The following is a 57,671-nucleotide window of genomic DNA, read 5'->3' on the forward strand; positions in this document are numbered from 1 at the left end:
CGGCAGGTTAAAAGAATTATATCTTCTTTTTCGCGCCATATGGCCGCCCCCCTCTTTTCAGTACGCAGTGCAAATTGCTTCACCATATCTATTAATCAAGTTTCAGGTCATTGTGAAAGAAATCATCAATAGCTGAGAAAAGTTCCGACATCTTGATGGGCTTGACCAGAACCCGATCCATGCCTGAAGCCAGGCATTCTTCCTTGATTTCACGTCTCACGTGGGCAGTAAGACCGATGATATATGGGCGCTTGTCCCCCTCCTGGACTTTTTCACGGATGCTGCGGGTGGCTTCCATCCCGTTCATACCCGGCATCTGCAGGTCCATGAGGATGATGTCAAAATTTCCTGTCTCCCATTTTTTCAAGGCGTCGCCCCCGTTTTCGGCAGACTCCACCTTCAACCCCCGCTTCTCCAGCATCATCGCGATCATTTCCCGGATCATCGGCTCATCGTCCACCAACAGGATCCGGAGACTGTCGAGTTGCTGTTTGTTGTCACATTCGTCAAATTTTTCTCTGGCAGGTTCAGGCTTGGGTTCAGTCACAGCTTTATAGGGGAGGGTGAAGGAAAAGAGGCTTCCTTTTCCCACATGACTCCGCACTGAAATCTCACCACCCATCAGTTCGACCAGTCCTTTGCAGATAGCCAGCCCCAGACCGCTGCCTCCATGCTGGCGATGAAAGGACATATCCACCTGGCTGAAGCTTTTGAAGAGCAGGTGCTGCTTTTCCTCGGGAATGCCAATCCCGGTATCGGCTACCGAAAACTCCAGAAAGTTTGCGCAAGGCCGAACGCTGACCCGAACCTCTCCCTCGGGGGTGAACTTGACGGCGTTGCTGATCAAATTGATAAGCACTTGTCCCACGCGGTTCCGGTCCCCGACCACCTTTTCAGGGGTATCCGTCGTCACCTTCATATTCAGCTTCAGGTTCTTTTCACCGGCCGGAAGAGTAAACATCTCCAACGCTTCCCGCAGGCAATCGCGAAGGTCGAAAGGCTCTTGCTCGATCTCCACTTTTCGAGCCTCGATGCGCGAGAAATCGAGGATGTCGTCGATCAGGTTGCGCAGACGATGAGCTGAAGCATCGGCCATGCTCAAAAGGTGACGTCGATCGGGATTGCGGTCGGTCTGCAGCAGATGTTCGATGGCGGCCATGAAGACCGTCATTGGAGTACGGATCTCATGGGACATGCTGGCCAAAAATTCGCTCTTGGCCCGGTTGGCCTCCTCGGCCACATTTTTGGCCTTGTCCAGCATGTCCAGATGATGACGGGTCTGATATTGTCGCTGCCGCTCCCGCAGAACCGCCCGAGCGGCACTGACCAGCATGGATGTTTTGGTGGGGCGCTCCAGCAGCAGGACGTTGCCCAAAGCTTCCAGGGCATGCTGTACCCGTGCAGAATGCTCACCTTTCAGGGTCAAAAACATGATGGGAAGATCCGACCATGCAGGTTGCTCATCCAGAAACCGCAGCAAAGCCTTCGCGCCCTCACCGCCAAAGAACTCCTCGGCAATGAGCGCTCCTCCGGCGCCCTCCCTGAGTTGCCGGCAAAGCTCGTAAAGATCGGCGCAGGGAAGGCAGGAGATGCCATTGCTTTCCAGGATCTGACAGGTAAGACGGGCATCCTTGGACGTCGGGGTGAGAACCAGAAGCCTTAATTCCTGTTCATTTGCATGAAAATGTTCAGTCAGCATCGCTATCCATCAAAGGGTCTTGCCCCCCTCTGAAAATCGGATTTCCTTGCAACACGCCCTGGAATTGACGCAGGGGCTCACCGATGCGGATTCCCCCGCTGGTGATCTTTATTTCCCGAATCGTTCTTTCGTGGGAACCCGTGCGCTTCTTCACCACGGAAACCGCCTGGCGGACTTCTCCCTGGCTTTCGAAATAGCGCAGCAGAATGACGGCATCGGAGAGGTAGCTCACATCCACCGGTGCCGCTGTGTCCGCCCCTACCAGCCCATGCTGGGCCACGATAAGCAGAGTGGTAACCCCCATCTGTCCCAGGTAGGTCAGCAGTTCGTGGAGCTGGGTGACGAGGAAGCGCTCCTCGGGCATTGCATTCAGATAACCGTTAAGGCTGTCGATGACGATCAGACAAGCCTTGTCCTTCTCAACAGCCTTGCGGACGGTGGCTGAAAATTCGCCAGGGGAGAGTTCAGCGGGGTCGATCTGTTGGGAAGAAATCCGACCTGAGTTCAGATGGGCAGAGAAGTCCATTCCCAGACCCCGGGATCGGGCAAGAAAATTTTCCCGACTTTCGTCAAAATGGAAAAACGCAACCGTTTCGCCCCGTCCTAAGGCCGTAAATGCGTACTGGGTGGCCAGGGAAGATTTGCCCGTGCCGGCCGCGCCGGTCAGCAGAGTGCTCGTTCCCCGATCAATTCCACCACAAAGCAGGGTGTCGAGTTCCGGAATCCCGCTTTCGACCAATTCCCTCTCGAAACTTCTTTGATGTTCAAGGGCCACCAATCGGGGGAAGATCTGGAGTCCTCCCTGCTCGATCTTGTAATCGTGGTAGCCACCCTGATATGAGCGGCCACGCATCTTCACGACCTGAAGGTGACGGCGCTCCCCGCCGAAGGCCGGGAGCTTTCGGAACAGTGACACGACCCCATGGGCTACAGTCTGTACATTGAAGCCCAACCTCTCCCCGGCCTCATCCAGCAGCAGGGCCGTGCACCCCCGCCCGGTGAAATGCTGCTTCAGGGCCAGGATCTGGCGCCTGTACCAGAGGGGGTTCTGTGCTACCAGACGCAGTTCTGCCAGAGAGTCGATAACCAGTCGCCGGGCTCCGAGCCGATCGACCTCCTCAAGAATGCGTCGCATCAGATTGCCCAATTCCACCTCTGAGGAGTGAAACATCGTATACTGCTCCTCCGGGCCGACTTCCCCCTCGGAGACGTTGAGCTCGACAACATGCAGCCCCTCCATGGACCAGCCGTGGGATCGGAAAGTGGACTCCAATTCATTCAGGGTCTCCGACATGGTCAAATGGAGCACGGTCTCTCCACGCCGTGCACCTTCCAGCAAAAATTGAAGAGCCAGTGTTGTTTTTCCTGACCCAGGATCCCCTTCCACCAGGTAGAGGCGCTCCGGTTCCAGGCCGCCGTAAAGAATTTCATCCAGTCCGTGGACGCCGGTTCGCAATAAACAGTCCTTTTCCACATTATCCATAGCCGCTCCCAAAAAGACCTTAAAGTGGGCACCGATGGTAAAACCGGGGAGATCAACCCAAGTGCTCAGCGTAGCCAACCTTTTTCAAGTGCTTGTTAATGCACTCCACCAGGTCGTTCACCTGGAATGGCTTGGAAATAAAATCATCCATCCCCACATCCAGGCATTCCTGGTATTGATCACCATTGGCGGAGAGGGCAATGATGGGGACCCGATGATGCCTGGCTGGTTCACAGTCCTCGATTTTCCTAATGAGTTTCGTTGCAGTCAAACCATCCATTTGCGGCATCCGAATGTCCATAAGGATAATATCAAAATCCCTGTCTGTCCAAGCAGCTACCGCTTTCTCTCCGTCGCTGACCGATGTTACTTTCCAGTGGTCCCTTATTTTGAGCAGCATGGCCAAAAGGTCTTTTATTTGAGGATTGTCTTCAGCAACGAGAATTTCAGGACCATCCATGAGCCTTTCCTCCCATAGAAGTTATTTTTTATCCCAGGGGTATGGGTCCTCTAGCTAGAAGAGAAAATTTTAACCCACCAATCCAGTCTGTCGACCTGTCAGGAAAATTTCGTGTTGATGAGGTGTTTCGGAAGGTGATCGGTTACACCCGTGAGAGCCCGCCATGGCCGATATTCCTGCCTGGAATTTCGTTGGACGGGAGGCGTTTACAAAGAAGCAAAAGGAGATTTTTTTTGAGCGAGGGATTATACTTGCAGAAGACCTCAAAGGAGGTACCGAGTGCCCGAACCGCTACTGATCGTCGACGTTCAGTCTTGTTTCATCAATGACTTCACCAGCCAGATACCGGAGCGTCTCGTGCGGCTCGTCGAATCGGGGAATTACGAACCACTCATATTCACCCGCTTCGTCAACACGGATGACTCGCCCTACCACCGCCTCCTTAACTGGCATGACTGTGAGTGCGAGCCTGGAAACCTGCTGACCGGGGAGATGGAGAAGCTCGCCAAACGCGGTCGGGTTTTCATCAAGCGGGGTCACACCGGTGTGTCGGACGAGCTGCGTGAATACCTGCGCGAGCAAGATTTCGAACGAGTCACCCTGGTCGGAATCGACACCGACATGTGCGTTCTCAAGATCGCCTTGGATGTCTTCGACCTCGGGATCGAGCCGATCGTCCTCTCCGATTGCTGCGCGAGCACCGCTGGTCTCCAGGCCCACCTCGCCGGGCTGGCGATCCTCAGCCGGAACATCGGGCCACACCAGCTACGACCTTCCGGCCTCGGCGGTAGCGAGATCGCTGCTCCCGAGAAACCGAACGCCTGACCGTGGTCTGCGAAAGCTTGTTTTTATTCCGATGAAGCGGCCCGTGTGGTTAACCTGCTGACCAATCCGCTTCCGTGCCATTTTTTTTGCAGATGACATAAGCCGGACCGGCAGAAGGCGCGGTCCGGCTCTCGTTTGCCGGAGGTTCACGGGACGGGACATCCCTGATCTGATCTGTCTGTGTTTGCCGTCGCCCCCCGCATGTCGTTGACTAGGCCGACAGCAATCGTCGCTTCCGTGCTGGGATTGTTGCAGACAGGGCCCCGGTTTCACTTCCCACCTTGAACCGCGTCAACATCCCGCGCAGCTGGTCGGCCTGACCGGCCAGCTCCTCTGCCGCTGCGGCACTCTCCTCGGCGTTGGCGGTGTTCTGCTGGGTCACCATGTCGATCTGCCCCAGTCCCGTATTCACCTGAGAGATCCCCTCGGCCTGTTCGGCGGAGGCGGCGGCGATTTCGCTGACCAGATCCGTCACCTTGACGACGCTGGTCACAATCTCCTTCAGTGCGGCCTCGGTCTCCCCCGCGATCCGGGTGCCATTCTCGGTTTTCTTCTGGGAACCTTCAATCAGCTCCGACGTCTCTTTGGCCGCCTTGGCGCTGCGGGCCGCCAGATTGCGCACCTCTTCGGCGACCACGGCGAAGCCTTTGCCGTGCTGTCCGGCCCGGGCCGCTTCCACGGCAGCATTGAGGGCCAGCAGGTTGGTCTGGAAAGCGATCTCGTCGATGACCTTGATGATTTTCGAGATGTTCTGCCCGGCCTCGTTGATATCGAACATGGCCGACACCATCTCCTCCATCTGCAGGTTCCCTTTTTCCGCAGCACTTCGGGCCTGAGTGGCCAGGTGCCTGGCCTGACCGGCATTTTCCGCGGCCTGGGAGGTTTGGGAGGACATCTGGGTCATGGAAGCGCTGATCTGCTCCAGGGAGGCTGCCGATTCAGTGGCACCTTGGGAAAGATGCTGGGCCGACTCGGCGATCTGGGTCGAACCTGTGGCGATCTGCTCGCCCGATGCCTGGATCTGGGTGATCAGGGTGCTGAGATCCCTGCCAAGTTTCTGCAGGGTACCGCGCACTCGGTCCCTCTCGTCTTTGGGAACGATCCTGAAAGTGAGATCCCCGTCGGCCAGCTTTTGCAGGGAGCCGATAATCTCCTCCTGCAGACTGTCGGCAAAACGGTCCATGGACTGGGCCATCCGGCCGATTTCGTCCCCCCGGTCGAGGTTGAGTCGCATCTCCAGGTGCCCCTTTTCCATCTCCTCGATCATGGTGCAGCTCTTCCTCAGGGGATCAATAATCCCTTTGGCGATAACGAAAGCCAGAATGCATCCGAAGGGAAGAGCCACAACGGTCAGAATGATGCTGCCCAACCTGGTTGTGCCGGCGGCCGCCAGCATCTCCTGGTCGGTCATGATATGGTCGCCGGCGGTGTTGATAATCTCATGCAGCAGTTCCCGGACTTTTTCAAGATTGGGCATGGTGCGGGTGATGTAAATTTCGCTGGCAAGCTTCGTGTCCGCCTCCTGAAAGACCTGCCCTATTGCTATCGCCGATTGATGCAGGGCTTTATGGGGCTCCTCGATTCGGGCCAGCGGCTCTTTCAGCTCCGGAACCAGCTGCTCGGCCCGTTTGCGCCCTTCCCCGTAATACCATTTGCCGAATCCGCATTGGGAATGGTCCGTCTCCACCTCGAGCCTGGTCACTCGGGAATCGGTCAGGAGAGTGCTGACCGCGTTGGCCCATATCAGATGGTCGACCTCCCGTTGAATCAGCTCGGCGCGCAAGGCATTCCCCTGGATGACCTCTTTGGCGTTTCCGACAATGCCACCGACGCCTATCAGCGCCCAGCCGGCCACAAGCATAAGAAGAAACAGGACTCCGCCGAAACCGACCGTGAATTTCCACCTCAGACTCAAATTTTTCCAGCTCATACACCGCCCCCTAAAATTCCTACCGACGAAGTTTTGTCAAAGAACCAACCAAGACAGTAAATTCCTAGCCCTGTATTTAATTTAAGCAACAATCATTCCTTTTCAACAATACTTAATCTGTTGTATTAGCTTCGCTGAAAACAGTCAGAATTACTGATAAAATAGATAGGAAGTTGATCGCTCATTGGACGAACAAGGAGGCAAAAAATGAGAATCGGAATTTTGACAATTTCCCTGCTGCTGTTCCTGACGCCTGTCAACGGCAACGCTTTCGGTGCCGAGCATACGGATGAAACCCGGTCGGATCTCTGGCTCAAATCCAAACTGGTGACCGCCTATACCCTGAATGAATACCTGAACCCCTTCGAACTCGAAGTCGAGATCGAAAACGGGGTCGCCTTTATCAACGGGACCGTCGACAGCCCTGCCGAAAGGGATCTCGCCCTGGAGATCGCGAAGGGGGTGGAAGGGATCAGAGAGGTTCGAGGGAATATCCTGGTGAAGCCCGGAACCTTGGAAAACGCGCGGGCGGAAGACGAATTCTTCCGGGTGGTCGAGGACGCCACCATAACGGCCAAGGTCAAATCCAAGCTTCTCTGGAACAAGAACACCCACGGCCTGAACATCGATGTCAGCACCCGTAAAGGTGTCGTTACACTCACGGGAACAGCGGCCTCAGGGGTCCATAGAGACCTGGCGGAGCAGTTGGCGAAAAACACGACGGGGGTGGAAAGGGTCAGAAACCACCTGCGGGTGGATCCCGAACAGAAGACAAACAACATGGAAAAAAGTCTTGAGACCTTTGAGTCCAAGGTCTCGGATGCCTGGGTGACCGCCAGGGTCAAGTCGACGCTGCTCTTCAGCACCGAGGCGGACGGCGCGGACATCCGGGTCAGCACCCGCGACCATGTCGTCACCCTGGAGGGGACGGTCGCCAGCCGCAACCAGCAGCAGGAGATCGTGACCATGGTCGGCAACATCGTGGGAGTGGACAATGTCCGTTCCCAACTCAAGGTAGAGAAGCAGTAGTCTCAGACCCTGGCGCAGAAGCCGGCGGAACCGAAGTTCTGTCCGGTCATTCTTCCCGGTCCTGCGGCTGGCGGCTGGCCAGCACCTTGTCGATCCGGTTGCCGTCGAGGTCCATGACCTCCAGGCGCCAGCCCTCCCATTCGGTGACGTCGCCGGGACCCGGCACCTTGCCGATCAGCCACATCATCATTCCGCTCAGGGTGTGGTAGCGCCCCTTGTCCTCCTCCGGAACCGATTTCAGATCGAGACGGTCCTTCAGTTCCGGCAGGGGGATCAGGCCGTCCAGCAGCCAGGACCCGTCCCGGCGCCGCACCGCCCAGACGTCCTCCGGATCCCGGGGCTTGAACTCGCCGGCGACAGCTTCCAGAATATCCTGCAGGGTGACCAAACCCAGGATCTCGCCATATTCGTCCACCACGAACACCATCTGCACGCCCGACGCCCGGAACTGCTCCAGAAGCTTCATGCCGGTCATCGATTCCGGCACATAGACTGCCGGCAGCAGATACTCTTCCATCAGGTCCGGAGGCTCTCCTTGCAGATGTCTTTTCAGCAAACGCTTGGCGCTGATGATGCCGAGAATGTCCTCCAGTCCACCCCGGCAGACGGGAAAACGGGAATGGTTGGAGGTAATGACCTTGTCCAGGTTCTGTTGGAAGGGCTGGTCGATATCCAGGTAGACGATTTCGCTGCGGGGCGTCATCAGCGAAGGGATCGCCCGGTCGTCGAGGCGGAAGACGTTGCGCACCATTTCGTGCTCGTGCTTCTCGATGATGCCGGCCCGGGACCCCTCGACCAGCATATCGTGAATATCCTCTTCGGTGAGATTGGCGCTGCTCAGCTCCCGTTTTCCCAGCAAACGCAGAATGCCGTCGGTCGAGACGGCCAGCAGAAAGACGAAGGGGCGGGACAGTCCGGCCAGCAGCGCGATGGGCCGGGCCAGGGCCCGGGCAATGCCCTCGGCATTGAACTGAGCGATCCGCTTCGGCACCAGTTCACCGATGACGATGGTACAATAGGTGACGGTCGCCACCACGATGGTGGTGGCGACGATGCCACTGGCCCTTCCCGCCATCCCCAATCCCTGCAGCAGATGGGCCAGAGGCCCCGCCAGGACCGCCTCGCCGACGATGCCGTTGAGAATGCCGATGGCGGTAATGCCTATCTGTATGGTCGACAGGAACTGGGTCGGCTCCTCGCCCAGGCGCATGGCGACCAGGGCCGCGCGGTCCCCGTCCTGAGCCATTCGCTGAAGTCGGGTTCTGCGGGCAGTGACCAGGGCGATTTCGGCCATGGCAAACAGACCGTTGAAGAGAATGAGGGCCATCAGCAGGGCAATTTTCAAATCCGTTTCTCCTTTGACTCACTGTCGGGGGCCGCTTTTCGAACTGTCGATCAGCTTCAGCTTATCAAAGAAGAAAAGTTCCGTGTACTGCCGAAATAATATCCCCGGAGCGATGGCCCGACCCGGAAAATCAGGGGAGAGAAGCGGAAAAGGGGGCCAGGTCCAACAGTTGGAGGCGGGATTCGGGACGGTCCAGATACCGGGTCAGGATCTTGTAGCCGTCACGATCGAAGGGGAGGGTTTCGACTCCGCGAAGAAGGTCTTGTAGATCGCCTTCATTGCGGGCGGTGCCGAGATGGCGCCAGTTGTCGAAGACATGAATGTCGGTGCGATCGCCGTCCGGGGACTGTTCCCGGATCCCTATCGCACCCGGAAAAGGCCAGGATCTCAACTTCAAATCGTACAGCGCCTGCACCAGCCTGAGCTGGTGCATCTGCGGGGGCTCCTTGCCGACACAGGCGCCCCGGCACTGTTTGATCTGGTAGCCGAAACAGGCCCCCTTCCCTCTTTCCAATCCGAGCAGCCGGTGACAGAGGCCGTGGTCCGACGCCATCGCCCGCAGAGTTTTTTCGGCCTCACGGCGCGACCGGAACATCCCGAAGAGCCGCTCGGTACCTGCTCCGGAAACCTGGTCAAGAGGCGATATGTCCGGCGGCAAAGGCTTACCGTCATCTCCTGGGAGCCGCAGGGTGAACAGCTCCCGGGTGCGGCGAAGCCTCCGGTTATGGATCGGGCTCAGCTCCTTGACCAGGCGGGCTTCCAGCAACAGGGCGCCCAGTTCCCCGGCCGTTTCGATCCAGTCGATCCTGCGCACCTGCTGGGACAGGCGCATCCCCTTGTATTCCCGATGATCTCCGCTGAAATGGGAGCGGACCCGGGAGCGGATGTCGATGCTTTTCCCCACATAGAGAACCACGTCGTTCTCCCCATAAAACAGATAGACTCCGGGACCCCTTGGCAGGCCCTCGATCTGCTCGGCGGCAAGGTGGGGGGGATGGCTGGGCGTCTTCAGCTGCTTCTGCACGGCCTGATCCAGAACATCCCCTGGAAGGTCGGCGCGCAATCTGGAAAAGAATTCCCGGATGACCCGGGCATCGCCGAGGGCACGGTGGCGGTCGGCGCGGGCCAGTCCGTGGCGTTCGATGAGACTGTCCAGGTTGTGTCGGGTGTGCTGCGGAAACAGAGCGCGCGACAGCTTGACCGTGCAGAGGGTTTTTTCCTGAAAAGTTATCTCCAGACGACGAAATTCATTTTTCAGAAAAGCGTAATCGAATCGTGCGTTGTGGGCCACCAGCACCTTGCCGGAAAGTTTTCCCCGCAACTCATCGGCAATTTCGGCAAAAATGGGTGCCTCGAAAACCATCGCCGGCGAGATACCGGTCAGCTGCTCGATAAAGGGGGAGAAGGGCCGCTGTGGATTGACAAGGGTCGCCCACTCCTCCGTCACCTCATCCCCGACCACCTGGCACAGTCCGATCTCCAGAATACGGTCATGGTGGGGGTTGGCGCCGGTGGTTTCCAGATCGAGAAAAACCAGTCTCTCCGAAAGCACACTCATCACAAATCACTTCAACAGGGACATAGGCCTGACTATTCAGTAAGCCCGTGCCTGGAGCCGGGGGATATCGGCCGCCTCCAGACTCGCGGCAAACTGCTGGCGATACAGGTTCCGGTAGATCCCGTCCCTTTGCAGCAGCTGGACATGGGTTCCGGACTCGACAACCCTCCCCTTGTCCAGCACCAGGATCAGATCGGCGTTGACGATCGTCGACAGCCGATGAGCGATGGTAAAGGTGGTGCGGCCGGCTGTCAACCGTTCCAGCGCTTCCTGAATCAGGCGCTCCGATTCCGAATCGAGGGCGGACGTGGCTTCGTCGAGAATCAGGATCCGCGGGTTTTTCAGAAAAGCCCGGGCGATGGTGAGCCGCTGCTTCTGCCCGCCGGACAGGAAGGCGCCCCCCTCCCCCACCTCGGTATCCAGCCCCATGGGCAGCGACTGGATGAAGTCGAGGGCATTGGCGGCTCGGGCGGCTTGCACGACCTCCTCGTGGCTCGCCCGGGGATTGCCGTAGAGGATATTGTCGCGCACGGAGCCGCTGAAAAGAATGGGGGTCTGCAGGACAACACCGATCTGGCGGCGCAGCGAAGTCAGCGTCACGTCGCGGATATCCTGGCCGTCGATGGAGATCCGCCCCCCCTTGACATCGTAAAACCTGGGGATCAGGCTGACGACGGTGCTCTTCCCGGAACCGCTCGGCCCCACCAGGGCCACCTTCTGGCCCGGCTGGATGGCAAGATTGAGATTGCGGATGACCGGGCCCTCCTCGGCGTCCTCCCGGTCATAGCCGAAGGAGACGTTGCGAAACTCGACCCGCCCCTGGACATCACCCAGCTCCACGGCATCGGGCGCATCCGCGACCCCGGGCTTTTCATCCATAATTTCGAAAATCCGGTCGAGGGCGGCCATCGAATTAGCGAACACGATGTTCAGTTCGGTAAAACGCTGCAGCGGCAGATACAGGGGACCGAGATACATCCCGAGCGCCATCAGCTCACCGATCGACATGTCGCCGTGAATAACCCGGTAACCTCCGAAAAGGGCCACGATCAGGGGCGAAAGGTTGGTCAGGGTATCGGTAATGGTCATGTTCATGCTCTGCAGATACACGCTGCGCATGGTGCGGCTGAACAGCTTTTCCGAATCCCGATGAAAGTTTTTCTGTTCGGTTTTCTCCTGGGTGAAGGCGTGGATGACCTTGCTGCCGGCGATTTTTTCCTGCACGTTGCCGGAAAGCGCCGCCAGTTCCTGCTGCACCTGCAGGCTCGACGCCTTGATCTGCCTCTGCGGCCGCCGGAAGAAGTAGAGATAGACCGGGAAGGTGGACAGGGCCACCAGGGCCGTCGGCACATCGATCCGGAACAGGAAGAACAGGATCACGGCCAGGGCCGCCAGGTCCATCCAGACATTGGTCAGGGCGCTGCCCACCAGTTGCTGGGCCTGATTGATATCGCTGATCAGCCGGGCGACGATCCCCCCGCTTTTCTGCCGGTCGAAAAAGGACGCCGACATCCGCAGGATGCGGTAGTAAAGGTCGCAGCGCAGATCGAATACCGATCGATGACCCGCCTTGCCCGAGTAGTAGTGGCGCACGTAAGTCCAGGGCGACCAGATGAAAAGGAAAACGGCGGCCATGCCGCCGATGTAAAGGTAAAGCTCCCGCAGTTTTTCCGGGGAGCTCATGGCCGGGTTGAGATAAACATCGTCCAGAAGGTGCCTGGTGATTTCCGGAACGAACAGGGGAACGGTGAATCGTACAATCCCGCCAATCGCGGCAATGACAATATATTTCGTATAGGGGCGTACATAGTGAAGAAAACGGATGAAATTGTGAGTTTTCCTTTTGCTTTTTCTCCTGGCAATCACAAGATTTATGACATTAAAGAATGAATAGAAAATGTTTTTTTTGCAGCCGACAGTATAAGGCATGATCAATATCCCTCTTTGACTTGACAGTTTTACTGAACAGCATTCCAAAAGTTGTTTGGACTGTTTAAGAACCCATCAAAGAACTTGTTAATGCGAGTATTGACTCAGCGAAGAAAACGGAGGGATTATAAACGGAAGCCATCCAAAAAGGAATACCTAAAGTACTAATTTTTCGAAGGATTTCTCATCATTTTCTTATTGATGTTCATTACGGTAGAGGATTTTTTTGAGCACGCTTAATAACACCGGGATAAAATTGGCGGGGTCTTGACTTGTCGGAAACCACCGCTCCGAAAAACATCGCTTCGACCGGCCGTTCCTGTCAAAAATGGCTATTCTGCCAACGCCCACTGCCTTTACCCCTCACTCCTCACTCTCATCACCCAAACCGATAGACCCTCCGCCCATCTCTATAAAGCTCCACCGGCCCGTCCTCGGAAACTTTGATCACCCGGCCAAAATGGGAGGCTGCGGTGGCGGCGGTGGTTCGTCCGCCGCCTGTGACCAGGTCCCGGACCGGGGAGATATCGACGATCATGCCGGAATCGATCAGTTCCCCCCTGCGGTTGAACACCGTCATGCCGTCGGAGGTGAGAATACTGATCAGTTCGCCGGAACGCTTCAAGGTCCCTATTTTGGTGCCGCGCACATGTCTTATCAGCGCCCGGCTGAGGGGGTCCCGGCCTCCGACCGACCCCTTCCGCAAGGCGTCGAGATCGGTGCCTTCCTCGGGAATCAGGATCACCGTGCCGTGCCTGGATCTGGACAGGGCGTAAACGGTCCAGACCAGGTAGTCGATGGAGCGCTTTTCGAGCTTTCCGGCGAGAAACTCCCGGATGATGTCGGGATCGAAAATCCTCCAGGCGCCTTTTCTCCAGAGCAGCAGTTTGTCGGTGTCGAGAACGATCTCGATTTCGGAGGCTTCGTTGACGAAAACCGCGAAGGACCCTGTACCGGCCCGGGAAAGGAGAGAAAATGTTTCCCGGTGGGACAGCCGCTCGATGTCGTCGCTCGGTCCCGGGGCACTGGTGCGCATGGTTCCCTTGACGTTCATGCGGATGTCGGTGACAAAGAGCGCCCTGGTGCCGTCGACGAACCGGTAGGATAAGGGGTTACGAAAGAAGTCTCCCGAAATTCGCCGGCGATCCTCCCCGAGGTCCAGCCAGTCATAACGGGTCTTTTCCAGGGAGTGCAGAAAATCCTCAAGCTGAGTTCGATAGATCAGGAAACCGGTGGTTGCCGGTGATCCTTCGTAACGCTGGTAGGACAGGTTTTTCAGCATCTGGATCAGGTTTTGGGTCTGCCAGAAAACTCCTTTATGGTCCCCTCGGATATAGCGGGCCACAGCGATATCGGTGAGGCTGGTCAACAGCGCCGTACGAAAATGTGCGGCAAAACCGGCGGCGGAAAAACCGGCGAACAGGCCTTCGAAAGCCGACAGCAGTTCCCCGATGAAGGCTCTTTCCGTCGCTGTGAAAGCCAGTTCCCTTCGATGGGCACGAAACAGGAAAAATTGCTTGCCGATCCTGATCGGCACCAGCATCTCCTCAGGGTCTGCCGCTCCCCGACCGGTCCGCAGCTCTTCCGCTTCCACAAGCATGACCCGGGCCCCCCCGAGGACAGTCTGCAGGCTGTTTTCGATGGCGTTGAATACGGATTTAGGCATGAATGGCAGTATTTGAAGAAATTGTCGACTTTAAAGGAAGCCGGGCCCGGTCGGCCCGGCTTCGGAGCGATATCAGAGGAATCCATTCTCCCGGTGTTTCTCGGCAATTTGTGCGGCCAGTCTGTCCAGAGCTTCGAAGTCTGGGGCGAGGGGAAAACCTTTGGTCAGAATCGGCTCCAGGACCTCGACCTTGAGGTTGGGGATCATCCCGGCGAGGGTTTCGACGGTCTTTCCGCCCCATCCGAAGGAACCGACGATGGACAGGTATCTGACCTTCGGTTTCAGGGCGTTCGCCAGAAGAGCGGCATAGGCGGCCAGGGGATGGGGCCCGGCCAGAACGGTTGGGACACCGACCACCACGGTGGCCGCGTCGACCAGGGCCATGGCCAGTTTGCCGATATCGGTCTCCGCGAGATTGAACAGTTCGACCCGAACTCCCTGAGCCACGAGGTTGGAAGTCAGGCAGTCCACCATCTTTTTGGTACTGCCGTGCATCGATACGTACGGGATCACGACCAGATTGTGCGGTTCCCCCGTCAGCCATTGACGGTAGGACGCCATGATCCAGTCGGGACGATCGTAAATCTGACCGTGGCTCGGAGCGATCATCCGGATGTCGTACCCCTGAAGTTTTTCCAGGTTGCGGGCAATGAACACGCGGAAAGGCATCATGATCTCGGCATAGTAGCGCTTGGCGGCCTCCAATACCCGCCCCTGGTCGGTCACGAAGAGATCGCTGCTGGCGATATGGGAACCGAAAAAATCGCAACTGAACAGGATTTTGTCTTCCTCAAGCCAGGTCACCATGGTTTCCGGCCAGTGGACCCAGGGCGTATGAATGAACTTCAGGGTTTTGTCGCCGAGGGACAGGGTCTCGCCGTCCTCCACGGTGAGAAAAACACTTTCCGGGATCATCAGGAGGTCGATGAGCATATCCCGGGCCTTGGGCGTCACCAGAACTTTCGCTTCCGGGTAGAGTTCCAGCAGGCGGGGGATGGCGCCGGAATGGTCCTGCTCGGCGTGGTGGGAGACGATGAAATCGATCCTCTCCACGCCTTTCAACTGGTCAAGCAGAACATCGGTCATAGAAGGGTCGACCGTATCGAGCAGAGCTGTTTTCTCGCTGCCCTCGATGAGGTAGGCATTGTAGGTGGTACCGTCGGGTAGAGGAATCAGAGAATCGAAAAGACGACGATCCCAATCGACAGCGCCCAACCAATGAATTTTTTCCGCGATCTTTCTTTTTTGCATGCTCACCCTTTCAGCATTTTCGATTTATACCTGAGTTTAAGATCGAGGGCTGCATCGCCCTCTTTTGCAATCGGCACAAAAACTATGCATTCAAGTTTGACAGATAATCCTGGAACGTCCACAATGCCCCAAATTGGTGATTCGTTTGATGATCGCCGGTGTTTCTGAGAGCGGCGCCGGTCCTGACAGGCCCCTCGGAAACCCGCCGATCCGATTCCTTCATGCACTGAAAGCAGGCATATATGACCAGTCAACTGCACGCATCCACCGGTTTCGCCGGGTTGGACCATATTCTGGATTATCTGCGCATCGGCGACAACGTCGTCTGGCGTACTGACAGCGTTGAAGATTATCAGTATTTCGTAAGTCCTTTTGTCGACCAGGCCCTGCGGGAGAAACGCAAGGTCGTCTACATGCGGTTCGCCAGCCACAAGCCGCTGCTGAAAACGTCAACGGGCATCACCACCTACAAATTGGATGCCTATCGGGGCTTTGAGCCTTTTTCCACCAAGGTCTACAATATCATCACGGATACAGGGCCGGGGGCTTTTTATGTTTTCGACTGCCTGTCCGATCTGCTGATGGCCTGGGCCACCGACGGCATGATCGGTAACTTTTTCCAGGTCACCTGCCCCTACCTGTTCGAACTGGACACCGTTGCCTATTTTGCCCTGATTCGCAACAGCCATTCCTTCAACACCATGGCCGGCATTCGCGAAACCACCCAGGTCCTGCTCGATCTCTACAAATTCAGCGGTCAGATCTTCGTTCATCCCGCCAAGGTCTGGCAACGTCATTCACCGACCATGTTTCTGCCGCACGTGAAACAGGAAGAGCAATTTGTACCCGTTGCCAACAGCTACGACGCCACCAATCTGACCCAGATCTATCAGCGCTCCGCGGAAAACGCCCGCCGCCAGCTCGACTACTGGGACCGGCTGTTTCTCGAAGCCGAAGAACTGGTCAGCACCTCTTCTTCCAAAGGCGAGCAGCGCAAAATGATCGACCAGCTGTGCCGGATCATGATCGGCCATGACGATCGCATGCTCTCGCTGGCCCGGGATTACTTCTCCCTGGAAGACCTGCTCGAAATCAAATCACGCACCATCGGCAGCGGCTACATCGGGGGCAAGTCTGTCGGGATGCTGCTGGCGCGCAAAATGCTGCTGAGCGACTTCTCTTTCTACTGGCAGCACTACCTGGAGCCGCACGATTCCTTCTACATCGGCTCGGACATCTATTTTTCCTATATCGTGCACAATGGATGGTGGAAACTGCTCATGCAGCAGAAAACCCCTGAAGGTTATTTCGAAATCGCTCCCGAACTGAAGGAAAAGCTGCGGCACGGCACTTTCGATCCCCGGATCCGGGAAAAATTTCGGGAAATGTTGGAACATTTCGGGCAATACCCCATCATCGTACGTTCCAGCAGCGTGCTCGAGGACAGCTTCGGCAATGCCTTCGCCGGCAAGTATGAAAGCTTTTTCAGGGTCAATCAGGGCTCGCCTGAACAACGCTACGAGCAGTTCGAGGACGCGGTCCGCCAGATTTTCGCCAGCACCATGAGTGAAGATGCCCTCGCCTACCGGCGGCAACGAGGTCTGGACCGGCACCAGGAACAGATGGCCCTGCTGGTGCAGCGGGTCTCCGGCGCCTACCATGAGCATTTCTACTTTCCGGAAATGGCCGGCGTGGGAGCGTCCTACAACACCTTTGTCTGGGACCGGGACATGGATCCGACAGCCGGCATGCTGCGCCTGGTGATGGGCCTGGGTACGCGCGCTGTAGACCGGGTGGAAGGCGACTACCCACGCATCGTCGCCCTGGACAATCCTCTCAAGACCGCCCACAAGAACAAGGCGGATATACGCCGGTTTTCCCAACGGGACGTCGATGTCCTGAACGTCAGTAAAAACAGTCCCGAAACCATTCCGGTGCTGTCCCTGCTGCGCCACCGGCTCAATTTGAAAATGGAGCGTTTTGTGGTGCCCGACCGGGACGCCTTACAGCGTTTTGAAGAACGGGGCATCAAAGACCGCGAGGCCTGGCTGCTGACCTTCGAAAAGCTGCTGTCGGAAAAACTTTTTTCCGAGCTGATGCAGAACATGCTCAAAACCCTTGAAAAATGCTACAACTATCCGGTCGATATCGAGTTCACAGTCAATTTTTCCGCGGACGGCACACCTCGGATCAATCTGGTTCAGTGCCGGCCTCTGCAGACCCGCGGGCTGGAAAGCGCGGTCGAGTTTCCGCACGCAGTGTCGGAAGACCAGCTGTTCTTTCAGTCGGAAGGCCATTTCATGGGCGGCAACATCAGCCGTAAAATTCGCAGTATCATCTGGATCGAACCGGAGCGCTATTGTTCCCTGCCCATGCCCGACAGATATGAAATCGCTCGCCTGATCGGACGAATCAACAAAACCCTTTGCGACAAACAGACCATGCCAACGCTCCTCATGGGTCCGGGACGCTGGGGAACCAGCACCCCTTCGTTGGGAGTGCCGGTCAACTTTTCCGAAATCAACAATATCACCGCCCTGGCCGAAGTGGCTTTCCCCAGCGGCGGGCTGATGCCGGAATTGTCTTTCGGCACTCACTTTTTTCAAGATCTTGTCGAAACGGAGATTTTTTACCTCGCCCTGTTCCCCGAAGACAGGCATTGCACCTTCAACCATACTTTTCTCGAAACCCATCCTAACAGTCTGACGACACTGTTACCGGAAAGCGGCCGCTTCAGCGAGATCGTAAAGATCCTTGACTTGAAGGAGAATCCCGTCCAGTTGATGTCCAACGTGGTGGCCCAGCGGGTCATCTGCTTTTTTTGATTCGGCCCCGGCCAATGAAAAAAGCCCGGCCGGAGCCGGGCTGGGGTCAATCCGCCCTGCCCATGACGGATGCATGGACAGGGCGTTTTTGAAGGCTTTGAATGGACGTCAGACCAGCCCCATGGCCACCATGGCCTTGGCCACCTTGATGAAACCGGCAATGTTGGCGCCGTTCACCAGGTTGCCGGGGGTGCCGAATTCCTCGGCGGTCTCAGCCACGTTCTTGTGGATGTTGACCATGATGTCGTGCAGTTTTTTCTCAGTGAGTTCGAAGGTCCAGGAATCGCGGCTGGCATTCTGCTGCATTTCCAGGGCTGAAGTGGCCACGCCGCCGGCATTGGCCGCCTTGGCCGGGCCATAGGCGATTTTCGCGGCGAGAAACACCTCGACACCTTCGGGGGTGGTGGGCATGTTGGCCCCTTCGCCGACGGCCATGCAGCCGTTTTTGACCAGGATTTCGGCGTCCTTGGCCGTCAGTTCGTTCTGGGTGGCGCTGGGGAAGGCAACCTGGCAGGGGATGCTCCAGATGTTGCCGTTTTCGGTGTAAACGGCATCCTTGTGATAACCGGCATAATCACGCAGCCGGCGACGTTCGACTTCCTTGAGCTGCTTGAGCAGATCGAGATCGATGCCCTTTTCGTGATAGACCACACCGTTGGAGTCCGAGCAGGCCACCACCTTGCCGCCCAACTGGGAGATCTTCTCGATGGCGTAGATGGCCACGTTGCCGGAACCGGACACCGTGCAGATCTTGCCGTCCAGGGACTGGCCGCGAGCCTTGAGCATCTCTTCCACGAAATAGGTCGCCCCGTAGCCGGTGGCTTCCGTACGCACCAGGGATCCGCCCCAGCTCAGGCCCTTGCCGGTCAGCACCCCTGCCTCATACTTGTTGGTGATGCGCTTGTACTGGCCGAACATGTAACCGATCTCCCTGCCCCCCACACCGATGTCGCCGGCCGGCACATCGGTATGCTCGCCGAGGTGACGGTACAGTTCGGTCATGAAGCTCTGGCAGAAACGCATCACTTCACTGTCCGATTTCCCTTTGGGATCGAAATCGGACCCCCCCTTGCCGCCGCCGATAGGCATGTTGGTCAGGGAGTTCTTGAAAATCTGTTCAAACCCGAGGAACTTGATGATGCCCAGATAAACGGACGGGTGAAACCGCAGTCCCCCCTTGTACGGGCCGAGGGCGCTGTTGAATTCCACACGGAAACCGCGATTGATATGCACGCGCCCCTGGTCGTCCTGCCAGGGCACCCGGAAAATGATCTGCCGCTCCGGTTCGCAGATCCGCTCGATGATCTTGGCCTCGCGGAACTCGGGGTATTTGCTGAGCACCGGCCCGATAGACTCGAGCACTTCGCGAACGGCCTGGTGGAATTCCACTTCACCCGGATTGCGGGCCAGCACTTCCTGATAGATCGGTGCTACTTTTTCATCCAAATGCACTGCCATACGTCCTCCTGCTGAACTGTTGTGGGTTTTTATGCCTAAAAAACCGGCGGAAAATGACGCTGGACCAAAGGTTCTATGCCATAAAAAGCTTCTTTTTAATCAACCAGTAAACCGAGCGCCTATTTTTTACGCTTTATTACCTGCAAGTCAATCAAAAAGGATTCTACAGCGAAAAAATTGATGGCATCGCAAAAACCCACCAACGCAAATTTTGAGTTTGCCACAAAAAAAGGCGGGCGGAATATATTTCCGCCCGCCCGGTAGCCGACCATTCAACGACGTCGATCCAATTCTTATACCCCATATGCCCTTCTCAGCCAGTAGCCGGCCATGAAGGCCAGGGTCGCGGCCGCCCCTCCGGTCAAGAGGGTTTCCAGGCCGGAACGCAGCCAGGGCCGGTCAGTCACCCAACCCTTGATGACTCCCACCGCAAAGAAAGCGACCCCCGTGGCGATGGAACTCACCAGAAACATCCTTCGGGGGAAGGCAGAAGGCAGAACAAACGGGAGTAACGGCACCAACCCCACAACCAGGAAGGCCCCGAAGGTGGCAAGGGCGCACTTGTATGGTTTGGGCTGCTCCAGCGGCAGGCCCAATTCCTCGGTAAGCATGGTCTCTACCCAGAGCTTGCGATCCGTGGTGATGGTGTTCACCACACTTTCCAGGGTTTCACCCTCGAATCCCTTGCCTGCAAAAATCTGGCGCACCTCCTCGCGCTCGCCGTCCGGCACATGGTCGATATGCTTCTCCTCGGTACGGCTGGCTTTTTCCACCCGGTGTCTCTCGCTCTTGGTGCCGAGATAATTGCTCACGGCCATGCTGAAGCCGTCGGCCAGCAGATTGGCAAAGCCGAGCACCACAACCACCGTCTTGTCGAAGCCGGCGCCGTAGGCGCCGGCCACCACGGCAAAGGTCGTAACCGCCCCATCCACGGCACCCAGCACGGCATCTCCCAGATGGCTGTGGGGTTCGTTGTTCTCCAGACGTTCGCGGATCTGTTCGGGATGATGCTCCTGTTTCAGCTTGTCCCTGTCCACCGCCCTGCCTCCTCTTGTCTCCCGTTGCGATGGCCGCTGCCGGGGATAAAAGGTAAACTTCTCTTATAAACCCTACTGTTGCAGAACTTTTTTTCAACAGAAATGAGAAGTTTTGCGGAGAATGCCAGCTGCGGGAAGGGGTCTGATTCGGGGCAGTGTCAGGAACTAAAGGATCTCCGGCTCCGGGATAATTGGTTCCTTCTTCCGATACACCATACCCTGGAAAACAGCTACGATATCATTGTCATCATTGGTAATACGGACCGAGTAGGAAGCCAGCTTCGGGTTTCTCGACTCCTCCTTGGCTTCGGCATACAAGGTACCGCGGGTCGCCGCCTTGAGAAAGGAGATGCTGACGTTGATTCCCATGGCCAGGGTGCCGTGAGAGTTGGAGGCGACGGCGAAAGCGAAGTCCCCCAGGGTGAAAATGGCGCCGCCATGGACGGTTTTGGCGCCGTTGAAGTGGAAGGGCTGAATCTTCATGCTCACTTTTGCATAGCCCGGTTTCACCTCGAGCAGTTCAATGCCGCTGTGGCGGGCAAAAACATCTTCGGTGGAAAAAAATTCCTTGATCTTTTCCATGCTGTCCTCGTTCATTTGATCAACCGAATTGATAGAGATTCGACCGGCCATCCGGCAGAGTGTCCGTATCGAAACAAATCCGCAACACAATTCCAATCGGCTTGGCAGGTGTTCCAAAGGTGACCAGAAAACATACACCTTTACATTTCGTATTAAAAGGTTAAAATCCCTTACAGGATTTCATATTTTTTTAAAAATATCCTGCCAATATGCAGTTTGCAATGGGAAAGAGGCCATGGCCAAAAATTCAGAACCGACGATCAAGGCATCCTGTTCCTTGTTGAAAATTCCGACCGGCATCCGCGGCCTGGACGAGGTCACCGGAGGCGGACTGCCTCAGGGGCGTCCCACTCTGGTTTGCGGCGGGACCGGGTGCGGCAAGACCATGTTCGCCATGGAGTTCCTCCTCCGGGGGATCATTCAGTTCAAGGAACCCGGCGTCTTCATGTCCTTTGAGGAAAGGCCTGAGGAACTGACCGCCAATTACGCTTCGCTGGGCTTCGATCTGATGAAATTGGTTTCCCGCAAGAATCTCATCCTCGACTACGTTCATATCGAAAGGAGCGAAATCGAGGAAACCGGGGACTACGACCTCGAGGGTCTGTTCATCCGCCTTGACCATGCCATCAACGCCATCGGTGCCAAACGCGTCGTTCTCGATACCATCGAAGCCCTTTTTTCCGGGCTGAGCAACGAAACAATTTTACGGGCCGAACTCAGGCGTCTGTTCCGCTGGCTGAAATCGAAAGGGGTCACCGCCGTGATTACCGGTGAAAAAGGGGAACGGACCCTGACCCGCCATGGCCTGGAAGAGTATGTGGCCGACTGCGTCGTTTTTCTCGACCACCTGGTGACAAACCAGATCGCCACCCGCCGAATGCGGATCATCAAGTACCGCGGTTCTTCCCATGGCACCAACGAATATCCCTTCCTTATCGATAACCATGGCATATCCGTACTGCCGATAACCTCCCTGAGCCTCGACCATCCCGCTACCGACGACCGGATCTCCACCGGCATTGACCGGCTGGATATGATGCTGGGAGGACAGGGCTTTTTCCGCGGCAGCAGCATCCTGGTGTCCGGAACAGCCGGTACAGGCAAGACCAGTCTTGCCTCGCAGTTTGTCGAAGCGGCCTGTCGCAGGGGGGAACGCGCCCTGTACTTCGCGTTTGAGGAATCACCCCGGCAGATTATCCGCAACATGCGCTCCCTCGGCATCGATCTCGAACCCCTTTCGAAAAGGGGCCAGTTGCAGTTCGTCGCGGCGCGGCCGACCCTTTTCGGTTTGGAAATGCATCTGGTTTCCATGCATAATGCGATCGAAGAATTCAGGCCCGACCTGGTGGTTGTTGACCCGATTTCCAATCTCATAACAACCGGCAGCCCTGTCGAAGTCCGCGCGATGCTCACCCGCCTCCTCGATTTCCTGAAGGGAAAACAGGTGACGACCCTGTGCACCGACCTCACCAATGCCGGTAAAAATCTCGAGCAGACGGAATTAGACATCTCCTCCCTCATGGATACCTGGCTCCTGCTGAAAACCATAGAGGAAATGGGAGAGAGAAACCGGGGCCTCTACATCCTCAAGTCCCGGGGCATGGCCCACTCCAACCAGGTTCGAGAATTTGTTCTCAGTGACAAGGGCCTCCAACTGCTCGACGTCTACACCGGCCCGGGAGGGGTCCTGACCGGCGCCGCCCGCGAAAACCAGGAACTGATGGACAGGGCCGAAGAAATCAGGCAGAATCAAAAAAAAGAACGCAAAATTCGGGAGATGGAGCGGAAAGAGAAGATGCTTGAAGCGCAGATAACTGCGCTGAGGGCAGGCTACGAAGCTGAGCGGGAAGAACTTCAGCAGATGATTGATCAGGAAAAACTGGAGTCCCGGCGCCGGGAAATTATGACCCATATTCGGCAGGCCGATCAAATCGATGGAGAAAACCAGACCCGGCAACCCCTCGAAAAGAGCGATTCATGAAAAACGATACCGATTTTCAACCTGAAGCTTCCGGATCATCGGCAGAAATCTATCTTCTTCGTCTCTACGTCGCCGGCCAGACAGCCAAGAGCATTGCCGCCTTCGCAAACCTGAAGAAGATCTGTGAAACTCACCTTCAGGGAAAGTACAGGATCGAGGTGATCGACCTGCAGCAGAATCCATCCCTCGCCCAGGGGGATCAGATCCTGGCGCTTCCGACCCTGGTGCGGCGCCTCCCTCCACCGGTGAAGAAGATCATCGGCGATCTTTCCAATACCGAGAGGGTACTGGTCGGGCTGGACATCCGCCCATTGGACCCGATACCACCTCCTTCTGCATAGATTCAGGAGTTCCCGTAATGGTCAGAAAAAAGCACAATGACGATGGCAAGGGAAACAGTACGGAAGACTTTGAACTGACTCTCAGCCAAAGTGAAGAATCCGAAATCTATGTCCTTCGCCTCTACGTTGCGGGAACCACGCCGAGATCCCAGCGCGCTATCGAAAACGTCCGAAAAATATGTGACGCATATCTTCCCGGACGTTATCAACTGGAAATCATAGACATCTATCAGCAGCCGATCTTTGCCCGGGAAGGGCAGATAGTGGCTGCGCCCACTCTGGTCAAAGAACTCCCTCCCCCACTGCGCAAGTTTATTGGAGACATGTCTGGAACAGAGAGAATTCTGGTTGGGCTGGATTTGCGGTCAAAGGAATGACTTTATGTCCGTAAAAAGCGATTATCAGCAGGTTCTTTCCGAAATAGAGGAACTTCGCATTCGGCTGATGGAAGCCGAAGAGGCCCTTGCCGCCATTCGACAGGGCGAAGTCGACGCCCTGGTCATCGCCGGAGAAGACGGAGAAAAAATCTACACCCTGGACGGGGCTGATCAGCCTTATCGGGTTCTTGTGGAAACCATGAGTGAAGGAGCGGCAACCCTCAATCCGGACAGTTACCTGCTCTTTGCCAACACCCGGCTTTCCGAGCTCCTCGGAGTTCCTCTGGAGCGGTTGCTTGGCAAACCTCTGCTGTCCTTTGTCGTTCCGGAGCAAGGCGCGATCCTCAAAAACTTGCTGGAAAAAGCGCTGGACCTGGACTGCCGTTTAGGGGAGAGCTTCCGCACGGAGCTGACCCTGATCAAGGAGAACAGTGAACTTCTGCCGGTGCTGGTCTCCTGCTGTAGCCTCAAAATCGGCACCAGCCTGGCCATCAGTACCATCGTCACCGATCTTTCAGAACATAAAAAAAAGGAAAAGATTCTTGCCGCCGGAGAATTGGCCTCCTCCATTCTGGAGCAGGCGGGAGAAGCCATCATCGTCTGCGACGAGACCGGCAGGGTGATCCGGGCCAGCCGTCAGGCAAAGGAGCTTTTCGGGAAAAATCCCGTTTTTCAGCCCTTCGACCGGCTGGGCCCCCTTCTCGAATCGCAGTCCGGCCAAAAATTCTCGGTGGCCGCTCCTCTCGCCGGAAAAATTTCACAGGCTGTCGAAGTGTGCATGCAGAGAGACTGCCGATCCTTCCACCTGCTCCTCAACGCCAGGCCGTTACTGAGCAACTGGCAGATTTTCGGCTGCGTGGTGACCTTGACCGATATTACCGAACTGAAATCAGCCGAGCAGAAGCTGCTCGAAGCCAAGAAAACCGCCGATGGGGCGAATCAGGCGAAAAGCGAATTTCTGGCCAACATGAGCCATGAAATCCGCACTCCCATGACCGTCTTCATGGCCGCCATCGAGCAACTGCTGCAGATTGATGATCGTCCGGATCACCTCCGGTTGCTGCGGCTGGCCGACCAGTCGGCCAATCGCCTGAGAAGCCTGATCGATGATATTCTGGATTTCTCCAGAATCGAGGCACGCAAGGTGGAAATCGAACAATATCCCTTCGACCTGAAAAATTGCGTGCAGGATGCGGTCAACATGTTTGTTCGCCCCGCTCGGGAAAAGAACCTCGATCTTCTGCTGGATGTGGCCACCGAAACGCCGAAAAAGGTATGGGGAGATGCGAACCGCTTGGGGCAGATACTGCTCAACCTGATCGGCAACGCCGTCAAATTCACCAACGAAGGGGAGGTTCAGGTCAAAGTACAGCCAAGAGGCAGTCTGCTGGAGTTTTCAATAGCGGATACCGGCATCGGCTTTCCCGAGGAAAAACGCGACCTGCTGTTCACCAGCTTCAGCCAGGCGGATGCTTCCTTTACCCGGCAGTATGGAGGTGCCGGACTTGGCCTGGCCATTTCGAAATCGCTGGTGGAGTTGATGGGGGGAAATATCTCGGTCCAAAGACGAAAAGAAAAAGGGACCGTCTTCACCTTTACCCTGCCGCTGAGAGCCCTGGAGGGATCCCCGACGCCGCTAGAGGAAACCCTTGTGAAGGAAGCGGCCGAATCCTGTTCCGCCTTCCGCATCCTGCTCGCAGAGGACGATCCGATGATCCGCGAAATGATCACCATGATCCTGACCGGAAGAGGATGGCAGATCTCTCAGGCAAAGACCGGGCGGGAAGCTCTTGACCAGTGGATGGCCGAAGATTTCGATCTTATCTTCATGGACCTGCAGATGCCGGAAATGAGCGGTATCGAGGTCACACGGCACATTCGTGAGAAAGAGGGTTCGCGTCGCAAAAGAACCTGCATCATCGGGCTGACCGGTCATGCCTGGGGGGAGGTCATGGATGAGTGCCTTGAAGCCGGAATGGAACGAGTCCTGACCAAGCCGGTGCGGATGAAGGAACTGCTATTGGCCATCGATGAGTGCACGTCTCCGTAGTTTTGCCCTTCCCATTTCAAAAACTCCCTCCTTAAGGGGAAGCCTGCATGCTGGCTTCCCCCATTTTGCCGCCGGCCGGATTCAGGATCAGTGCAGCTCGATTTTTCTCACCTTTTCCTTGGCCTGTTGCGATTTGGGCATTTCGACATGCAGCACGCCGTTACGATAATTTGCGTTGATATTATCCACCTCCACTTCCATCGGCAGGGAGATGCTTCTCTCATAGACCCCATACTGGCATTCCCGGCAGATGGGCTGTCCCTCGGACTCTTCGGTTTTCTCGACCTTGCGTTCTCCGCGGATGGTGAGAATATTGCCCGTTACGGTAACATCGATATCCTTCTGATCGATTCCAGGCATTTCGGCATGAATCCGATAGCTGTCGTCGGTTTCCTCCATGTCGATTCGAGGGCGTCCGGTGGTCTCAAACATTCCGCTCATCAGCCCTTCCCTGGGGAAGCCATGGAAGAAATCCTCGAACATCGATTCGAGTGCGCGGCGAACCGGCCATCGCTCCTCGAAACTCGGAATCAGCTCACTTTGACGGCGCCAGGGCGCGATGTCTCTTCTGGGCATGATTTTCTCCTTTCGATGTCTGTTTTATTTAGGAGCCGAAACCTGCGGCTTGTTCTCCTTTGAGAAATCAAACCATCAGCTCCTTTGCGGGTTGGTTCAATGGATCTGGCTTTTGACACGCCTGGCCAGAATCTCCGCCTGTTCGGGGCTGAGCACCTCCCGGGCAAGCCGAAACAAAGTATCCTTTTCCCAGTCCCGGTGTGACATAAATTCCCCATGCAGGCGCTCGATCAGATACTGAAACCGTTTATCTGTTATTGGGGTCTTGTCCATCTCGCGCAGAAGGTTTTCGAGATCCCGCACGTCCTGGCGAGACTTTTCCGCCTGTTTCCTGCTCCGCGGATCGGTGTGCAGCAAGGCGTAGAGATTGTCTTCCTCCACCTGGTTCAAGCGCTGGATGCGATCCCGAACCTCTTTCCAAAGCTGGGACCTGTCCTCCGGCTGATGTGCGGTGCTGTCTTCGAGCTTCTTCAGATTGCTTTCGATTTTACTGTTTTCCCTTTCGAATATATCCGTCATGTCCATGGCAGCCCCCTTGAACGGGAAACGGGTATCTAAGCTCGGCCTTCCGTGGGAGATTCAAACAGCGGATCGAAGTGAGGACCGAGCTGGGACCGCACATCCCCTATCTCTCCGGACGCCACGGCCTCCATCAGCACGCTGACTACGGCTTTGGCGTGGGCAATTGCCGTATCGACGCCGGTACCCTCCTTTTCTCCGACCTTTTCGAAAAATTCTCTCAGGTCGAAGGATTCCCCACCCTGGGAGCGCTGCAGATACTGGCCGATCTCTTCCGGCAGCTGGACCGCAAGATCCTCGGCTTCCTCTTTTTGAATTCTCTGAGCCAGGGTTTCCAGGGTCGCCCGGATTGCCTTGACCGCTTCCCCGTCGGAAGCGACTCTCGCCCGTCTCTGAACCTGGCCGATGAAATGTTCGTATTGCATCCTCTGACTCCTTTCAGGATCAGATGCTGGAAAATCGACGATCAGCTCACCATGTTCCGCGGCTCGCCCCTGAGGAAGGCCTCGATATTGTCCCGGGTCGTATCCAGGATCCGCTGCAGGGCCTCTCGGGTGTTGAAGGCGTTGTGGGGCGTGATGACCACATTGGATCGGCGCAGAAGCAGGTGGTCGGTCAGAAGTTTTTCCAGATCGTGTTGGCTGCTGAAAATTTTCCGCGGCAGTTCCGCCTCTTCACGAATGGCCGGCTCTTCCGGCAGCACGTCGAGCCCGGCGGCCGCGACCTTTCCGTCGATAAGGGCCTGCAGCAGTGCCCGGTTGTCGATGACGCCGCCGCGACTGGTGTTGATCACAATGGCGCCATCCTTCATCTGGTGGAACTGCTCCTCTGCCAGGAGATGGTGGGTCTTGGGATTTTCGGGAACATGGAGACTGACCACGTCGGACGCGGCCAGCAATTCGGGGAGATCCACGTAGCGGAAACCGAGGTCGCGGGCCAGATCCTCCCGGGGTCTGACATCGAAGGCGAGGACCTTCATTTCGAAACCCCGGGCGATGCGGATCGCGTGCAGCCCTATATTGCCGGTGCCCACTACGCCCAGGGTTTTATCCTTCAGGTCGAAACCGAGCAGCCCCTCATTGCGAAAATCTCCCCGCTGGGTTCGGCACACGGAATCCCAGATTTTTCGGCTGATGGCCAGGAGCAGGGCGAAGACATGTTCGGCCACGGTATTTTCGCCGTAGGTCGGTACGTTGCAGACGGAAATCCCCTTTTCCTGACAGTACTCGGTGTCGATATGGTCGAAACCGGTCGAACGGGTGGCGATCAACTTCAAATTTTTGCAACGCTCCAGAACTGTGCGGTCGACTTTCGAGTAGATAAAGGTGGAGATGATGTCGAAATCGGCAAAGCGGTCGACATTCTTTTCCGTCAGCTTTTCGTTGATTGTCTCCACCTGGTGCTGATCGGACAGTTCTTTAAGTCCCCGTTCTTCCCACTCTTCCATCTCGAACATGGCTATCTTCATGATGGGCTCCAGTGCTATCGACCGGCTCCACTCCGGACACCTCACAAGGATAGACCATAGGGCTGCGTCTTCAAGGACTTCTAATGTTTTCCCTTTCTATTTAAATAAGTTGGCAGATTATTTCTTAACCTCTTTATCAACTTCTGCAGCGGCGATCTGCTGCTTGACCTGAAGAAAGCTGTCGGGACTGACGGAAATGGAATCGATCCCCTGGTGCACCAGGAATTGAGCGAATTCCGGATGGTCGCTGGGCGCCTGACCGCAGATGCCGGTCTTGACCCCATGGCGGCGTGCCTTGGCCAGCAAATCGGCAATGGCGATCTTCACCGCTTCGTCCCGCTCGTCAAACAGATTCTTCAGTCGATCGCTGTCCCGATCGACGCCGAGGACCAGCTGGGTCAGGTCGTTGGAACCGATGGAAAACCCGTCGAAGCGTTCGGCGAACCGGTCGGCGAGAAAAACGTTGGCCGGGATTTCCGCCATCACATAGATCGCCAGCCCCTGCCGTCCCCGGACCAGTCCGTGGTCGGCCAGAACCTGCAGGACGCGATCCGCCTCATCCAGAGAGCGGCAGAAAGGAATCATGACGACCACATTATTCATGCCGATCTCCTCGCGGGCCTTGCGGATCGCCCGACACTCCAGGGCGAAACCCTCTCTGTAGTCGGCGTCGTAATACCGTGACGCTCCCCGCCAGCCGAGCATCGGGTTCTCCTCCTTCGGCTCGAAGGGGGCGCCCCCGATCAGCTGAGCATACTCATTGGTCTTGAAATCGCTCATTCGCACGATCACCGGGCGTGGATGATGCACCGCGGCAATCCGGGAGATGCCCCGGGCCAGGGTGTCCACGAAATACTGACTCTTGTCCTCATAGGAACGGGTCAACTCCTCGATCCGTTGTTTCGCCGCCTGATCCTCCAGCTGGTCGAACCGGACCAGGGCCATGGGGTGAATCTGTATCAGGTTGCCGATGATGAACTCCATGCGGGCGAGCCCCACTCCATCCGCAGGCAGACGCCACCAGCGGTAGGCGGCCGAGGGATTGGCCAAATTGATCATGACCTGGACCCGGGTCTCGGGAACGGCATCGAGCGCCATGTCGCGCTCCTCGAATTCCAGTTCCCCCTCGTACACCACCCCCTCGTCCCCTTCGGCGCAGGAGACGGTGACCCCCTGACCGTCCTTCAGCACCTCCGACGCATTTCCCGTTCCCACCAGGGCCGTCAATCCCATCTCCCGGCTGACGATGGCGGCATGGCTGGTGCGCCCACCGTGATCGGTGACGATGGCCGAGGCCTTCTTCATGATGGGCACCCAATCCGGATCGGTCATGCCGGTGACCAGCACGGCCCCTTCTTCGAAACGATCGATCTCATCCGGGCTTTTGAGCCGCAGCACCTTGCCGGCGGCAATGGCATCGCCGATGGCCAGACCGGAGACCAGTTTCTTCCCTTTCTCCTTCAGCCGGTAGGATTTGAGAACGCCGGCTTCCTTGAGGGCCTGAACGGTTTCGGGACGGGCCTGCACGATGAAAAGCTCCCCGCTTTTACCGTCCTTGGCCCACTCCATGTCCATCGGCCGACCGTAATGCTCTTCAATGGCCACCGCCCAGCGGGCCAACTGGAGAATCTCGTCCTCTTCAAGCACGAAGCGGGCGCGCTCCTCGGCGCTGGTGTCCACCAGTTCGGTCTTCGCGTCCCCCTCGCCGTACACCATCTTGCGCTCCTTGGCCCCCAGGCTCTTTTCCACAATCGGGCACAGTTCTGGGGATTTCAGAAAGGGTTTGAAGACGTGGTATTCGTCCGGCTCGACCATGCCCTGAACGATGGTCTCCCCCAGGCCCCAAGCGGCGTTGATCAGCGCGATGCGGGGAAATCCGGTTTCCGTGTCGAGGGAGAACATGACCCCCGAGCCGGCGAGGTCGGACCGCACCATCTGCTGGACCCCGGCCGACAGGGCCACTTTCATGTGGTCGAATCCGTTGTTTTCCCGATAGGCGATGGCCCGGTTGGTGAAGAGAGAGGCGAAGCAGCGCTTGACGGCGTCCAGCAGGTCCTCCTCGCCCCGGATATTGAGAAAGGTTTCGAGCTGTCCGGCGAAACTCGCCTCGGGCAGGTCCTCGGCGGTGGCGCTGCTGCGCACGGCGACGGACGGCTGGTCCTGGTCCAGACGGGACCCTAATTTTCGGTAGGCCTCCCGAATCGCCTCGGCCAGGGGCGCCGGCATTTTGCCGTCCAGGATCAGGTGCCTGACCTTCTCGCCGACCTGATCCAGGTTGCTCTGATCGTCCTTGAGGCCGACCAGTGCCTCGGCAAGCCTGTCCCGCAGATCATTCTCATCCAGGAAACTCCAGTAGGCGGCCGCCGAGGTGGCAAATCCCGTCGGCACCCGTACGCCGGCCGTTTTCAGGCGGCGGATCATCTCACCAAGGGAGGCATTTTTCCCGCCGACTTTCCCGGTATCGTCGTTGCCAAGATCGGCCAGCCAATAAAGCATGTCGGGTTCACTGCTCATTGATCGAACTCCTTATGCAAGCGTCCATTTCACTGTCTCTGATCATTCCCGGGTCCTTGTTTCACAGAATTTTGATCGTCCTCGCCCCACTCCGGCTCTTCCGTCGGGACAAGGTGGAATTCGAAGGAGGACCCCGGGCTCACTTCCCGAAACTGCCCCCGGTAGGCAATGGTAATTGGAAAGGCTGCCAGTTGAGTTCGACTGCTGACCCTGAGAATATCCTGATCGATGTACAGTTCCAGTTCCTGATGACGGTATCGGATGCGGGCCGACAGGCAGTTCAAGGACTTGGGAAGCCGCGGATTGAAGTGAAGAGTGCCTCCCTTGGTCTCGATGCCGGTGTAGCAGCGCTGGATGAGATCGACGGTGCCGGCCATGGCGCCCAGGTGAATCCCTTCGGCTGTCGTGCCCCCCTGGATGTCGGCGATATCGCTGTCGATGGCGCCCTGGAAAAGCTTCCAGGACCCCCGGCGATTGGCCCGGGCCAGAACCCAGGAATGGACCACCCAGCTCAGAGTGGACCCGTGGGAGGTTCGCTGCAGGTAGTAGTCGATATTTTTGGGAATGGTTTCCCTCTTGAACCGGTACCCGAGCTGCTCGAAAAGCTGCTGCAGTTCGCTGGCGGAGAAAAGATAGAACAGCATGAGAACATCGGCCTGCTTCGATGCCTTGTAGCGGTTGGGGGTATCCCCCTCCTTTTCCAGAATCCGGTCGAGACGCTGGATATCTCCGTATTTCCGACGATATCCATCCCAGTCGAATTCCTCGAGCTTTTCGTATCCTTCGAACTGACTGATAATGTCCTCGTCATGAAAGGGGACGAAGAGGCGACGGCCGATGGTCCCCCATGCGGCGATCTCCTCCCGCTCCACTCCCAGTTTCTCCCGCAGGGCAAAAGCCCGGTCCGGCGGCAGGATGGCCAGGGCATCGGCCGCCCGGTTGAGGACCCAGGCCGCCAGGATGTTGGTATAGGCATTGTTGTCGAGGCCGCCTTCCCTGGCGGGATCGGCTTCCGGATAAGCCGTATGGAATTCGTCCGGGCCCATGACTCCCCGGATGTCATAGCGGTCGCGCTCGCTGTTCCAGGTGGCGATACTGGCCCAGAACCGGGCGATCTCCACCAGCAGCTCGGCCCCATAGCTGTAGAGAAATTCTCGATCGTTGGTGACCTGATAATACTGCCAGATATTGTAGGCCACGGCCGAAGCGATGTGCCTCTGACGGTGGCTGTTGTCCGGAACCCAGCGTCCCGACGCCGGATTCAGATGGATCACCTGACTCTCCTCCCGGCCGCTGCTGCCGCTCTGCCAGGGAAACATGGCTCCGCGGTAACCCGCCTCCCGTGCCAGTCGGCGGGCTTCCGGAAGTCGGCGATAGCGGTAGAGGAGAAGCGCGCGTGTGAGAACGGGGCGGCGCAGATTGAGGAAGGGGAAGATAAACAGTTCGTCCCACATGATGTGAGCCCGATAGGCCTCGCCATGCCATCCTCGGGGCGGCACCCCGACGTCACGGTCTATGGAATGAAAGGACACCGTCTGCAGGAGATGGAAAACATGGAGACGCAGCTTGAGCTGGTCATCGTCCGAATCCACCACTTCCAGACGAAGATCGAAGTCCTCCCAGAGATGTCGCCAGACCATGGAATGACAATCGGCCAGAAACTGAAAGGACTCCGTCTCGGCGATCTTGGTCCGCGCAGCAATCCCCGGTTCCGAAATGGCATTGTCTTTTGAAGAGTAGAGCGCGGCGATCTTTTCCACCCTCAGTTCATGGCCTGCCACCACGTCCATCTGCAGGTCCTGGTAGACATAATCGGTCAGACTGCCGGTCTGCCGCTTCGGATCGACCTCCCGGTCGCCTTGATAAACGCGGGTGCGGACGGCCTCGGTTATTTCCATCAGCGATTGGACGGTCCGGCTCGTCAGCCAGATAACATCCTTTTCGGAATGGCCGGTACCAATCGTTTCCAGATGCCTGCTGTGGAGCTCCTGATAGCGCTTTACGCCGTGATTGATCACCGTGCCGTCAATGGCGGATCGAATCAGAAGAGAGCCCGACCAGTTCTCCGGCAGGATGTTCACTTCAAGGCCGGCCAGGTGCTGATCGGCCATGCTCACGAACCGCCGCTCCTGCCAGCGCGTCACCCGTCCCTCGTCATCGCGAAACCGGAATGAGCGCATCAAAAGACCTCGGGCCAGGTCCAGCTCCTGACGGTAGTCGAGGATGTCCACACGATCGGGACCCAGCCAATCGCCATCCTCGATTTTTAATAACAAAACCAGCCAGTTCGGCAGGTTTACCAGATCCTCGTTTTCAATTTTCCGGTCATGGAGGTCTGTGGTCAGGCGATTGTATCCGCCGGCCAGATAGGTGCCCGGATAGTGGACACCGTCAGCCATGGAATCGGGAGCGGCCCCCCGGCTGCAGAAATAGCCGTTGCCCAGGGTGCAAAGGGTTTCCCGCAGGCCCTCTTTGTCCGGCTCATACCCCTGGTAAGTCAGCAGCCATCCATTACTCATCGAAGTCCCTTTTTTCTTTTTCAAGAAGTTCACAGAGGTCTTCGACCACGACATCGGCACCCTGGGACCGCAAAGAGTCCTGACGGTCGCCGTCGCCCGATCGGTCGACGCCGATCACCCGATGGAATTTTCCCCGTGCTCCGGCCTTGACCCCCGAAAGGGCGTCCTCCACAACGGCCACCCTCTCCCCGGATACGGCGAGAAGCTCCGCCGCACGATAAAATATGGCCGGATCGGGCTTCCCGGGGAGGTCCAGTCGCGCCATCTCCGTTCCATCCACCCGGACATCGAAAAGGTCCGTTAGACCGGCATTTTCGAGAACAGCCCGACAATTTCGACTCGAAGAAATGATTGCGGTTTTGATACCGTCGGCGCGCAAAGATTGGATGAAAGGGACCGCGTCCGGAAAAACCGGCACCATATTTTGCTTCAGCCAAGCTTGAAAGAAAGTATTTTTGCGATTTCCCAGGCCGCATATCGTCTCCGCGCCGGGATCATCGTCCGGCGTCCCCCAGGGCAGCTCGATGCCGCGGGAGGCGAGAAAATCCTCAACGCCGTCATAGCGGGGCTTGCCATCGAGGTGCTTCAAATAGTCCTTCTCCTGAAAAGGCGAAAAGCCTTCATCGCCGCGCTCGACCCGCTCCTCCCGATAGTCATCGAACAGGCGCTTCCAGGCCGCGCTATGAGCGACGGCGGTATCGGTGACGACACCGTCCATATCGAAAATGAAGGCATCGACAGCATCTTTCCAACCTTCCGGTTTTCGAAGTCTGCCCGGCGCAGGTCTTTGTTTCTTGTCCATCAGACGATACTCCTGGCATCTTATTCTAAAAGCCTAACAATCCCGCTGACGGTTACAAGCCTGTTAATAAGACTTTACAATTGGCGCAGTTTGGCCGCCTGCCCGACCACCAGGGGAAACAGGCTTCCCCCCAGGATCAGCATCCACATCTGAACGGTGGGCGGCTGCAGACCGAGAATTGTGGAGAGCGCGGGAATGTAGATTGCCATCAGCAACAGGCTGATTCCCAGGGCCAGAGCTGCCCAGATGTAACCGTTGCCGGTCACTTCGTTTACAAAAAAGGCGGCGCGGGAAGCGCGCATGTTGAAAACGTGCCACAGACGGGCCAGAACCAGGGCGGAGAAAGACACCGTAACGGCTTTTTCCGACGGCATGTCATAGAAGTAGAGAGCCAGGGCAAACACGCCGACCACCGCTGCCGTAAAAACCAGGGCGTACCCCCCGATGCCGATCCAGTGGGACCGGGTCAGCAGGGATTCCCGAGGATCCCGCGGCGGGCGATCCATGACGCCCGGGGGGGCGCCGCCCAGTCCCAGTGCCAGGGCGGGGAAAACATCGCCGATGATATTGATGTAGAGGATCTGCAGAGGCAGCAGGGGCAGCGGCATTCCGATCAGGATGGCCACCGTGATGATCAGGACTTCGCTGACGTTGCCGGAGATGAGATAGTAGATGAACTTGCGAATATTGTCGAAAATGACCCGGCCATAGCGGACCGCGGCAACAATGCTGCCGAACCGGTCGTCCTTGAGCACCATGTCCGCCGCCTCCCTGGCCACCTGGGTCCCCCGCTGCCCCATGGCCACGCCGATGTCCGCCTTCCTCAGCGCGGGCGCGTCGTTCACCCCGTCTCCGGTCATGGCCACGACCTCTCCGTTTTTCTGATGCAGATCGATGAGGGTCAGCTTTTGGGCGGGGGACAGGCGGGCGAAGATCGAAGCCCGGAGGATCTTTTTCTTCTCCTCCTCCGACAGATCCTCCGTCCTTTTCAATATCGCTCCCCGCAGGGCCTTTTCTTCGTCCACCTCCATCCCCAGGGCCTTTGCGATCCCCCTGGCCGTGGCCGGCTGGTCCCCCGTGACCATGACAACACGGATGCCTGCAGCACGGCACTCCTCCAGGGTGGATTTCACATCTTGTCTCGGTGGGTCCAGAAGCCCTGCAAGACCATACAGGATGAGATCCTCATAGGGATCGGCGTCGGCCTCCGCCACCGTTTTTCCGGCAAGAGCCAGAAGCCGAAGACCCTCTTCGGCCAACCGGGTATTGCGGTCGAGCCACTCCCGTCGCCCCTGCTCATTCAGCTCCTTCTCTCCGTCTTCGGTCAAAACCCGTGTCGCGACCTTCAGGACCTCTTCGGGAGCGCCTTTTACAGCCACCAGAACGCCCTCTTCCGCTTGGTGAAAGGTGGCCATCATTTTGGTTTCGGTGCTGAAGGCCTCTTCCCGAATTTCCGGCATCCTGTCCAGCAGTTCTTTGCGGTTCACCCCCCCGGCCAGGCCGGCGCGCAGAAGGGCGGTTTCCATGGGATCTCCTGAAGCCTTTTCCTCCTCCAATTCGGCATTGGTGCAGAGAACGCCCGCTTCCAGCGCCTTTTTCAAGGTTTTTTTTGCAGACAGTTCGATCTCCTGCCCATCCATCCGCAAAGCGTCCTGATCGACCTGCACCTCCCCACCGTTCAGGGCGATCAGGCTGACCGTCATTCGGTTCTCCGTCAGGGTCCCGGTTTTGTCGCTGCAGATGACGGTGGTGGCGCCCAGGGTGTCGACGGCTGAGAGGCGATTGATGAGGGCGTTGCGTTCAGCCATCCGCCACATTCCCCGGGCCAGCGCCATGGTGGCGACAATCGGCATCCCCTCGGGCACGGCGGCCACGGCCATGGCAATGGCGGTCTCCAGCACCAGCACCCAATCCTTTCCGCCGATGACACCGGCCGCGGCGACAATCACACCCATGAGGACGGTGAGGAGAACCAGCCGGCGCCCGAGTCGTGCCAAGCGTTTCTCCAGGGGGGTCCCTTCCTGTTCGGCTTCATCCGTCAGTGAAGCGACCTGTCCAATCTCGGTTTCCATCCCTGTCGCGATGACCACGCCCCGTCCAGAGCCGGTTGTCAGCGCGGTCCCCTTGAACAGCATGCAGGTCCGGTCGGCCAGATCGGTCTCCTCCTCCACGGCTTGATCGCCCTTTCTCACTGGAACCGATTCGCCCGTCAATGCCGATTCGTCGACCTGCAGATGATCCGCTTCTATAATTCTCAGGTCGGCCGGGATGATATCCCCGCCCTCGACCAGCACCAGATCCCCCGGCACCAGTTCCCGCGCCGGCACCTCCCGTTCCTGCCCCTCTCGCAGGACCCGCGCCTGGACTTCCCCCAGCTGCTGCAGGGCCTCCATGGAGCGCCGGGCCTTGAGTTCGGTAAAAAATCCGATAAAGCCGTTGATGACCAGGACGATGCCGATGGCGAATCCCTCCAGCCCCTTGCCGAAAAGGAAGGCGACAAGAGAGGCGACAGCCAGTATGACGATGACCAGACTCTTGAACTGATTAACGAAAATGCGCCAGACGCTCGCCTTTTCTTTCTCCCGCAGGCGGTTGTCACCGAAGGCTTCCCTCCGCTTCGCGACCTCCTGTTGCGAAAGTCCCTGATCCGGCGAAACGTTGAGGCGATCAGCGGTTTCCCTGGATGACAGGGTCCAGGGTTTCTGCGGAAGAGAAATATTCCTGTTCTGGATCATGGGTTGGATGTCCCTCCGGGTGTTTTTCGACCGCAGCCGCCTGGCTGCCGATCTCATTTGGCCAGGACGATGATGACGGCCACAACAACGCCGCTGCCGACGGCCAGCAAGGTATATTTCGGCTCCTCTTTTTCCGACTTGGGCAACAGGTGGGTGGCGCCGACATAGACAAGGGCGCCGGCGGCCAGAGACAGCAGGGCCCCGAGCAAAGATTTATCGATCCGGCTGACAAAGGGGTAGGACACCAGCACGCCCAACGGGGTCGATGCCGAGGCGGCGAGCAAGGCAAGAAGCATGGATTTTTGTTTCGAGAATCCCCCCTTGATCAGCAGCAGATAGGTGAGGATTCCCTCGGGGAATTCATGCAGCACCATGCCGGTTGCGGCCAATGCCCCCGTAAACAGGCTGACGCTGAAGGTGATGGAGTAGACGACACCGTCAAGAAAGGAATGAAAGCCGATACCGATCATGGGGATCAGGCCGATGCCGCAATCGGGATCCTCTTCTCCGGCACAGACAAATACATGGATAAAACGGTTCAACAGGTAGAGAAGCAGGAATCCGGTCAGCAGATAAACCGGCCCTCCGGCGTTCAGTTCGAAGGCCTCCGGAATGATATGCAGGAAGGAGACGGAGATCAGGACTCCGGCCGCAAAGCAGATAATGTAGATGCTGTATCGTCGACCCCACTCCTCAAAGTGACGCACGGTCCAGATCCCCAGCGCGGTCACCGTTGCCGCGGCGATGCTGGCTCCCATTGCCGTCCAGAAGGTTTTGTCCATGCCGGCTCCACTTTTTGCGCCCTGAGGCGCCTACGGAAATCTGTCTGGTCTTCTCCACCCTATCAAGTTTGTTTCCTTTTTCAATGACTCCCCAACCTCCATGCAAACAGGCCTGCCGCATGAGCGGCAGGCCTGTTTTGAACTCATTCAAAATTTTGATGGTCCGGCTTTGTCTTGGATTTCTATTAACCGAGAACCGATACCAGCAGATAAGCGGTATATCCGATATAACAACTCATCAGGACAGCGCCTTCCAACCGATTGATCCGGCCCATTCCGCGGAATCCATATCCGATGACGAACAGGGATACCGTCAAGGCGGCCATGACCAGAATATCCCGGGACAGGACCTCCGCCCCCACGGCCATGGGCGAGATGGTTCCCGCAATCCCGACCACCGCCAGGGTATTGAACAGGTTGGAGCCGAGGATGTTGCCGAGAGCGATATCATGTTCCCCTTTGCGGGCTGCTATGACGGACGAGGCCAGTTCGGGAAGGGACGTCCCGACTGCGACGATGGTCAACCCGATGATCAGATCGCTGACCCCCAGCCCATGGGCGATTTTGACCGCACCCCAGACCAGGATGCGGGAACTGGCGATCAGCAGAACCAGGCCGACAAGCATCCAGGAGACGGCTTTTCCTATGGGCATGGAGCGGGTTTGCAGTTCCTGTTCCATCTCCTCACCGAGGGCATCACCCTTTTTCCGCAGCCCCTGCCATACGGTCCAGCCCATCAGTCCGCAGAAGACGGTCAGGAGGATCAGAGCGTCGAATCGGCCCAAATTTCCGTCCCAGAGCTGCCAGCCGGCCAAAGCCGTTACGGCGGTGAGAATGGGAAGCTCCTTGCGCAGCACCAGGGAGTGAACGGCAATGGGGCTGATCAGCGCCGTCACGCCCAGGATCAGGGCGATGTTGGTGATGTTCGACCCGTAAGCGTTGCCCAGAGCGATCCCCGGATTCCCCTGCCAGGCCGCCAGGGCCGAGACCACCATTTCCGGGGCGGAGGTGCCGAAACCGACGATCACCATGCCGATGAGCAACGCGGGCATGCCGAAATGACGGGCGGCGGCGGCCGAACCTTCGACGAAACGATCGGCGCTCCAGACCAGGAGCGCCAGTCCCAGAGCTATGGCACAAATTGCAGTCAACACGATGGCCTCCGCAAAGAGTTACGTTTGAATACGGATCGAAATGCCGGGAAGGATAGCAGGAAATCCGGAAGGGAAAAAGAGGGAACTTGAAGCCGTCGTTCTGGAAAAATGTTCAGTCAGAAAACACGATTTCAAGCTGCAGGGCCTCCGCCAGCGGAAGCCGCTCCGGCAGATCGATCCCCTGCTCCGCCAGCTCCTGAAGGCACAGCAGGCTGATGGCGGCAAGGGTCTGGTTCAGGGCTTCCAGATCGAGAACAGCAGCTCCGGAGATTGTTTCGACCCCCTTGAAATTGAGCGGGCAGTAATCGATCAGCCGGCCCCCCTCTTCGGAGAACAGCAGCGGCAGGCCCTGGGTCCGGCAGATGATCGGCCGCGCCTGGTAGAGCAGGCAGATCCCTTCGGCCAGCAGCGGGCAGGCATCGCCTGCTTCCATCCGCGCGGCCCGTTCCCGCAGCGCGGCCGCTTCGTCCGCCGGCAGTGACGATACCGCCAGGGACAGGGCCAGAGCTTCCACGGCGGAAACCCCGATATGGGTACAGCAGGCATCGCAGCCGCGGCGACAGGCGAGTTGACTTGGATAACGCTCGCTCACTTCGTGGGCGAAGCGGTCGACCCTGGCGACCAGTTGACGATAGGATTCGAGAGATTTCAGCAACATAGGCGGAAAACGTTCACCTGAATCAGCTTTTCAGGAAGGAACCGGATCATTGTTTAGGGTCAGAACTCGCAGATGAATATCATGAATGCACAAAATCGATCAAGATGTCCCCGTCGAATCATTGCTGAGCTGACCGGTTTTATCTCTGGTTTTAAATCATCCATTCAAGGTAATCTGGCTTTGCGTGATTTCTTCCTGTTGTAGCCGATCAGCAGTCCTGATCGAATATCCCGGGGTTCCAGACGACATCGTCCGAGAGGATTCAACTTGCCCGAATACGATTCAAAGCCCTCGGCCGGTCCGGCATCAGCGGGCCTGCCTGTTGAAAAAACAGCAGGAAAACAAACTCTGCTCGTCTGCTGCGCTCTTTCCTTCTTCTGCTACATCGCCACTTTCATGCGCATGCCGGTGGTGCCGAAACTTGCTCTCGACCTCGGCATTGGGGCGGTCGGCATCGGACATATCAATGCAGCGTATTTTTTGACCGCCGGCCTGTTCGCTTTTCCCCTGGGCCGCGTCAGCGACCGCCTCGGCAAGAAACCGGTGGCTCTGGGGGGGCTCCTGTCGCTGGCCGCCGGAAGCCTTATACTGGCGCTGAGTGCCACCTTTCTTCAGCTGGCCGCCGGTTATATCCTGATCGGGCTCGGCATGGCCGCCTTCGGCTCGGCGATGATGTCTCTGATCTCCGATATTGCTCCGGCCGCCCGACTCGGTCGTGCCTACGGCTGGTTTACCATGACCCTGTATGCCGGCATGAGTTTCGGACCGGCCATAGGCGGTCTCCTGGCCAAAGAGATGGCGCTCTCCCGTATTTTGCTCCTCACGGCGCTGCTTACCCTTCTGGTAGTCGGGGCGGCCTGGTTGTTTCTGCCCTCCGGCCATTCAGCAAATTCAACCGGCTCCCCCTTGACGGCCGGATCGGCCACCCGCGCCCTGCTGCGCAACCGTCCCCTGTTGGGCTGCTTGCTGGGAACCCTCGGAGCCTGTTTCTGCATGGGAATGTTTCTGAGCTTTTACCCGCTCTACGCCTATGCGGAAGGGTTCAGCATCAGCCAGGTCGGCATCATCTTTCTGTTTCACGGCGTCGGTAACGGTCTGGTTCGGGTGCCGTCGGGCTACCTGAGCGACCGCATCCGCGATCGGCGTCTTCCGGTGGCTTTCGGACTGGTCGGATGTTCCGTAGCCATGGGCATCCTTGGTCTTGCCGGGACTTTCGTAACCGCCAACCTGGGTGCCGCATCCCTAGGATTGAGTCTCGGTGTCGCCTTCCCCTCCCTCGGAGCCTCCATCGCCAGGACGGTCCCAAAATCTCTCATGGGCATGGCGATGGGCGGCTTCAATGCCTGCATCTTTCTCGGCATGCTGGTCAATGCCCTGTTCATGGGTCCGGCCATAGAAACAATCGGTTTCGCCGGCTGTTTCTGGCTGAGTGCCATAATGAATGGCATTCTTGCAGGGCTGTCGCTAATGTTGATGCGAGGCACTCGACCGCGGGAAAAAACAAAAAGTTCATCAACCAACTGAGGGGCATATTTTTGCTGCCCGGATGGGGCTCTCTGAACATTATCGATATTGCCTTTAATGCTATTTTCCTCTTACAATTCGGCAGTTCATCCTACATGAAAAGATGATTATCCTCAATCAAGGCGATGGTTTTCCATCAAAGGATTCTGCATGAAAACCATTTTCAGGCGTCGGTTGCAGAAGTTTACGATTTCATTAAACGCATCAGCTTTGTCTCTGTTGCTGGCGGGTTTTCTACTGATTCTGGCCGCGTCAGGTCTCGCTAATAATCACAGTCCCGGGCAAGAGCCGGATGTCGAGGCTGAAGTTTCCAGCTCCGTTGACAATTCCCCTTCCTTTCAATACCGAGAGACCGCCCGGCAGATTCGGGAGCTTGTGGAAGGCACCCTAGATGCCGGAATCCTCGTGTCCGATCTTTTCGATGTCCGGCTTGATGACGAGGACGCCGTTCGGCTGGAAGCAGGGCGTCTGCGCGCCCTGATCGAAGCTGCTGATGGGCGTGCAGCGGCGAAATCCGTAAAAAAGGGGGCACGGAAAAAGGATGCGCAGGAGAAGGTCGGGTCGCCCGACAGTTTGGATCCCGAGGTGTGGGCAGCCCGTCTCGATCTCGACCGGGCGCGTCTGGCTTTTTTTTCGCTGTCCTCCGAAGAGCGCGCCGGATTGCTCGCCGCCCATGAGGAAAAGCGGAACCTCGATGCGGAAGCGAGAGCGGCGGCCGAACTGAACGAATCCCGGAGAAGGGCGAGGGAGGCCGAGGAGGAACAGCTTCGGGTTCTCGAGGCTGCACAGAGGGCGCGCAGCGAGGCCGAGAAACTGCTTAAGGAGGAGAAGGCACGGCTGCTGGGAATAGCTTCGGATCAGGCTCATTTCGAGACCGATCTTGTTCGTCAACGTCAGGTACTTCAACAAAGGGCCGAAACGACTCTGGGATTGCGCCGCCGGACCAGGGAGATCATCCAGGACAAACTTCGCAATCCCCAGGCGGTCGATGACCTTTATGACCAGCTCCGCCTCTGGCTTCGTCAATCGCGGGATGAATTCGCGGCAGCCCTCTTTTCGAGAAAAGCTTCCATTCCGCATCCAGGGGAGGAGCGTTTCTTCGATTTTGGCCTCGACATCGATACCGAATCCATCGAGCGGACACGCCGTGATCTGTTGCAAAAAGCCGCCGATCTGGAGAAAACAGCCAATCAATCAAACTTTGAACAGCTTCGACAGCTCTATGGAGAAATGGTGGTCCTCAATACCGACCGATTGTCCTTGCTGCCGCATCTTTCCGCCGACAAAAGGGCATCCCTCACCGGATTCAGCGCGGCGGGCCTGGACCAGGCCGCCTCTGAGCTGCGACAGATCTCGCTGGTTCTGAAATACCGTGTGGGAGTGGCCAGGAAATGGATTCGGCTGGAAGAGGACGATAAGTCCGAGCGTACCGAAGCTGTCGTTAAGGCAGGTTTGACGGCGATGAAGTGGTCCTTTGCCATTTCGGCATTTTTGTGGTGGCGCCGTCGCATCGGTCCGCTGCTGCGGGAATGGCAGCAGCGTATCCAGAAGGAGGAGCATCACTGGCGAGGTCTTCCTTCGCGGCGCAACCAATCGATCACTCTGGCCCTTCGGATCCGCCGTCCTCTTGAGTGGCTCCTGCTTGCCTGGGCCCTGATCCTTCTGATGCCCGATTCCGCGGGGAACCTGCTTGAAGTCAGCCTGGCAACGTCCCTTTTTACCTGGACCTTGGGTGGATGGCTGGCCGTTGCCACCATCAACGAAATGGCCGCCACCAGGAAAACCGCCTTTGGCAGGGCCAAACTTTTGAGTACCGGGGCCATCCGGTTGCGTTCCCTGCGTCTTATCGGCAGGACGGTCGTCCTTTTTGGCCTGGCCTTGACCCTGACCGATCAACTCGTCGGACATGGCACCATCTACCACTGGGTCCTTTCGGTCTGCTGGGTTGCTTCCATACCGGTTTTCCTGATCGTTATCCGGTGGTGGCAACAGGCAATTTTCGTAAGGATCGAGCTGATACGCAAAAAGGGACCCTTCGAACGCTGGGTCATCGCCCATCGCAGCGGCTGGACCAGTTTTGTTGCCGCCGTGGCAGGTGGAGTCTACCTCTTTCTGCAGGGGATAGTAAGGGCGATACAAAACTGGTCGGTCCGGTTCGATATTGCCCGGCGGATACACGCTTACCTTTTCCGCCGGGGTCTGGACAAGCTCGCCGAAGAGCGGCACACCGAGCAACTCGCTCCCCTGCCGGACAGTCTTTTCACCGCTCTGGCTCCGGAAATTCCTTCAGCCGTAACCGTGCCAAGCAGCGCCGATGAGGAAGTCGGGGCGGTGATTGAAAGGATAAGGCGAATCGGCGGTGGGGTTTTTGCCGTCGTTGGCGAAAGGGGAGCCGGCAAAAGCCATATTCTGCAGCAGGTCAGCAAAGCACTGGATGGGATTGTTCTCCTCGACTGTCCCAAGGGGGGTATCGAACAGCTTTGCCGTGAACTGGTCGGAAAGCTCGATATGGCGACCGATGCCGATCTTGAAGAGGCGGCGGCGCTGCTTGACGCGGGTGGTGAGGACAGCGCACTGCTTGTGGACAATGCCCATCGGCTCATCCGGCCGGTCATCGGGGGATTGGCCGGGTTCGACCACCTTCTCCAGGTCGCCAGGTCCCATAGCTCCAGGCTCACCTGGATTCTGGCGATGGACAAGGCGGTCTGGCGGTTTCTCGAACAGGCCCGCGGCTCCCGTCCTCTATTTGATGAAGTTATACATTTGGATCCTTGGCGGGAAGAGGAGATCATTGCCTTGCTCACCTCCCGCTGCGAACAGGCTGAAATTTGGCCGAGTTTCAACGGTCTGATCGAAGAGTTGCCGGCGGATGCCGATGAGGTGGATCGGGAAGAGGCTGCGGCGCGGGCGGCGGCCGGGTATTATCGTCTGTTGTGGGATTATGCCGCCGGCAACCCGGGGGTTGCTCTCCATATGTGGCGCCGGTCCCTGGGGCTTTCCGCTAGCAACGAGGTCTGTGTCAATTTTTTTCGCACCCCGGACGCTCGCGAACTCGATGGCCTCCCCGATAGCGCTGTCTTCGTCCTGAAAGCGGTGGTGCAACTTGAGCCGGCAGAGATTCAGGAGATCATAAGTTCCACCATGCTTGGACCCGCCCAGGTTGCGGACGCTCTGCGCTATGGCCTGGCGCACGGTTATCTTGAGCGGGATGGAGACGGTTATCGGATTACCTGGGGGTGGTTCCGCACGATCACCCGTTATTTGCAGCGGCGCTACCTGCTGGCCTCCAGTCGATGAAGGGACTTTCGATGAAAAAGATCAGACTGCTGCTCGCCCTTTTTGTCCCCCTGGTGCCGGTCGTTGCCCAGGCGCAGGACGTGCCGGATCTGGACAAGCTTGCAGATATCATCCGCTGGGGAGGCGTTGCCCTTTCCATACTGGTTGTCATTGTGGCGCTGGTGGTTTTGCGCATGGTCAGGGATGTGGCGGATCGCCTCGAACGCAGCTTTGCCGAACGCCGTCCGACCATCCAGAAATTTGAATCGGTCGCCCGTTTCTTCATCTACCTCGTGGCCGCCGGTATCTGCGTCGGACTGAGCATCCGTCTCGACTCCACGGCCCTTACCGTGATCGGCGGGGCGCTCGCCTTCGCCGTCGGCTTCGCCATGCGCGACCTTGTCGCCGCCCTGATCGCCGGCATCATTATCATGTTCGATCGGCCCTTTCAGGTCGGCGATCGGGTGGAGTATGCCGGGCAGTATGGAGACATCATCAAGATCGGTCTGCGGAGCGTCCGGATGAACACCCTCGACCACAATATCGTGACCATTCCCAACAACAAAATCCTGACGGATGTCACCGCCAGCGGCAATTACGGCGCTCTGGAGATGCAGGTCCCGATGGAGTTTCACATCGGTATGGATCAAAACGCCAAACTGGCCTCAGAACTCATCCGGGAGGCCTGCCTGACCAGCCCCTACATTTTTCTGTCCCAGCCGGTGCCGGTCATGGCGAAACAGGTGATCCTTGAAAACTATGTGGCGGTGCAGCTCAAAGCCCGCCCCTATGTGTTTGACTGCAAGTACGAAAAGTCCTTCGAAACCGACGTGCATCTGCGGGTCCTCGACGCCTTCAGAACGCACGGCATCCTCCCCCCAGCCATTCTGCACCGTTCCATGCATCGGATCGACGACGATTCTACTGCAACAGTCAGCTACTTGAGGTCCCTGGCATCGAATCCTCAAGGTAAAAATGTCGGCGGGCCTTCAGAAATTGTTTCCGAGTAAGTTGGTTGGCAAGAGGTCGGTCTTTTGCTCTCACCTGCGATTCAGAGCTTGACCTTCCCTCTGTTTTCCAGCTAGATTTCAATCCTTATATTCGGTCATTCATTGTACTCCCCCTTACCTGCCGAATATGCCCTTTGTCAAAAGGACCATGGCCCCAGGGATAGATCGGGGATCTGCTTTTGGAACAGTGAAACGCCATGCGTATCTTGGTCATCGAGGATCAGGAAGAGATTCTTCAGAACATTGCCGATTATCTTCATCTGCACGGCTATACCGTGGACTGCGCCCGCAATGGCCTCGGCGGTCTGCATCTGGCGATTACCCTTGAATTCGACCTGATCATTCTCGACATCATGCTTCCCGGCATGGATGGTTTGACACTCTGCCGCAATCTTCGACAGGAAGCAGGGGTTCGTACCCCGGTGATCTTCCTGACAGCGCGGGACAGCCTTGAAGACAAATTGGCAGGCTTCAAGGCCGGATCGGATGATTATCTGGTCAAGCCTTTTTCCCTGTCTGAACTTCATGCCCGTGTTGAAGCCGTGCTGCGACGCAGCCAGCCCCTGCAGGTCAACCGGCTGCAGATCGCCGATCTGCTCTACGACCTGGATACTCTCCAGGTGACCAGGCAGGGAAAGACCCTGAAACTGAATCCCATCGGCCTGAAGCTGCTCGAGAGGCTGATGAAAAGCAGTCCTCATGTGGTTCGACGGGAGGTTCTGCAGGACATGCTCTGGGGCGAAGATGTCCCCGACAGCGACAGCCTGCGAAGTCATATCCATCTCCTGCGCCAGACCATCGACAAGCCCTTTGACACCCACCTGATCCAAACCATACATGGCATAGGCTATTGCCTGAAAGCAGATGACAAAGCAATTTAGTTCACGACTGTCCCAACGCATCATCCTGTCCTTTGTCCTGCTGACCACCATTGTCAGTGGTCTTTTCGCTATCGGCCTGACGGCCACGATCCACTATGTCGAAGCCAGCCTGGTCAGGAGCGAAATGCCGAAGGATTTCTCCCGCATATTCGACGACTACAGGAATGGGCGGGAGCTGCGTCTTGAGGAAGGAGCCTCCTTTTTTCCCGAGGGAGCCGCCCTTCCCGACTATTTGGAATCCATCCCGACCGGCTACTCGGAAGTCGTTCTGAATGATCTTGCCTATTATGTCTATCATCGTATTGAAGGGAAAAAATCCTACTTTCTGGTGAAAGACCAGACCTCCTTCGAAAGGGCCGAAATCCTGTTGCAAAGGGCGGTTTTCAGCGGTTTCGTGCTCTGCGTCCTGGCCTCTTTCGTGCTCGGCTGGTTCATGGTCAAGCAGGTCATCGCACCGGTACGAAGGCTGACTCGTCAGGTGGCCGACCGGGAAGCCCTGCGAGAACAGCCTCTTCCCCTCGCTTCCGAGCATGCAGATGATGAGGTGGGTGCTCTGGCCAGGGCCTTCGATGCAACCTTCGCCAAACTGGAGCAGGCCCTGCGGCGGGAGGCTCTTTTTACAAGCGATGTCAGTCATGAATTGCGCACTCCGCTTTTGGTCATTCAGAGCGCCTGTGAGATCCTGGTCGCCAAAAAGGAGTTGGACGGCTACTCTCGCCAGAGAATCGAATCGATCCGCGAGGCAGTCAGGAAAATGAAGGAACTGGTGGAGACGTTTCTAGCCTTGGCCCGAGGCAAGGACAATCAAGCTGAAACGGCCACTCTGGATGCTATCGTCAAGTCGGAATTCCCAAATTGGACACAGATGGCGCAACAAAAGGAAAACCTTCTGCTTCTGGAGGATAAGGCGAAAGATCAGCTACGAAAGGAGGTCAAGTATCCGGCCGTTCTGCTGCGAACGGTCATCGACAACCTGATCCGCAACGCCGTCCGTCATACTGCAGGCGGCGAAATCGTTCTGGTTCTGCGGGACGACTCCTTTGAGCTGAGGGACACCGGTTCCGGCATTGCTCCCGATGAAATGGACAAAGTCTTCGAGCCCTATTACCGAGGCACGGCCTCCCGTCATGACGGACTCGGACTGGGCTTGTCCCTGGTACGACGGATCTGCGAAAGAGAAAACTGGACCATCACTCTTGCCCGGAATCATCCGCAAGGGTGCTGGTTCAGGATAAATCTCGCATAAAGGCTCATTTTGACGCTTTTTTGATCTTTTTTTCACCTTTTCAGAACACTCGATTTTCTATGATTTCTGCATCTCCTTACTGGAGTTGCAGACATGCATCCTTCGATCGCTCGTAATGTCCAGCGTCCATTACGATCCATAACCACGGTTTGTTTATTCACCGTTCTGTCCAATCCCCAAAGGGTGCTTTCCTCTTCCTGCCCTCGGTCATCAAATCTGTTTGTTTTTCCATCAGCTGCCGTCGTCGGGCATCAGGACATCTTGAGCCCCTTCAAAACAGACCGTCAGAGGCCTTTTCATGAAATGGCTTAAATCCCGAAGGTTTTTGTACCTGGCCGGTGTTGGCCTTACTTTTTTCCTGGTCTGGTTGCTGCTGCGCCTGATCTTTCTGGTCGGCTTCTCCGACCTGGACCTGCACCTTGTCGATCAGCAGGACCTGTGGAAGGCTCTTGGGGTAGGACTTCGCTTCGACCTGCGCCTGTCCCTGCTGCTCATGTTACCGTTAGCTGCCCTTTGCTGCTTTCCCCGCTGGAACATGGTCAGAAGCCCCATTGTCCGCAAGTTCGGCAGGGTTTATCTGTGTCTGGGACTGCTTGCGATCGGTTTGGTCTATGTCATCGACTTCGGTCATTACAATTACCTGGGGACACGGATCAACGCCACGGTTCTGCGTTTTGCCGGGGACGCCGAGATCTCCGGCACCATGCTCTGGCAGAGCTATCCCGTGGTCTGGATCACCCTGGCCTGGCTCGGTGGCTGTCTCGCTCTGCTGATTGGGCTGATCCGCTGGGAGCGGGTTTCTCTGGACCGCCCTGCGGCGAAAATCTCCCTCCTGAATGCCGCGATCGGCTGTGCCTTGATGACGATCCTGTTTGCCTTCGGAATCATGGGGCGGGTAACCGATATCAATCTGAAAAGTCCTGTGCCCCTTCGCTGGAGCGATGCCTTTTTCTCAGGAAATCAGAAATTGGCCGCCATCGGGTTGAATCCGGTTCTTTTCCTCTACGATACCCTGCATATTCCGCAGCAACCCTACGACAGTGACAAGGTGGAGTCCTACTACAGCACCATGTCGGACTACCTGGGGGTAGAGCACCCGGATCGGCGAGCCTTGAATTTCACCCGCCGGATCGGGCCCCAGCCTTATCGACTCCAGGTCGAACGCCCGCCGAATGTCATCTTCGTCATGCTGGAATCGCTCGGGGCCAGCAGGGTGAGCGCCTATGGCAATCCCTTGAAAACCACCCCGAATCTGGATGCGATCGCGGCGGATGGCTGGTTTTTCCGCCATTTCTACATACCGGTCGTGAGTACCGCCAAGACGGTTTGGGCGAGCATCACCGGGATTCCCGATGTGTCCCGGGAGGAAACGGCGACCCGCAATCCGCTGATTACCCGGCAACATACGATCCTCAACGACTTTGACGGCTATCGTAAACTGTATCTGATCGGCGGCAGTGCCGGATGGGCCAACATGAGTGCCATGGTCCGGGAGAGCATAACGGGAATCCAGCTCTACCAGGAGGGGTACTGGCAGTCGCCAACCACCGATGTCTGGGGCATCTCCGATCTCAACCTGTTCAAGGAGACCGATCGTATCCTTCGTGAAATCCCGAAAGATGAACCCTTCTTTGCCTATATCCAGACCGCCGCCAACCACCGCCCCTTCACGGTTCCCAAGGACAACGACGATTTTGTGCCTCTCGAATTGCCCCTCGAAGAGGTGCGGAAGTGGGGTTTTCGCAGTGTCGAGCAGTTCAACGCCGTGCGCCTGCTGGATTACAACATCGGACGTTTCCTGCAGATGGCCCGCGAAAGCGGCTATTTCGACAATACCCTCTTCGTCTTCTTCGGCGACCACAACAATCGCATCACCACCCTTCCGCACATGCCGCCTGCCTTCGAACAACTGGGGCTGGAAAGCAACCATGTGCCTCTTCTGATCTACGCCCCGGCACTGCTTGAGCCGCGCGTCATAGAGGACGCTGTCGGCATGGTGGACGTCCTGCCGACGATCGCCGGCCTGGTCGGTCTCGAATACACCAACCGGACCCTCGGCCGGGATATTCAACTCTCTTCTGAAGGGCCCGATCGCGTTGTTCCTCTGGTGCTTACGGAAGGGTCCTTTCCCGTGATCGGCGCGGTGACAAGCGAGTTTCTGGTCAGAATGAACCACGACGGAAGCAACCCTAGCCTGCATGCCCTGAATGCCGAAAAGCCCCTGGAAGATCTGTCCGGACGTTACCCGGAAAAATTCGAATATCTCAGGAACCTGGCGCTCGGAGCCCATGAGGCTTCACGCTATCTGCTTTACGGGAATGTACGAAATTAACACTGTACAGAGATTTGACTGGTGGAGGAAAATGAAGAAATTCAAGTTGATACTGGCTGCATGCGTCGGTGTACTCCTGACCCTGGGGGCTGTCAACCTGTACTGGGTCCATATTGCCGACAGGTTCGAGGAGATTTCCGAGGGTAAAGTCTATAAATCGGGAGTCATGCCACCCGATAAACTTAAAAAAACAATTGAAAAATATAATATAAAAACGATAGTGGATTTAAGAAAACTGGAAGACTTGAAAAATATAGAAAAGGAACGGTCTCTTGCTGAAACCCTCGGTGTCGTTCATATCAATATTCCATCCGATCAGGTCCCCGAAACCGCTACCGTCCAGGAATTCCTGAAGGTCATGGATGACGAAAAAAACTACCCGGTCCTGATACATTGTGAGCATGGCGAGGGCAGAGCCGTACTGTTTTCCGCCATATATCGAATGGAGTATGAAAAGTGGGACAACGAAAAGGCAAGATGCGCAGCCAGACTCATCACCTATGGAAGCGGCTTCAGCCTCGATGCCTCCAAAGGAAAGTACCTGGACCATTATAAGTCCCGAGAAAAGTTGATTCGGTAACCTGGCAAAGGGAAATCATCGGTGCGCCGCCCCCGCCTCCTACCATTGCTCTGATCGCCATGACTGCCCGTCGGCCGTCGCCGGCGGCAACCATCCTGTCCCCACCTCCCCTCGGTAAAAAGAACGGCCGCTGCCAAACCGGCAGCGGCCATGATATTTACTGATAATTTGTCCGATCAGTCAATCAAACTGAATTGCTTGGCAGGTACGCCGCAAACTTCGCATTTGTTGGGGGCCTGGTCATAGACGGTATTGCCGCAGACCTCACAGACATAGACTGGCCGAGCAGCCAGGTCGGCACCGCTGTCGACAGCGGCGGCCGCCTTTTTGTAGAGCTCATAATGAATTTCTTCCACGGCAAGGGCATAACGGAAAGAGATCTCGGCCTTTTTATCCCCTTCCTTTATGGCCTCATCCAGATAAGGAGGATACATGTTCATGAATTCAAAGCCTTCCCCGTCGATGGCCGTCCTGAGGTTTTGGGCCGTCGATTTGATGCCGCCCATGGCCCGAAGATGAGCATGGGCGTGAATGGTTTCAGCGTGAGCTGCGGCACGGAACAGTTTGGCGACCTGGGGAAAGCCATCCGCCTCTGCCTGCTTGGCAAAAGCGAGATACTTGCGATTGGCCTGACTTTCACCGGCAAAGGATTCTGCGAGATTTGCTTTTGTGGACATTTTTTTCCTCCTTTAGAGTGTAATTGGGGCATATGGCCCATTCTCGGAAAAGCTGCTCTGCCTTGGACGGCATATCTTGATCCAGAATTTTTTGGTAATTTATACCATTTGCTATTTGTTGTCAATCTTGATTTTCCATTTTCTGGTTATTCCTTCGATGGCTCTCATTCGCCCGGCTCTTGTCTGCCTTCGACAGCTGGATGCGAAAAAAAAAGCCCGTCGCGAGGGTGCGACAGGCCGGAAATATTTTTAATGAATCGAAACGGGAATTGGGTCAGAGACTCTTTTGTTTCACCCCTTCACTGGCGATTCCGTAACCGAAACGTCACTCGGAAACGCGTCCCCTTATCCCTTTCAACATGGAGCGCACCGTCCAGTTGTTTAGTAAGAGCCATAATGAGCTGGAATCCAAAAGTTCCGCAACTGCTCACATCAAAATCCGGTGGAAGTCCGACACCATCGTCCGTGACAGCCAGAATCAAAAAATCATTTTCCCGTTTCATCTCAACCCGGACAGTTCCAGCCATGGAACCGGGGAAGGCATGCCGCAGGGCATTGGTCAGCAGCTCGGTAATCAACAGACCGCAGGGAACAACCTGTTCAATATCCAGCTCGATATCCTCTATATCGACCATACAGCGAACTTCGGTCTTGGGCCGAAACACCTTCTCGATCTCTTCGACCAGGCTTTCGATATAGTCAGGCAAACGGACCTCAGCCAGGTTTTTGGACTGGTAGAGCTGCTCATGGGCCAGCGCCATGGAGGAGATCCGGTTCTGGCTCTCGGTAAAATAGCCCGCCAGCTCCGGGTCCCGAATTTTCTGTGCCTGCAGAAACAGCAGGCTGGATACGACCTGGAGATTGTTCTTGACGCGGTGATGAATCTCCCTGAGCAACACGTCCTTTTCTCTCAACGAAGCCTGGAGCAGCTGTTCGCTCCGTTTGCGCTCTGAAATGTCCAGAAAGGAAGCCACCACGGTGGGCCTGCCCTGGTATTCAATGACTCCGGCTGAAATCAGCACATACCTCTCAATGCCGGTTTTGGTCATGTACCGGGCTTCATACTGATCGGGCACCGCCTCCCCTTTCAACCGTGAAACCTTGCGCATCCGGATCAGCTCCCTGAAATCCTCATGGGCCCAATCCCAGATGGTCATCCGGTAAAACTCGTCGACGCTGTAGCCGAACAGCCGCTCCATGGCAGGATTGGCATAGATGATCCTGTCCAGCTGATAAAGACAGATCGCCACCGGCGAGGTTTCAGCCAGCACGCGAAACTTCTCCTCGCTTTCCCGCAGGGCCTGTTCCGCTTTCAGCTGGTCGGTGATATTCTCCTGGTAACTTTCGAATTCATTCGCCTGCCCTGTCTTGTCCACTACTGGCCGAGAATGGACCCGGCAGGTGACGATGCTGCCGTCCTTGCATTTCAAACGATTGTTGAAGACATACCAGGAACCAGTGGAGAAAATATTTCCAACCAGGGGATCCCGTTCAGAGCGATCGGGAAACAGCACATCCTGAATGCTGGAACGATTGATCGTCTCCATCAACTCCTCGGCTGAATCGTATTTCAGAATGGCGGCCAGGGCGGGGTTGACTCTGGTCAATTTGCCCTCTTTTGTCGAGTGAGTGATGCCGAAGGGGGCATTCTCGACGATGGAGCGATACTTGAGCTCTGACGCGCGGAGATCCTCCTCGGCCTTTTTCCGCTCGGTAATATCCCTGGAGAAAGAGCAACTGTAAACCGTTCCCTCGTATTCCAGATAGTTGACGGTGACCTCCACGGGGAAAATCGTTCCGTCCTTGCGGCGATGAATCGAATCAAAGGTGCGGCTGCCGGAATCGATCAGCTTTTGGCGGTGTTCCCGCCACCAATCCGGGGTCAGATTGGGATCGATATCGAAAAAAGTCATGCAGCACAGTTCCTCCTGGGTGTACCCGAGGCTATTGGCTCCGTATTCGTTAACGTAAAGGATTCTGCCGTCTCTGCTTCCGCGAAAGATTCCCAACGAGGCCCGGTCTATGATGAAACGGCTGAGCTTCAGATCTTCTTCTGCCCGTTTCCGTTCGGTAATGTCGGTCACCATGGCAAAACTGCCGGCAAATTCGCCCTGAGCGTCGAGCAGAGGGCTTGCACAGACCAGGGCATCCAGCCTGGCCCCATCGGACCGGACGAACCGGAAGTCGTGGGTTTCGCGGATGCCGTTCTCCCGCCGCGCCATGAACTCCACTATGGCCTCACGCCCCTCTTCATCCAGGAAGTCCATGAGATGCCTATCCAGCATCCCACCTGGATCGCAACCGAGCATCTGTTCCATCCGCTGATTGACATAGGTGGTCTTCCACTCCCGGTCCACCTGCCAGATGCCTTCTTCAGCCGTCTCGACGATTTTTCGGAACCGTTCTTCGCTCTCCCTGAATGCCTTCTCCAACGGGCTTTGCCCGCAATGCCAGCGGTCGGTCATGTCGACTGACCCGATGCAACGGTCCATCCCGGCTATACTCTTTTCGCTAACCGAATAGCCGTTTTCCCGCAGGAGCTTTTTCAGACCTTCCAGGTCCTTCTCCCCACAGTCGATAGCCAGAAACCTTTGCGTTTTTTCCATGGTTTTTTCCGCCGGTTCGCATTCAGATCGAAAAAAGTCATGCCTGTTTCAGTCATGTTTGAGATTGGAAAGAACCATATCTTGAAGAATTTGCGAAGTTATTCGAAAATATGTCGAAAAAAATTTTACAACAGTTTCTCCATGAATTACTATAAACTTCTATCTTAATGAGCTTCGCAAACAGTTCTTGAATAATAAAACCTTTTAACTTTAAGGGCTTTTCTATTGGAAAAAGAGGCCAGGCAAACGAAAAAAATAAAGGTTCTGTTGGTTGAGGACGAGGCTGTCACCGCTCTTGCTTTGAATATGTCTTTGGAAAACCTCGGTTTTCTAACCTGCCCGGCAGCAGCCACAGGTCAAAGAGCCCTTGAAAGCATGCGCGAGGAAAAACCCGACATCGTTTTGATGGATATAAATCTTACCGGGAACATGAACGGTGTAGATACTGCCAGAAAAATGCAGGAATCGGGTCGGATGCCTGTTATCTTTATAACGGGGTATTCTTCCGGCGATCTTTATGAACAGGCCAGACACCTGAACCCCATTGCCATCTTCACCAAACCTATCAGACTGCAAGCTCTTCAAAAAGCTATAGAAGCGGCAGTAAAGGCATGAAAACTCCGCTGAACGAGTTTGATCTGCAGCGTCCCCGAATGATTCCCGCCCATCCTGCCCAGAGGAATCGTTCTCAGCAGTCGGCTAACCGGTGAGAAGATAGATGAGAATGTTCCCCATGATCTTATTGATCACGTCATAGCGAGTCGGGGGAACGGACCTGATTTCCTCCTCGCTCTGGACAAAACGGCCGGGAACCAGTTCATGCCGACAATGGGTGATGAGCGCATCCGCACTCTCGGGGGTTGTCTCCAGGTGAAACTGCAGGCCGATGGTGCGGCGCCCGATCTGGAAAGCCTGGTGCAGACACCCTTTGCTCTTGGCGAGGTGAATGGCCCCAGGGGGCAGGTCGAAGGTTTCACCGTGCCAATGGAAAACCTCCGAAATCTGCGGCAAGGGGAAAATTCCGGGCTGGTACTGGCAGGCATAGACCGGAAACCAGCCGATCTCCTTGCAGGGACCTGGATAGACGGCAGCGCCGAGGGCCGAGGCGATCAGTTGCGCGCCCAGGCAGATGCCAAGCACCGGTTTACCTGCCTGCACGGCCTCGGCCAGGACCTGTTTTTCCTCCCTCAGCCAGGGATACTCATCCTCGTCGTTGACGCTCATTGGACCTCCAAGAGCAACGACGGCGTCGAATTCCCCGGAGGCGGGAAGTATCGGCGATTCGAAGAAACGGGTGGTGCTGATTTGCGCCTGCCGGGCCTCGAGCCATGGCAAAATGCTGCCAAGGCCTTCGAAGGGTACGTGCTGCAGAACATGAACGCGCATGATGTCCTCTTTAATCTGGTTAGGGCCGGGTGCCTTTTACGGCTCCAAAGCCTGCAGATAAGCCTGCTCGGAAAAGCCATGAATTTTCTGACCATTGATCACCGCAAAGGGGATACCCGGCCAGGGGTCCAACTCCTCTTTTCTTCGCGCGGCACTGGTGTCCTTTTCGATATCGTAAACAGCGTGGGGAATGCCGCGGGATTCAAAAAACTGAATGGCTTTCTTGCAGTAGGAACACCAGCTTGTCACATACAGCTCTACTTGAGGCGAGTCGTTGAGGGCAAAGATTTTTCTGCCGTTTTCCAGATGGGCCGCCTCTCCCTGAAGAACGCTCGAAAAAAACAGTAACACGGCCAAAACCCAAGACATGGATTTCATAAAATTTCCCTTCAGATTCAAATGTTTTCAAAAAGAAGCGGATTCAACGCCACTATATTCCATTTCTAAATAAATTGAAATAATAACCAAGGTGAAAAATTTACTTTAATTTGGGCCGCGCTTGTGTTTTTTTGGATTAACTGTATTCTTTCTCCTGTCTTGTTTCACACTCTGATTCTAAGATTCCATAATGATTCCCATTAATTTTTTTTAGACAAAGAGGAACATTGATGGAATTCCATAACCGTAACAGCCAACATATTAACGGAGGAAAGCAATGGCAAATCATTACATTACTGACGATTGTGTAGGATGTGGGGCTTGTGAACCGATTTGTCCTGTAAGCGCCATCAGTGCAGAAGATCCGATTTATGTCATTGATCAGGACGATTGCACCGATTGCGGCGCCTGTGACGACGTCTGTCCCGTCGATGCCATCAAGACCAAATAAACGGTCGTCTTGAATTGCAAGAACAAGGGCTGGCCTGGCGCCAGCCCCTGAGTCCCATTGACAACCATTGGCAGAAAACAAAACCCTCCGAACCTTTCAGCCCGGAGGGTTTTGTTTTCTTGTCTAAATCGATCTGTCTTTTATTCCTCACCAGTGGTTGAAGCAGAACCGGCTCCAGCTGCTTCTGTTTTCCTGGTCGTACGTTTCTTGGCTTTCCCCTTTGCCTTGGCTGCGCGCGCCTTGGCCAGATTCACACCTAATCCGCGTTCTATGGCCATCTGTTTCCTGGACTCGCTATAGTCCTTGGCTGCAAGAGGCTGGCTGCGGGGAATATTGAACTGACGGCGGTACTCCTGAGGAGTCATATCGTGTGCGGTCCTGAGATGCCGTGAAAGGGTTTTCATTCCCTTGCCGCAAATCATGCAGACAACCTGCTTGTTACCAAAGGCTTTCCGCTTGGAAACAGCGGGGGCAGCCACCTCCTCTTCCTCCGAAGCAACTCCGGCGGCCACGGCCTCCCCTTTCTCAAGGGAAATCAGGGTAGTGTAAATATCGCCAATTTCCTTAATCAGTTCTTCTTTCGACATGGGGGTGGTAGAAGCATGAGCTCTTACAATTTCGGTAGCCATTTCCAGTAAGGTCGGCATTTTAGATTTCCTCCTAATTTGAGATAATACGTCCCTTATAAACATAACCTTTTAGTATTGCAAGAAGAATTATTGGGTACCGGAAAGCCACACGCTAATATTACACTCAAAATTCAACATTTCAATTACATTTACTTCTTTTGCAGGTCAGCCAGTTTTGAAGACAAATAATACGACATTAAAAAAACAGTAAAGCCTGGAAACGGATACTGCCCCTAGGTTCGAGCGGGAAGGAAAATTGTATTTCCGAATATGAAATGCGGAAAGTCATTCCGGCTGATGGCGGTTTTTTAAATTGGCAGAATTCAGGGAGGAGCTTGTCACAAAGGGAGCTATCGTGATGACCTTTTATACTCAGCTATGGGTTGAGCCTGCATATTGTTGAATCAAACAATTTAACAACCTAATCATCGAAACCCAGACCGATGGGACTCGACGCGCCAAGCGTTTTCCTTACTGCAAACCGGGAAAACTTCAATTTTCCGCAAACGGAGCGGGTTCCGGTGCAACTTCTCTGAAAAAGAAAACGCCCATAAAAACGAAAAGGCAGCTGCCTGCGAGGACATGCAGAGGATATTTCCAGAAATGGATGTCCGGCACCAGGACCGGCAGTAATGCGATGGCGGCAACCGGTGGAAAAGATGCGTGGAACAGATGAAACATGACGAAGACGGTGCCCAGAGCCAAACCGGAGAAAAACCAAAGGGGTCCATGCAGAACATCGGTAACCAGATAAAACCAGAGAACTCCTGTGAAAGCTGCAAGAAACAGCAGCAGTACTGCCTTGGCAGGCGTGCGTCGCAACGGTTGATCAGGCCTGGATAATTCCACGAAGGCTACGATCAGGGGCGGGGCTATCATGAAAAGGAAGTTTGAACCCAGAGCGGATGCTGTGATGATCAGTACCCCGGCCAAAATCTTACTCCAATAGATGAATTGGGAAATGAGATGGTTTTCTTTTTTGCAGAGCTCGATCCTGTCGGCTGGAATTTCTGCCGAAACCGGCTTTCCCCTGAATCTTTCCAAAACAATTTTCCCAAGCACGATGATTCCCATCAGAATGCCGACAGAGAGAGGATACAGCCAACTGGTCGTATGGGTCATAATCGCCAGAATGGCGGCGG

The 57,671-nt window shown here is 56.3% G+C and carries 45 protein-coding genes (1 of these 45 running past the window's edge); 16 read left to right on the forward strand and 29 right to left on the reverse strand.

Annotated features, from left to right (window positions below; genetic code table 11):
• Positions 1 to 91: 91 nt before the first annotated feature.
• The 3 genes from R2940_06930 to R2940_06940 are packed head-to-tail and all read right to left on the reverse strand — an operon-like array spanning position 92 to position 3,642.
• Complete coding sequence (locus R2940_06930) at positions 92 to 1,699, reverse strand: response regulator (GenBank protein MEZ4599506.1); 1,608 nt, start codon at positions 1,697 to 1,699, stop codon at positions 92 to 94.
• A complete protein-coding gene (locus tag R2940_06935) occupies positions 1,689 to 3,182 on the reverse strand; it encodes an ATPase domain-containing protein (protein ID MEZ4599507.1) in 1,494 nt (497 codons plus the stop codon). The genes R2940_06930 and R2940_06935 overlap by 11 nt, the downstream gene beginning before the upstream one ends.
• A 52-nt stretch (positions 3,183 to 3,234) precedes the next feature.
• Positions 3,235 to 3,642, reverse strand: coding sequence for a response regulator (locus tag R2940_06940; protein ID MEZ4599508.1), 408 nt, complete (start codon positions 3,640 to 3,642; stop codon positions 3,235 to 3,237).
• 279 nt (positions 3,643 to 3,921) lie between these two features.
• Between R2940_06940 and R2940_06945 the strand changes: the two genes are divergently transcribed.
• Positions 3,922 to 4,467: a cysteine hydrolase gene (locus tag R2940_06945; GenBank protein MEZ4599509.1), complete on the forward strand. Its 546-nt coding sequence runs from the start codon at positions 3,922 to 3,924 to the stop codon at positions 4,465 to 4,467.
• Positions 4,468 to 4,678: 211 nt separating this feature from the next.
• Here the strand turns inward: R2940_06945 and R2940_06950 are convergent, their stop codons facing one another.
• Complete coding sequence (locus R2940_06950; GenBank protein MEZ4599510.1) at positions 4,679 to 6,397, reverse strand: methyl-accepting chemotaxis protein; 1,719 nt, start codon at positions 6,395 to 6,397, stop codon at positions 4,679 to 4,681.
• Between the two features lie 207 nt (positions 6,398 to 6,604).
• On the opposite strand from R2940_06950, the gene R2940_06955 reads away from it, so the two are divergent.
• Positions 6,605 to 7,426 (forward strand): BON domain-containing protein, encoded by an 822-nt coding sequence (locus tag R2940_06955; GenBank protein MEZ4599511.1) that lies wholly within the window; start codon positions 6,605 to 6,607, stop codon positions 7,424 to 7,426.
• 46 nt (positions 7,427 to 7,472) lie between these two features.
• On the opposite strand, the gene R2940_06960 is transcribed toward R2940_06955, so the two are convergent.
• The 5 genes from R2940_06960 to R2940_06980 all read right to left on the reverse strand — a co-directional run bounded on the left by R2940_06960 (position 7,473) and on the right by R2940_06980 (position 15,175).
• Entirely contained in the window at positions 7,473 to 8,771 is a 1,299-nt protein-coding gene (locus R2940_06960) for a hemolysin family protein (protein ID MEZ4599512.1), read from the reverse strand.
• A gap of 130 nt (positions 8,772 to 8,901) precedes the next feature.
• A complete protein-coding gene (locus R2940_06965) occupies positions 8,902 to 10,329 on the reverse strand; it encodes an exonuclease domain-containing protein (protein MEZ4599513.1) in 1,428 nt (475 codons plus the stop codon).
• Between the two features lie 36 nt (positions 10,330 to 10,365).
• On the reverse strand, positions 10,366 to 12,258 hold the full coding sequence (locus R2940_06970; protein ID MEZ4599514.1) for an ABC transporter ATP-binding protein: 1,893 nt from the start codon (positions 12,256 to 12,258) through the stop codon (positions 10,366 to 10,368).
• Between the two features lie 379 nt (positions 12,259 to 12,637).
• Positions 12,638 to 13,924, reverse strand: coding sequence for a hypothetical protein (locus R2940_06975; protein MEZ4599515.1), 1,287 nt, complete (start codon positions 13,922 to 13,924; stop codon positions 12,638 to 12,640).
• A 72-nt stretch (positions 13,925 to 13,996) separates the two neighbouring features.
• The gene (locus tag R2940_06980; GenBank protein ID MEZ4599516.1) at positions 13,997 to 15,175 is read right to left on the reverse strand and encodes an FprA family A-type flavoprotein; all 1,179 of its coding nucleotides are present in this window, start codon (positions 15,173 to 15,175) and stop codon (positions 13,997 to 13,999) included.
• 242 nt (positions 15,176 to 15,417) lie between these two features.
• Here R2940_06980 and R2940_06985 point away from each other — a divergent pair, with 242 nt between their 5' ends.
• Positions 15,418 to 18,000, forward strand: a complete 2,583-nt coding sequence (locus R2940_06985) for a PEP/pyruvate-binding domain-containing protein (protein ID MEZ4599517.1) — start codon at positions 15,418 to 15,420, stop codon at positions 17,998 to 18,000.
• A gap of 108 nt (positions 18,001 to 18,108) precedes the next feature.
• Here R2940_06985 and gdhA read toward each other — a convergent pair whose 3' ends face one another.
• The 3 genes from gdhA to R2940_07000 all read right to left on the reverse strand — a co-directional run bounded on the left by gdhA (position 18,109) and on the right by R2940_07000 (position 21,077).
• Positions 18,109 to 19,458, reverse strand: coding sequence for an NADP-specific glutamate dehydrogenase (gdhA, locus tag R2940_06990; protein ID MEZ4599518.1), 1,350 nt, complete (start codon positions 19,456 to 19,458; stop codon positions 18,109 to 18,111).
• 293 nt (positions 19,459 to 19,751) lie between these two features.
• Positions 19,752 to 20,495: a VIT1/CCC1 transporter family protein gene (locus R2940_06995; GenBank protein ID MEZ4599519.1), complete on the reverse strand. Its 744-nt coding sequence runs from the start codon at positions 20,493 to 20,495 to the stop codon at positions 19,752 to 19,754.
• Positions 20,496 to 20,660: 165 nt separating this feature from the next.
• On the reverse strand, positions 20,661 to 21,077 hold the full coding sequence (locus tag R2940_07000) for a PaaI family thioesterase (GenBank protein ID MEZ4599520.1): 417 nt from the start codon (positions 21,075 to 21,077) through the stop codon (positions 20,661 to 20,663).
• Between the two features lie 235 nt (positions 21,078 to 21,312).
• On the opposite strand from R2940_07000, the gene kaiC reads away from it, so the two are divergent.
• Genes kaiC through R2940_07020 form a run of 4 tightly spaced genes read left to right on the forward strand, consistent with a single transcriptional unit; the run spans position 21,313 to position 25,826 of the window.
• Positions 21,313 to 23,058 carry a circadian clock protein KaiC gene (gene kaiC / locus R2940_07005; GenBank protein MEZ4599521.1) on the forward strand — a complete coding sequence of 582 codons (1,746 nt, stop codon included), beginning with the start codon at positions 21,313 to 21,315 and terminating at the stop codon, positions 23,056 to 23,058.
• On the forward strand, positions 23,055 to 23,399 hold the full coding sequence (locus R2940_07010; GenBank protein MEZ4599522.1) for a circadian clock KaiB family protein: 345 nt from the start codon (positions 23,055 to 23,057) through the stop codon (positions 23,397 to 23,399). Before kaiC ends, R2940_07010 begins: the two co-directional genes overlap by 4 nt.
• Positions 23,400 to 23,416: 17 nt before the next feature.
• Complete coding sequence (locus R2940_07015) at positions 23,417 to 23,776, forward strand: circadian clock KaiB family protein (protein MEZ4599523.1); 360 nt, start codon at positions 23,417 to 23,419, stop codon at positions 23,774 to 23,776.
• Between the two features lie 4 nt (positions 23,777 to 23,780).
• Complete coding sequence (locus R2940_07020) at positions 23,781 to 25,826, forward strand: ATP-binding protein (GenBank protein ID MEZ4599524.1); 2,046 nt, start codon at positions 23,781 to 23,783, stop codon at positions 25,824 to 25,826.
• An 87-nt stretch (positions 25,827 to 25,913) separates the two neighbouring features.
• On the opposite strand, the gene R2940_07025 is transcribed toward R2940_07020, so the two are convergent.
• The 11 genes from R2940_07025 to R2940_07075 form a co-directional block, all read right to left on the reverse strand.
• Positions 25,914 to 26,402 (reverse strand): Hsp20/alpha crystallin family protein, encoded by a 489-nt coding sequence (locus R2940_07025; GenBank protein MEZ4599525.1) that lies wholly within the window; start codon positions 26,400 to 26,402, stop codon positions 25,914 to 25,916.
• A 96-nt stretch (positions 26,403 to 26,498) separates the two neighbouring features.
• Positions 26,499 to 26,927, reverse strand: coding sequence for a hypothetical protein (locus R2940_07030; protein ID MEZ4599526.1), 429 nt, complete (start codon positions 26,925 to 26,927; stop codon positions 26,499 to 26,501).
• Between the two features lie 29 nt (positions 26,928 to 26,956).
• Positions 26,957 to 27,346, reverse strand: a complete 390-nt coding sequence (locus R2940_07035) for a DUF2267 domain-containing protein (GenBank protein MEZ4599527.1) — start codon at positions 27,344 to 27,346, stop codon at positions 26,957 to 26,959.
• 41 nt (positions 27,347 to 27,387) lie between these two features.
• Complete coding sequence (locus R2940_07040) at positions 27,388 to 28,389, reverse strand: hydroxyacid dehydrogenase (protein ID MEZ4599528.1); 1,002 nt, start codon at positions 28,387 to 28,389, stop codon at positions 27,388 to 27,390.
• A 117-nt stretch (positions 28,390 to 28,506) separates the two neighbouring features.
• Positions 28,507 to 30,903 (reverse strand): phosphoenolpyruvate synthase, encoded by a 2,397-nt coding sequence (gene ppsA / locus R2940_07045; GenBank protein ID MEZ4599529.1) that lies wholly within the window; start codon positions 30,901 to 30,903, stop codon positions 28,507 to 28,509.
• A 29-nt stretch (positions 30,904 to 30,932) separates the two neighbouring features.
• A complete protein-coding gene (locus R2940_07050; protein ID MEZ4599530.1) occupies positions 30,933 to 33,422 on the reverse strand; it encodes a glycosyl hydrolase family 65 protein in 2,490 nt (829 codons plus the stop codon).
• Positions 33,415 to 34,224 carry a beta-phosphoglucomutase family hydrolase gene (locus tag R2940_07055; protein ID MEZ4599531.1) on the reverse strand — a complete coding sequence of 270 codons (810 nt, stop codon included), beginning with the start codon at positions 34,222 to 34,224 and terminating at the stop codon, positions 33,415 to 33,417. The genes R2940_07050 and R2940_07055 overlap by 8 nt, the downstream gene beginning before the upstream one ends.
• Positions 34,225 to 34,298: 74 nt before the next feature.
• A complete protein-coding gene (locus tag R2940_07060) occupies positions 34,299 to 36,959 on the reverse strand; it encodes a cation-transporting P-type ATPase (protein ID MEZ4599532.1) in 2,661 nt (886 codons plus the stop codon).
• Between the two features lie 53 nt (positions 36,960 to 37,012).
• Positions 37,013 to 37,741 (reverse strand): ZIP family metal transporter, encoded by a 729-nt coding sequence (locus tag R2940_07065; protein MEZ4599533.1) that lies wholly within the window; start codon positions 37,739 to 37,741, stop codon positions 37,013 to 37,015.
• 185 nt (positions 37,742 to 37,926) lie between these two features.
• Positions 37,927 to 38,895 carry a calcium/sodium antiporter gene (locus R2940_07070; GenBank protein ID MEZ4599534.1) on the reverse strand — a complete coding sequence of 323 codons (969 nt, stop codon included), beginning with the start codon at positions 38,893 to 38,895 and terminating at the stop codon, positions 37,927 to 37,929.
• A 112-nt stretch (positions 38,896 to 39,007) separates the two neighbouring features.
• Positions 39,008 to 39,553, reverse strand: a complete 546-nt coding sequence (locus tag R2940_07075) for a YkgJ family cysteine cluster protein (GenBank protein ID MEZ4599535.1) — start codon at positions 39,551 to 39,553, stop codon at positions 39,008 to 39,010.
• Positions 39,554 to 39,820: 267 nt separating this feature from the next.
• Between R2940_07075 and R2940_07080 the strand changes: the two genes are divergently transcribed.
• The 7 genes from R2940_07080 (at position 39,821) to R2940_07110 (ending at position 50,402) form a co-directional block, all read left to right on the forward strand.
• A complete protein-coding gene (locus R2940_07080; protein ID MEZ4599536.1) occupies positions 39,821 to 41,077 on the forward strand; it encodes an MFS transporter in 1,257 nt (418 codons plus the stop codon).
• 150 nt (positions 41,078 to 41,227) lie between these two features.
• Positions 41,228 to 44,374 (forward strand): ATP-binding protein, encoded by a 3,147-nt coding sequence (locus R2940_07085; protein ID MEZ4599537.1) that lies wholly within the window; start codon positions 41,228 to 41,230, stop codon positions 44,372 to 44,374.
• A gap of 11 nt (positions 44,375 to 44,385) precedes the next feature.
• Complete coding sequence (locus R2940_07090) at positions 44,386 to 45,363, forward strand: mechanosensitive ion channel (protein ID MEZ4599538.1); 978 nt, start codon at positions 44,386 to 44,388, stop codon at positions 45,361 to 45,363.
• 197 nt (positions 45,364 to 45,560) lie between these two features.
• A complete protein-coding gene (locus tag R2940_07095) occupies positions 45,561 to 46,244 on the forward strand; it encodes a response regulator transcription factor (protein ID MEZ4599539.1) in 684 nt (227 codons plus the stop codon).
• The gene (locus R2940_07100; GenBank protein MEZ4599540.1) at positions 46,228 to 47,490 is read left to right on the forward strand and encodes a HAMP domain-containing sensor histidine kinase; all 1,263 of its coding nucleotides are present in this window, start codon (positions 46,228 to 46,230) and stop codon (positions 47,488 to 47,490) included. The genes R2940_07095 and R2940_07100 overlap by 17 nt, the downstream gene beginning before the upstream one ends.
• A gap of 298 nt (positions 47,491 to 47,788) precedes the next feature.
• Positions 47,789 to 49,822, forward strand: coding sequence for a sulfatase-like hydrolase/transferase (locus R2940_07105; GenBank protein MEZ4599541.1), 2,034 nt, complete (start codon positions 47,789 to 47,791; stop codon positions 49,820 to 49,822).
• Positions 49,809 to 50,402, forward strand: coding sequence for a dual specificity protein phosphatase family protein (locus R2940_07110; GenBank protein MEZ4599542.1), 594 nt, complete (start codon positions 49,809 to 49,811; stop codon positions 50,400 to 50,402). The genes R2940_07105 and R2940_07110 overlap by 14 nt, the downstream gene beginning before the upstream one ends.
• Positions 50,403 to 50,578: 176 nt before the next feature.
• Here the strand turns inward: R2940_07110 and R2940_07115 are convergent, their stop codons facing one another.
• Positions 50,579 to 51,079 (reverse strand): rubrerythrin family protein, encoded by a 501-nt coding sequence (locus R2940_07115; protein ID MEZ4599543.1) that lies wholly within the window; start codon positions 51,077 to 51,079, stop codon positions 50,579 to 50,581.
• 299 nt (positions 51,080 to 51,378) lie between these two features.
• Positions 51,379 to 53,685, reverse strand: coding sequence for a PAS domain S-box protein (locus tag R2940_07120; GenBank protein ID MEZ4599544.1), 2,307 nt, complete (start codon positions 53,683 to 53,685; stop codon positions 51,379 to 51,381).
• Between the two features lie 225 nt (positions 53,686 to 53,910).
• Here R2940_07120 and R2940_07125 point away from each other — a divergent pair, with 225 nt between their 5' ends.
• Positions 53,911 to 54,300, forward strand: a complete 390-nt coding sequence (locus R2940_07125) for a response regulator (protein ID MEZ4599545.1) — start codon at positions 53,911 to 53,913, stop codon at positions 54,298 to 54,300.
• Between the two features lie 84 nt (positions 54,301 to 54,384).
• On the opposite strand, the gene R2940_07130 is transcribed toward R2940_07125, so the two are convergent.
• Together R2940_07130 and R2940_07135 are read right to left on the reverse strand one after the other, a co-directional pair.
• Positions 54,385 to 55,071, reverse strand: coding sequence for a gamma-glutamyl-gamma-aminobutyrate hydrolase family protein (locus tag R2940_07130; protein ID MEZ4599546.1), 687 nt, complete (start codon positions 55,069 to 55,071; stop codon positions 54,385 to 54,387).
• Between the two features lie 36 nt (positions 55,072 to 55,107).
• A complete protein-coding gene (locus R2940_07135) occupies positions 55,108 to 55,449 on the reverse strand; it encodes a glutaredoxin family protein (protein ID MEZ4599547.1) in 342 nt (113 codons plus the stop codon).
• Between the two features lie 277 nt (positions 55,450 to 55,726).
• Between R2940_07135 and R2940_07140 the strand changes: the two genes are divergently transcribed.
• The gene (locus tag R2940_07140) at positions 55,727 to 55,900 is read left to right on the forward strand and encodes a 4Fe-4S binding protein (GenBank protein ID MEZ4599548.1); all 174 of its coding nucleotides are present in this window, start codon (positions 55,727 to 55,729) and stop codon (positions 55,898 to 55,900) included.
• 140 nt (positions 55,901 to 56,040) lie between these two features.
• Here R2940_07140 and R2940_07145 read toward each other — a convergent pair whose 3' ends face one another.
• Both R2940_07145 and R2940_07150 read right to left on the reverse strand, forming a co-directional pair.
• Positions 56,041 to 56,547, reverse strand: coding sequence for a MucR family transcriptional regulator (locus R2940_07145; GenBank protein ID MEZ4599549.1), 507 nt, complete (start codon positions 56,545 to 56,547; stop codon positions 56,041 to 56,043).
• A 474-nt stretch (positions 56,548 to 57,021) separates the two neighbouring features.
• A protein-coding gene (locus R2940_07150; protein ID MEZ4599550.1) for an HPP family protein crosses the window boundary here: on the reverse strand, positions 57,022 to 57,671 show its 3' portion. 316 nt of this gene lie beyond the right edge of the window; only the last 650 of its 966 coding nucleotides appear in the window; its start codon lies beyond the right edge, outside the window — the gene reads right to left on this strand; it ends in the stop codon at positions 57,022 to 57,024.

The organism is Syntrophotaleaceae bacterium, assembly GCA_041390365.1.
Lineage (GTDB): Bacteria > Desulfobacterota > Desulfuromonadia > Desulfuromonadales > Syntrophotaleaceae > JAWKQB01.

Coding starts and splice junctions, on each gene's coding strand:
- R2940_07055 (MEZ4599531.1), bottom strand. CDS start 34,224: ATGGACAAGAAACAAAGACCTGCGCCGGGCAGACTTCGAAAACCGGAA.
- ppsA (MEZ4599529.1), bottom strand. CDS start 30,903: ATGAGCAGTGAACCCGACATGCTTTATTGGCTGGCCGATCTTGGCAAC.
- R2940_07010 (MEZ4599522.1), top strand. CDS start 23,055: ATGAAAAACGATACCGATTTTCAACCTGAAGCTTCCGGATCATCGGCA.
- R2940_07060 (MEZ4599532.1), bottom strand. CDS start 36,959: ATGATCCAGAACAGGAATATTTCTCTTCCGCAGAAACCCTGGACCCTG.
- R2940_07000 (MEZ4599520.1), bottom strand. CDS start 21,077: ATGGAAAAGATCAAGGAATTTTTTTCCACCGAAGATGTTTTTGCCCGC.
- R2940_07015 (MEZ4599523.1), top strand. CDS start 23,417: ATGGTCAGAAAAAAGCACAATGACGATGGCAAGGGAAACAGTACGGAA.
- R2940_06985 (MEZ4599517.1), top strand. CDS start 15,418: ATGACCAGTCAACTGCACGCATCCACCGGTTTCGCCGGGTTGGACCAT.
- R2940_07135 (MEZ4599547.1), bottom strand. CDS start 55,449: ATGAAATCCATGTCTTGGGTTTTGGCCGTGTTACTGTTTTTTTCGAGC.
- R2940_07090 (MEZ4599538.1), top strand. CDS start 44,386: ATGAAAAAGATCAGACTGCTGCTCGCCCTTTTTGTCCCCCTGGTGCCG.
- R2940_07115 (MEZ4599543.1), bottom strand. CDS start 51,079: ATGTCCACAAAAGCAAATCTCGCAGAATCCTTTGCCGGTGAAAGTCAG.
- R2940_07025 (MEZ4599525.1), bottom strand. CDS start 26,402: ATGCCCAGAAGAGACATCGCGCCCTGGCGCCGTCAAAGTGAGCTGATT.
- R2940_07035 (MEZ4599527.1), bottom strand. CDS start 27,346: ATGCAATACGAACATTTCATCGGCCAGGTTCAGAGACGGGCGAGAGTC.
- R2940_07105 (MEZ4599541.1), top strand. CDS start 47,789: ATGAAATGGCTTAAATCCCGAAGGTTTTTGTACCTGGCCGGTGTTGGC.
- R2940_06980 (MEZ4599516.1), bottom strand. CDS start 15,175: ATGCAAAAAAGAAAGATCGCGGAAAAAATTCATTGGTTGGGCGCTGTC.
- R2940_07030 (MEZ4599526.1), bottom strand. CDS start 26,927: ATGGACATGACGGATATATTCGAAAGGGAAAACAGTAAAATCGAAAGC.
- R2940_07085 (MEZ4599537.1), top strand. CDS start 41,228: ATGAAAACCATTTTCAGGCGTCGGTTGCAGAAGTTTACGATTTCATTA.
- R2940_07100 (MEZ4599540.1), top strand. CDS start 46,228: ATGACAAAGCAATTTAGTTCACGACTGTCCCAACGCATCATCCTGTCC.
- R2940_06950 (MEZ4599510.1), bottom strand. CDS start 6,397: ATGAGCTGGAAAAATTTGAGTCTGAGGTGGAAATTCACGGTCGGTTTC.
- R2940_06935 (MEZ4599507.1), bottom strand. CDS start 3,182: ATGGATAATGTGGAAAAGGACTGTTTATTGCGAACCGGCGTCCACGGA.
- R2940_07065 (MEZ4599533.1), bottom strand. CDS start 37,741: ATGGACAAAACCTTCTGGACGGCAATGGGAGCCAGCATCGCCGCGGCA.
- R2940_07110 (MEZ4599542.1), top strand. CDS start 49,809: ATGTACGAAATTAACACTGTACAGAGATTTGACTGGTGGAGGAAAATG.
- R2940_07140 (MEZ4599548.1), top strand. CDS start 55,727: ATGGCAAATCATTACATTACTGACGATTGTGTAGGATGTGGGGCTTGT.
- R2940_07145 (MEZ4599549.1), bottom strand. CDS start 56,547: ATGCCGACCTTACTGGAAATGGCTACCGAAATTGTAAGAGCTCATGCT.
- R2940_06955 (MEZ4599511.1), top strand. CDS start 6,605: ATGAGAATCGGAATTTTGACAATTTCCCTGCTGCTGTTCCTGACGCCT.
- R2940_06930 (MEZ4599506.1), bottom strand. CDS start 1,699: ATGCTGACTGAACATTTTCATGCAAATGAACAGGAATTAAGGCTTCTG.
- R2940_07050 (MEZ4599530.1), bottom strand. CDS start 33,422: ATGAGTAATGGATGGCTGCTGACTTACCAGGGGTATGAGCCGGACAAA.
- R2940_07040 (MEZ4599528.1), bottom strand. CDS start 28,389: ATGAAGATAGCCATGTTCGAGATGGAAGAGTGGGAAGAACGGGGACTT.
- R2940_06970 (MEZ4599514.1), bottom strand. CDS start 12,258: ATGCCTTATACTGTCGGCTGCAAAAAAAACATTTTCTATTCATTCTTT.
- R2940_07075 (MEZ4599535.1), bottom strand. CDS start 39,553: ATGTTGCTGAAATCTCTCGAATCCTATCGTCAACTGGTCGCCAGGGTC.
- kaiC (MEZ4599521.1), top strand. CDS start 21,313: ATGGCCAAAAATTCAGAACCGACGATCAAGGCATCCTGTTCCTTGTTG.
- gdhA (MEZ4599518.1), bottom strand. CDS start 19,458: ATGGCAGTGCATTTGGATGAAAAAGTAGCACCGATCTATCAGGAAGTG.
- R2940_07020 (MEZ4599524.1), top strand. CDS start 23,781: ATGTCCGTAAAAAGCGATTATCAGCAGGTTCTTTCCGAAATAGAGGAA.
- R2940_07130 (MEZ4599546.1), bottom strand. CDS start 55,071: ATGCGCGTTCATGTTCTGCAGCACGTACCCTTCGAAGGCCTTGGCAGC.
- R2940_07095 (MEZ4599539.1), top strand. CDS start 45,561: ATGCGTATCTTGGTCATCGAGGATCAGGAAGAGATTCTTCAGAACATT.
- R2940_06965 (MEZ4599513.1), bottom strand. CDS start 10,329: ATGAGTGTGCTTTCGGAGAGACTGGTTTTTCTCGATCTGGAAACCACC.
- R2940_07120 (MEZ4599544.1), bottom strand. CDS start 53,685: ATGGAAAAAACGCAAAGGTTTCTGGCTATCGACTGTGGGGAGAAGGAC.
- R2940_06940 (MEZ4599508.1), bottom strand. CDS start 3,642: ATGGATGGTCCTGAAATTCTCGTTGCTGAAGACAATCCTCAAATAAAA.
- R2940_06975 (MEZ4599515.1), bottom strand. CDS start 13,924: ATGCCTAAATCCGTATTCAACGCCATCGAAAACAGCCTGCAGACTGTC.